Genomic DNA, 44104 nt, shown 5'->3' with positions numbered 1-44104 from the left:
CCACGGCCTTCCGCCGGGCGGTGGCCGGCCGGGTCTCGGTCGCGGCGGCGGGGGTCGCGGTGGGGGCCGACGCGGACGGCGCCGGTGCGGCGGCCTTCGTGTCCGCGGCCGGCGCCTTCGGGGACCCGGCCTTGTGGGCCGGCGGATCCGTCCATGTCGTGGCGACGGATTCGGCGGAGGCGCCGCCGATCCCGAGGACCAGCATGAGGGCGGCGAGGCTCGTTCGCGCACCGTGCGGCATGGCGCCCTCCTGTCATCGCGGGGTTTCGGACAGATCCGCGGAGCAGCGCGACAATAGATCGAACCGCTGCGCAGGGGAATCGCGTCGCTGCATTTCCACCGGGATCGCCGAAACACGTTTAATACGGATGACGCTCGGCGCCGGACGCGGCCGAGCCGTCCGACGACCGGTCGCGGGGGACGGCGCGCGCCGTGCCCCGCGCCGTCCCCCGCGACGTGCCCCGCGACGAGAGCCCGCGGAACCCGCGGCGCCGCGCGCGGTTGCCCCGCCATGTCCGCCCCTGCCGATGCGTCCTCCGGCCCCCCGCCCGGCCTGCGGGTGAGCGTCGATCTCAACCTGTGCCAGGCCTATGCCCAGTGCTGCTACGCGGCGCCGCGGCACTTCCGCATCGAGGGGCACGAGGCCCTGTTCTACGATCCCGCCCCCGCCGCGCGGGACCGGGACGACATCGAGCGGGCACGCGTCGCCTGCCCGGTCCAGGCGATCCGGGTCGAGGATCCGGAGCGGGGCGCCTGATGGCGCGCGATTCCGAGCGCGTCCTGATCGTCGGCGCCGGCCTCGCGGCCCTGCGCGGGGCCGAGGCCCTGCGCGAAGCGGGTTTCTCCGGCCCGCTGACGATCGTCGGCGACGAGCCGCACCGGCCCTACGACCGGCCGCCGCTTTCGAAGCACGTCCTCACCGGCGCGATCCCCGCGGAGGCCACGACCCTGCCGGGGGTCGGCGCCCTCGCGGCGGAGTGGCAGCTCGGCAGCGCGGCGCGGCGCCTCGACCGGCAGGCGCGCACGGTCGGCCTCGCGGACGGGCGGATCCTCCCCTACGACCGCCTGCTCATCGCCACCGGCACCCGCGCCCGGCCCTGGGCGAACCCGCACGAGGGCCGCCTCGCCGGCGTCTTCACCCTGCGCGGGCGGGAGGACGCCGCCGCCCTGCGGCGGGCGCTGGCCGCCGGCCCCAACCACGTGCTGGTGATCGGCGCCGGCTTCATCGGCTGCGAGGTCGCGAGCCTGTGCCGGCAGCTCGACCTGCCGGTCACCCTGGTCGAGCCCGGCCCGACGCCGCTGGCCCGCATCCTCGGCAGCACCGTCGGGGCGTTCATCGGCGCGATCCACGAGGGCCACGGGGTCGCGCTGCGCTGCGGCCGCGAGGTCGAGTGGCTGGAGGGTCGGGACGGCCGGCTGGTGCGCGCCCACTTGGTCGACGGCAGCAGCCTCGCGGCCGACGTCGCCGTCATCGCCCTGGGGGCCGTGCGCAACACCGAGTGGCTCGACGGGTCCGGCCTGTCGGCGGATCCGGGCGGGGTCGATTGCGACGCGCGCGGCCACGTCCTCGATACCGAGGGCCGACCCGACCCGCGCATCGCCGCCGCCGGCGACGTGGCCCGCTTTCCCCACCCCCTCTACGACGGCCGGCGCGTCGCCCTGGAGCACTGGAGCCACGCGGCGGCGCAGGGCGTCCATGCCGGCCGGCTCCTCGCCGGCGCGGAGCCTGAAGTCCCTTACGGCGCCCTGCCGACCTTCTGGTCGACGCAGGGCGACCTCGTGGTGAAATCCGTCGGCCTGACCGAGGGCGCCGACGCGGTGGCGATCACGCAGGGCGATCCGGCGGCCGGCCGCTTCGTCGCCACCTACGGCCGCGATGGGCGCTGCATCGCGGCGGTCGCGGTGGATTCCGCCCGCTGGCTGCCGGCCCATGCCGAGCTCGTGGAGGCTCGCGCGCCGTTCCCGCCCGAGGACGCCGCGACCGACCGGCCGAAGCGCGTCACGGTCCACGAGCCGGGCTTTCCGTAACGCGTCGGGAAACGGAACCGGCCCATCGGGCGAAGCCTTTGTCGTTGCAGCATCTTTCCCGAGGGCCGGTGGCCGCCATCCGGGTCGATGCGTGAAGGAGACCGCATGCCCGACGCCACCCTCCTCGACCAGGTCAAGGACTTCGCCAACCGGCCGAACCCCTACCCGGTCTACGCGAAGCTGCGGGAGAATCCCGTCTCGCGCCAGGACGACGGCACCGAGGCGGGCACCTGGGTGGCGGCGACCCACGGCACCATCGCGCGCCTGCTGCAGGACCCGCGGGTCAGCTCCGAGACCCTGCCCCCGGCCGACCGGCCGCGCACCGGCAACCTCCTCACCGACCTGATCGTCAAGCCGCTCAAGGACTGGATGATGGACCGGCACCGGGTCTTCATCTTCCGCGATCCGCCGGACCACGACGCCCTGCGCTCGGCGGTGATGCACCAGTTCTCCCGCGAGCGCGTCCAGGCGATGCGCGCCCGCTCCGAGCGGCTGGTGGCCGACCTGCTCAACGAGAAGTGCGGAGCCCGGGAGATCGACGCGGTCGACGACCTCGCCTACCCGCTGCCCGTGACGGTGATCTGCGAGCTGTTCGGCGTGCCCCGGGAGGACGAGCCGAAATTCCACGGCTGGGCGACGCAGCTCGCCACCGCGCTGGAGCCCGACAGCCTGTCCGACCCCGAGATCCGCGCCGCGAACAGCCGGACCTTCGACGCGATCGGCGGCTACATGGGCGACCTGATCAGGGAGAAGCGCAGGCACCCGCAGGACGACATGCTGTCGGGCCTCGCCAACCACGCCACCCAGGCCGGCGTGAAGATGGGCGACTACGACCTGATCGCCACCTCGATCCTGATGCTGGTCGCCGGGCACGAGACCACCGTGAACCTGATCACCAACGGCCTGCTGACCCTGCTGCGGCATCCGGACGAGCTGGAGCGCCTGCGTCAGGACCCGCTCCGGGCCCCGCGGCTGATCGAGGAACTGCTCCGCTACGAGCCGCCGGTGCAGTTCCGGACGCGACGGACGCTGTCGCCCATCGACATCGCCGGGGTCACGATCCCCGAGGGGGCCGATCTCGTGCTGCTGCTGGCTTCCGGCAACCGCGACGCGGCCGTCTTCCCCGACCCCGACCGGTTCGACCCGGACCGCACCGGGATCCGCCATCTCGGCTTCGGCGGCGGCCTGCACTACTGCGTGGGCGCGCCGCTGGCCCGGTTCGAGGCCGAGGCGGCGCTCACCGCCCTCGCCCGCCGGCTGAAGGCGCCGCGCCTGGTCGAGGACCCGCCACCCTACCGGCCGGGCGCCGCCCTGCGCGGCCCGGAGCACCTGCGGGTGGCGATCGACGGGATCGCCTGAGCCGCGGGCGGACCGGACGGCCAACCCGAGCATCGATGCGACCGCCGACGCGACGAAGACGAAAGTCCGTCGCCGTAAAGTTGTTTGCCTCGCTAAAGTCGCGATCGTCCGGCCTGGTTACGCTGGAGACGGAACCGGCGGGTTGAGACGATGGCTCAGGGGTTTGCGCGCGCTGCATCGCTGGCGCGCACGGTGGGGACCACGGTGCGCAACCTCGCCCTCGGGCGCGACGACGTCCCGCCCCTCGCGCCCCACCTGCCGCCCGCGCCGTCCCACACGGTCGACGCCGACATCCCGGTCGATATCGGCTGCATCAAGGTCTTCCGGGCCGAGAGCTTCCCGGAATCCGGGCCGAGCCCCTGGCTCGACCAGCCCGACGCCCTCGACATCGTCGCGCGCCGCGTCGCGCGCCGGGAGATCACGCCCCGGCAGGCCGAGATCTGCCGGTCCTGGGTGGAGCACGGCTACTACGTCCTGCGCGGCGCGATCGATCCCGACACGATCGACGAGGTCTGGGCCGCCTACGAGGCCGCGATCGCCGGCGGCGACCTGACCCTCGCCCCCGAGAAGGCGGCGCCGGACGATCCCCATCCGGGCCGCTACCTCAACCCGCACCTGAAGGTCGAGGCGATCGACCGGCTGCTGAAGCACCCCGTGCTGATGAACTTCAGCAGCATGGTGCTGGGCCGCCCCGCGATCCCGTTCCAGACCATCGCGTCCCACAAGGGCAGCCAGCAATCCGAGCACTCGGACTCGATCCACATGACGACCTACCCGCTCGGCTACCTGGCCGCCTGCTGGGTCGCCATGGAGGACATCCACGCGGATGCGGGGCCTCTGGTCTACTATCCCGGCACCCACCGCCTGCCGTACCTGTTCAGCCACGACGTCGGCATCACCACGGACGAGTTCCGCGAGCGCGGCTACGGTGCCTATTCCGAGCGCTACGAACCGGCGATCAAGCAGGAGATCCGGGAGCACGGGGCGACGCCGGCCTACTTCACGGCGCGCAAGGGCGACGTGCTGTTCTGGCACGCGAACCTGCTGCACGGCGGTTCCGCGCGGGCCGACATGCAGCGCTCCCGCAAGGCCCTGGTGCACCACTACTTCGCGGAAGGCTGCATCTGCTACCACGACCTCTCGGCGACGACGTCGGCGGTGCACGGCCCCGTCGAGAGCCTGCCGACCTGCGGCGCGTCGAGCCCCGACATCGCGATGCGCGAGCGGATCAGCCTGTAAGGGTGCGGGGTCGCCGGGCGGTCCGGCGACCCCGCCCTCAGGCGGCCTTCACGGCGGCCAGGAAGGTCGTGACCTCCTGGCCGAGGCTCGTCGAGTAGCGGGCCAGCTCCTGCGCGGCGCTGAGCACTTGGTCGGAGGCCGCGCCGGTCTCGCGGGCCGCCTGCCGGACGTCGGCGATGTCGGTGCTCACCGCCTGGGTGCCCTGCGCCGCCTGGGTGACGTTGCGGACGATCTCGCTCGTCGCCGCGCCCTGCTCCTCCATGGCGGCGGCCACGCTGAGCGCCACCGTGCGCATCTCGTCGATCGTGCCGCCGATCGTCCGCATCGACTCGACCGCCTGGCGGGTCTCGTTCTGGATGGCGGCGATCTGCGTCGCGATGGTCTCGGTCGCCCGGGCCGTCTGCGAGGCCAGCGCCTTCACCTCGCCCGCCACCACGGCGAAGCCCTTGCCGGCCTCGCCGGCGCGCGCGGCCTCGATGGTGGCGTTGAGGGCCAGCAGGTTGGTCTGCCCGGCGATCCCGGCGATCAGGCCCATCACCTCGCTGATCTGGTCCGTGCCGCGGGCGAGCACCTGCATCAGGGCGTTGGTCTGGGCCACGTCCGTGCCGGCCCGGTCGGCCATCGCGGAGGACTGGGCGACGCGGGACGCGATCTCGTTGATCGAGGCCGCCATCTCCTCGCTCGCCGCCGCCACGGTCTGCACGTTGCTGGAGGTCTGCTCGGAGGTCGCGGCGACGCGCACCGACTGGTCGGTGGTCCGCGCGGCGGTGCGTGTCATCTCCCGGGCCGTGGCCTCCATCTCGACCGCGGCCGCCGACAGGCCCTGCGTCAGCGCGCTGACCTGCGCGTCGAACCGGGCGGTGACCGTGTCGAGCATCTGGGCGCGGCGCATCTTCGCGTCGCTCTCCGCCACGGCGGCCGCGTCGGCGTCGCGCTTGGCGATCAGGGCGTCCTTGAACACCTGGACGGCGCGCGCCATGGCGCCGACCTCGTCGCCGCGGCGCTGGTCGGCGACCGTCACCGCGAGGTCGCCGTCCGCGAGGCCGCGCATCGCCGCGGTCAGCCGGGTGATCGGGCGGGACAGGCTGTTGCCCACGAGCAGGAGCAGCGCCAGGATCGGCAGGGCGAGGCCGGCGGACCAGAGGCCGATGGTGACGGCGCGGTCGCGCACGGCCGCGTGGACGTCGTCCCGGTACAGGCCGGTGGCGACGATCCAGCCCCACGGCTTGAACATCTGCACGCTCGCGACCTTCTCCACCGGCACGGCCCCGCCGGGGCGCGGCTTCATGTAGTCGACGAAGCCGGAGCCGTCGCGCTTGGCGGTCTCGACCATCTCGGCGAAGTAGCGCTTGCCACCGGGGACGTCGGTCTGGTCCACCACCTGCTTGCCGACGTTCTTGGCGTTGAAGGCGTTGGCGATCAGGTAGCCCCGGTCGTCGAGGACGAAGAAGTAGTCCTCGCTGCCGAAGCGCAGGGCGGTGATCGCCGCGAGCGCGGCCTTCTGCGCGTCGGCGACGGGCATCTGGCCTGTCCGGGCCTGCGCCTCGTAGTGGACGAGCAGGCTCTGCGCGACCTCGGTCAGGCGCTTGGTCATCAGCGCGCGGTCCTCGAGCGCCGAGCCGCGCATGTCGAGGAAGCTCAGGGCGCTGAGGGCGCCGATGGCCAGGAGCACCAGGGCCATCACGGCCGCGAGCTTGTGGCGAAGCCGGAGATCGGCGAGGCGCTGCCACGGCGCGGCACGGTCGGCGGGCGGGCGGCTGGTCTGCGTGGGGGTCATCCGAGCACCGGAAGAGGGGCCTGCGGCCGGCGGGGACTCGCCGTGGGCGCCGTACGGGCTCAACCTCGTGCATTCGGGTTAGTAAATCGCAAAGACCTGCGGCCGTTCGCCGGCAGTCAGTGGGCGAATATCGATGTCAAGTCATCGAATGCGGTACAGTCTACAGCTTTACATGGATCAATATCCGGATCGGGCCGGGGCCTTTGAGGGCCCGCAGCTAGGCGCTCACGCTGTAGTGGATCGGCTTGAAGCTGCCGTTGTTCGACTGCAGGGCCGAGCAGGCGGTGAGCCCGATGATCAGGTCGGTCTCGGCCACGAACACGATCCGGTCCCCCGCCCGGCTGAGGGGCGGCGCCACGGTGAGCGCCCCGGTCGCGCCGTCGACCGGCACGTTCATGAAGCAGTTGAACGCCACCGGGATCGCGTCCGGCGCGATGCCGTAGGGTGCGAGCGCCGCCGCGAGGTTGCCGAAGCAGCCGCGATGCGGGTTCGCGTCGCCGTAGATGATGCGGAACGTGTCGGCCGAGCACGGCGTCAGCAGAAAATCGTGCCGGCCGACCGTATCCTCGAGGATCCGCAGCAGGATCTTCGAGCGGTTCGAGTAGAGCGGGTCGCCGGTGGTGAGGTAGATCCGGCTGGCGTAGTCGAGGGTCCGGCCCGACGAGATCACCTCTCCCGTATCGTGGCGGTTGAAGGCGAGGAGGTCGGCCACCTGCTCCCCGCACGGGTCGATCACCGTGAGGCGCTGGCCCCGGTCGAGGGTGAAGGCGACGCCGGAGCGCGGCGCGATCGTCTGCACGTCGGCCTGGCACAGGGTGGGTTGGCACATGGGGGTGGCTCGCTCCGTACTGGGGACCGGATCCGACCGGCTCAGGCGCCGCTGCCCGGCAGCCCGCAATCGAAGGGCAGGGCCGGCGGGCTCCAGTCCCGGGCCTCCGGGACCGGTGCCGGCCGGCCCTTCATCGGGCAGCGCCAGTCCGCGTCGACCGCGCGGCCGCTGTACTGGCGCGCCTCCGAGGCCTCGCCGTGGCGCGCCAGCATCGGGTTCACGCTGCCGGCGAGGGCCTCGTCGCGCTCCAGGATCGCGGCGCGCAGCTTCTCGTAGCGTCCCTCCGCCCGCAACCGCTCGAACTGCGCGTGCAGGTTGAAGACCAGGACCGGCGACGAGAAGCGCCGCGCCGGCCGGCTCGCCTGCGGGTGCAGCCCGACGACGAAGAACGCCTCGCCGCCGAAGCTCAGGGAGAAGTGGGGGTTGTCGGGATCCTCGGCCACGCGGGCATCGTGGGGCTGGCCGAGCCAGGCGTCCTTGTCGGTCAGGGATTGCGCGCGCGCCCAGAGGTTGTGCTCGAATGCCTCCTCCGAGAGGTCGCCCGGCCCCTCGAACACGACCGCGAAGCTCTGGAACAGGTCGGGCTGCGCCCGGTACTGCGCCACGAAGGCGAGCAGCGCCGGGTAGATCCGCATGTCGTCCCAGCCCGAGGTGATGTCCCGGGCCACCACGATCCGCATCCGCCCGCGGGACAGGGCCGACTTGGCGCCCACGCAGGGGAAGGGCGGGTTCCGGATGAAGTCGCGGAAGGCCTCGGCACGGGGGTGCTCTCGGTCGTCGCGGGGGAGATGCATGCAGGGCCTGCCCGGTCTCTGCGCGGCCGGCCTCCACGCGAGGCGGCCGCTGTTCGGGACTCCGGGAACACCACCGGGAGGCCACTGTTCCGTCCTGCGACAGGTCGTCCGGGGGATAAGGTGAATCCGGTCGCGTGTGACCAAGATCTGTGCGGGTGGACGGCCAATATTCCGTGGATCAGCGCCAGCGAATAAACATAGGTTAAGGCCGGAAAGACTCCCTGTGCCGGCGGTGTGCCGGCGCTGTGCTGCCGCGCGCGGCCTCTGCACTGGGCCGTCCCAGCGCGCGAGCGGCTCATCCCCGGCCGGCCCGCCGCGCCCGGTGCCGCGCCGCCGCGGCGGCCCCGAAGGCCTCGAACAGGGTGCGGTTGATCGGGTTGGTCGCCGGATCGTGCTCGGCGTGCCACTGGACGCCCAGCGCGAAGCCCGTCGCGTCGCGGACGCGGATCGCCTCGACCGTGTCATCCTCGGCGAGGCCCTCGATCACGATCCGGCCGCCCGGCTCCAGGATGCCCTGGCCGTGCAGGGAGTTCACCCGGATCGTCTCGCGCTCCAGGAGGCGGGCGAAGGCGCCCCCGGGCGTCAGCCGGACCTCGTGACGGTCGGCGAAGATCAATTCCAGGTCCGGGTGGATCTCGCCGTTCGCGAGGCGCGGCATGCGGTGGTTGAGCCGGCCCGGCAGATTGCGGATCTCCGGGTGCAGGCTGCCCCCGAAGGCGACGTTCATCTCCTGGAAGCCGCGGCAGATGCCGAACAGCGGCACGCCCCCCGCCACGCAGGCCTCGATCAGGGGCAGCGCCACGGCGTCGCGATCCTCGTCGTAGGGCTCGTGCGCCGCGCAGGGCTCGGTGTTGAAGCGCGCCGGATGGACGTTGGCGCGGCCTCCCGTGAGCAGGACGCCGTCCACGGTGTCGAGGAGGTCCCCGAGGTCGGTGATCGTCGGGACGGCGGCGAACATCAGCGGCAGGGCGCCGGCCACCGCGGCGACCGCCCGCATGTTGTTCTCGCCGACGATCTGCGCCGGGAAGCGGCTGTCGATCAGGCGCGCGTTGCCGATGACGCCGATCACGGGTCTCGCCATCGTTCCGGCCGCTCCTCGATCCTGCCCTGCCCGCCGCGGCAGGCTCTACGACCCACGCAAGGCCGGCGCCAGTCCCGTCCGGCTCACGGCGGCGACAGAACGCCCGCGTCCGAAGCCTCGGCGCGGAGCACCTCGGCCACGCGCTCCGGCGCCTCCTCGTGGGCGAGGTGGCCCAGCCCCCGGATCAGGCGAACGCGGGCGTCGGGCATGCGGTCGCGCAGGGCGAAGGCGGTGTCCGGCAGGATGGCCTTGTCGTCGCCGCCGACGATCAGCAGGGTCCGGGTGGCGAGGCCGGGCAGCGCCCGGTGCAGCCCGGCGAGATCCCAGTTCGCCATCATGCCCAGCGCCCCGCGGACATGGCCGGCCCGGGCGAAGAGCCGCCGGTAGAGGTCGACCCCCTCCGGGTCGAGGCGCGAGCCGGTCCCCTCGATCAGGCGCTTGGCCGCGGACCGGTCCGCCGTCCAGGCGAAGATCCGGGGAGTGAAGGGGTTGAGGAACAGGAGGCGCGCCATGCTGGGGAACAGCAGGTTCGCCGCCCCCGGCAGCGGCGCGAGAGCGCCGTTGAAGGCCGCCAGCAGCCGGGGCGCGATGGCGCCGTCGAGGCACATCCGCGCGAGGACGGCGGCGCCGGCCGAGTGGCCCGCCGCCAGGACCGGCGGCCGGCCGAGCGCCGCAACGAGGCCCGCCACGGCCCGGGCCATGCCGGGCAGCGACAGGTCGGCGTCGGGCAGCGGGTCCGTGAAGCCGTGGCCCGGCAGGTCCGGGGCGATCACGGAGAAGTCGCGCGCGAGGAGCGGCGCCAGCCCGCGCCACGAATGCGTGGCCGCCCCGGTCCCGTGCAGGAGCAGCAGCGTCGGGGCGTCCGGAGACCCGTATTCCTGGACGTGCCAGCGGAGGCCGGCCGCCTCCACGAAGCGGCTGGCCTCCCGATGGGGCCAGTCCCGGCCCTCCACGGCCCAGTCGGGCCGGTCCGCGTCGAAGCCGCTCAGCATGCGCGCGTATCCTGCACTGCGGCATAGCCGGACGATCCGGGGGCGACGGCGGCGCTATCGTTCATGGCCGGAAGTATTTCGTAACACTGAACAATCCTATGCGGGGGCCGCATGCCACCGGTGAGCGGAGACCGATTGCTGCGCTGCAATAGCAACGGCATATCTCGGGCGAGCAAGAACAAGACGCGTCCACCAACTCCGGAGAAGGTCATGATCCTCTTCACCTCCTCGACCCAGAACATCGCCGCTCCGGTCTCCGGCGGCTGGAGCCTCAAGGCCATCGTCCGCGAGATGCTGAGCTCCTGGCTCGCCCACCACCAGCGCCTCGCCGACAGCGGCATCGGCGGCGACCTCTGACACCCTGTCGCGGGGGGACGGGCGCGGCGCTCAGAGCGCCGCCCGCACCGCCGCGCTGAGCTGACCGGCCTCGGCCCGGGGCAGCTTCAGGTAGCGGGCGCCCATCGCGTCCGCCACCGAACGGGCCTCGTCGCCCCGTGTGCCGGTATCGACCACGAGGGCCGGCAGCCCGGCCGCACGCAGGGCTCGGGCCGCCTGCAGGGCCTCCGCGCCCGCCCGGGCCCGTCCCCCCTCCCCCGACCGCGCGACGTTGGCGCGCCCGTCGGTCAGCAGCACGATCGCCGGCCGGCTGCCGCCGCGGCGCACGCCCAGAGCCACCGCGACCGCGGCGTCGATCCCCGCCGCGAGCGGCGTCCCGCCCCCGCCCGGCAGTCCCGAGAGCCCGCGCTTGGCGCGGGTGAGCGAACGGGTCGGCGGCAGAACGAGATCCGCGCCGGCGCCGCGGAACGCCACCAGCGCCACCCGGTCCCGCCGGACATAGGCCTCCGCCAGCAGCAGCTCGACCGCGCCCTTGGCCTCCGCCAGCCGCTCCAGGGCGGCCGAGCCCGAGGCGTCCACGCAGAACACCGTGGTGGTCTCGGTCCGCTGCTTGAGGATCTGGATCCGCAGATCGTCCCGCCGCACCACGATGCGGCGCGTCTCCCCCTCTACTCTGCGGACGGCCTGCCAGGGCGCCGCCGCCCGCAGGGTGGCGAGCAGGTCGAGCCGTCCCCGCCGCGGGTCGCCCCGCCGGCTGCCCACGGGGCGGCCGGTGCGGGCCGAGGCCGCCTGCCCGACCCGGCCGGCCTTCGCGGCCGGGAGACGCTGCGCGCCCGCCAGAAGCTGGTCGAGGAGGTTCGGCGGGATCGCGGCGCGCACCGCCTCCAGCACGACGTCGTCGGGCGCCTCTGCGGCCGGACCCGACGCCTCCTCCGCGTCGTTCGGCTCGGGCGGCTCCGCCGGCGCCTCCGCGGTCTCGGGGGCGGGCTGCTCCGGTGCGGGCAGGCGCGTCGCCCGCGGCGCCAGGACGAGGCGCCCGGCCGCCACGATCGCCTCCTGGCCGATCGGCCCGTCTCCCGCGAGGGCGCGCGCCACGCGCGCCGCCAGGATCGGGCCGCGCAGCGACGCGATCCCGAAGGCCTCGGCCAGGGCGCAGAGGCGCCCGACCGGGTCGGGCTCCGGCGCGCCCGGGGCGGGTTCCGGCTCGGCCGCCGCGGCGTCCGCGAGGCCGAGCCCGCTCAGGTCCAGCCGGAAGGCGAGGCGATCGGCCAGCGCCTCGGCGACCGTCTCGTCCGCCACGCCCTCGTCGAGGAGGATCAGGCCGAACCGGGCGCCGCGGTCCGAGACCGTGCCGGTGTCGAGGGCGGCGGCGAGCCGCGACGCGGTGCCCGGCGGCAGACGCTCGGCCATGGGGACGACGACGATCCCGCCATCGGCCTCCGCCAGCAGGCCGGCCCGCGCGACGGGGCGGCCCGCCGCCAGGGTCGCGGCGAGATCCAGGCCGCCGAGCAGGCCGTCGTCGCCGATGCCGGGCGGCAGGCGCCGCCAGGGCGTTCCCGGGGGCAGCGCCGCCCGCACGCTGTCGAGCCAGCGCTCGCGCACGGGCCCGGCGGGGGCCCGCAGCACCGCGCCGCCGAGCCCGTGCGGGTCCGCGGCGAGAAGCCGGGCGGCCAGGCGGGCATCGGCCCAGGCGCAGGCCGGTGTCCCGCCCTGCTCTGCGGGACGGCGATGTTCAGGCATCGGCTCGAGCGGGGCGCGACAGGGCCCCGCTCCCGAGCGGGTGCCGAGGGTCAGACACGTCCATCGGACCGCGACGCGGGCGACGGAGCGCGACCGGCCCCCTCTCCCGGGCGGGAGAGGGTCGGGGTGCGGGATGCGGAGGTCCAGTCCAGAGCGCGCCCGCGCGACGCGTTCGGGCCGCGCCTCGTCCGGCCGGTCCCCGTCCCCCACCCTGTCCCGCGCCCGCACGGGAGAGGAGCCCCGCGCTCCGCTCCGCGCCGATTCGGCCGGAGCCGCGCGATGAACGCCCTCGCGGTCGGGGCGCGCGCAGCGGCGCCGTCACGCGAAGACCTCCGCCAGCGCCCGCTCCACCCGGGCGGTGGATCCGGATTCGTCGAGCGGGTTGCGCCGCAGCCGGTGGCGCAGGGCGGCCGGGGCGATGCGCCGGAGGTGATCGTCGGTGACCATCGCGGCGCCGTCGAGCGCCGCGAGCGCCCGGGCCGTGCGCATCAGGGTCAGTTCCCCGCGCAAGCCATCCGTCCCGAGGGCGAGGCAGAGCCGCGCCGCGCGCTCCAGGGCGGCATCCGGCACGGTGACCGATGGCAGGCGCTCCCGTGCCAGCAGGATTCTTTTTTGAATCTTTCGCTCTTCGCCTTCACGGGCAGCACAGAACCCCTCCGGGTCGCGCTCGTAGGCGTCGCGGGCGCGCACCACCGCGATGCGGGTGGGGATGTCCCTCGGCGTCGCGACCTCGCAGGCCAGCCCGAACCGGTCGAGGAGCTGCGGCCGCAGCTCCCCCTCCTCCGGGTTGCCGGAGCCGACGAGGACGAACCGCGCCGGGTGGCGGAGCGACAGGCCCTCGCGCTCGACCGTGTTGACGCCGGAGGCCGCCACGTCGAGCAGGAGGTCCACGAGGTGGTCCTCGAGGAGGTTGACCTCGTCGATGTAGAGGAAGCCGCGGTTGGCCCGGGCCAGCAGCCCCGGCTCGAAGGCCTTCACGCCGGCGCCGAGCGCTTGCTCCAGGTCGAGGGTGCCGACCACCCGGTCCTCGGTGGCGCCCAGCGGCAGGTCCACCACCGGCACCGGCTTTTTCTCGGACTTTCTCCGCGCGCCCGGCAGGCTCGCGCAGTGCGGACAGGATTCTGCGGGACTTTCGGGATCGCAATTGTACGGGCAGCCGACCACCGCCCGCATCGGCGGCAGCAGGGCGGCCAGCGCCCGGATCGCCGTGGACTTGCCTGTGCCGCGGTCGCCGAAGACCAGCACGCCGCCGACCGCCGGGTCCACCGCCGCGGTCAGCAGCGCCTGGCGCATCTCGTCCTGGCCGACGATGGCCGAGAAGGGGAAGGTGGGCACGCGATGACTCGATGCTGCGGGGGCATCCAACCCAACCCCCTCATCCTGAGGTGCCGCAGCGCAGCGGAGGCCTCGAAGGAGGTCTCCAGAAGACGTGCGATGGCTGGAGGCCTCCTTCGAGGCCCGCTGACGCGGGCACCTCAGGATGAGGGCGAAGGTGGGAGAAGGGAACCCCCGCCCGCGCTTACTCCGCCGCCTTCTGCCGGAGCCCGATCCGGCCCCAGATCGTGGTGAGCGCCTCGACCAGATGGGCGATGTCGGCGTCGGTGTGCAGCGGCGACGGGGTGATCCGCAGGCGCTCGGTGCCGCGGGCGACCGTCGGGTAGTTGATCGGCTGCACGTAGATGCCGAACTCGTCGAGCAGGGTGTCGGAGATCCCCTTGCAGAGCACCGGATCGCAGACCATCACCGGCACGATGTGGCTGTCGTTCGGCATTGTGGGGATGTCGGCGGCCTCCAGCGCCTGCCGGACCTTCGCCACCCGCTCCTGATGCCGGGCCCGCTCGACGCCGCTCGCCTTCAGGTGGCGGATCGACGCCGCCGCGCCCGCCGCGACGGCCGGTGGCAGCGAGGTCGTGAAGATGAAGCCCGACGCGAAGCTGCGCACGAAGTCGCAGAGTTTCTCCGACGCCGTGATGTAGCCGCCGTGCACCGCGAAGGCCTTGCCGAGCGTGCCCTCGATCACGTCCAGCCGGTGGGCGACGCCGTCCCGCTCCGAGATGCCGCCGCCGCGGGCGCCGTAGAGGCCGACCGCGTGGACCTCGTCCAGGTAGGTCAGCGCCCCGTGGGCCTCGGCCACGTCGCAGATCTCGGCGATCGGCGCGATGTCGCCGTCCATCGAGTAGACCGACTCGAAGGCCACCAGCTTCGGCCGGGCGGGATCGACCAGCGCGAGCTTGCGGTTCAGGTCCTCCGGGTCGTTGTGGCGGAAGATGTGGCGCTCGGCCCGCGAGAACCGGATCCCCTCGATCATCGAGGCGTGGTTCTCGGAATCGGAGAAGACCGCGCAGTTCGGCAGGCGCGACGCGAGGGTCCCCAGCGCCGCCCAGTTCGACACGTAGCCGGAGGTGAACAGCAGGGCCGCCTCCTTGCCGTGGAGGTCGGCGAGCTCGCGCTCCAGCAGCACGTGGTAGTGGTTGGTGCCCGAGATGTTGCGGGTGCCGCCGGCGCCCGCGCCGCAGCGGTCGATCGCCTCGTGCATCGCCCCGGTGACGGTCGGGTGCTGGCCCATGCCGAGATAGTCGTTGGAGCACCAGACCGTCACGGGCCGGGTGCCGGCCGCGTGGTGGTGGGTGGCGTGCGGGAAGTTGCCCGCGTGGCGCTCGAGGTCGGTGAAGACCCGGTAGCGGCCCTCGCGGTGGAGCCCGGCGATCTCAGCCCCGAAGAAGGTCTCGTAATCCATGTCGCCTCTCCCCGAACAAATCCTGCGGGTTGATCCCGCCTGTGACACCGGACTTCGCACAAGACCAGTTCCAGATTGGTGGACGTGCGTCGCCCGCTCGTGATCCCTCGGCCTACACGTGGTCCGGCGGCCCGGCCGCTTCCCCGGGCGCCCGGGCCGGCAGGCTCCAGCGCCACAGCTCCGCCGAGGGCAGCGGCAGCATCAGGAACCAGTGCTCCAGGGTGGCGAGCGCGGTCAGCGTCGCCAGGACCGTGAAGCCGATCAGCTCGTGCTCCAGCAGGTCGGCGCCGAGCGCCGCCCGCCCGAGCAGGGCCGCCGCGATGGTCCCGAGGCTCACCGAGACCGGGAACAGCAGGTTCATCGGCTTCCGGGACAGGTAGCAGGCGAGGTAGCCGAGATGGTCCGGCAGGAACTCGGCGTGGAGGTTGCGCACCCCCAGGAACAGGTTGAGCCGCGCCGACAGGTTCATCACCACCAGCGTGCCGTAGGTCCACAGGGCGAAGCGGTTGGGGCTGCCCCAGACCAGCGCCAGGATCGCGAGGCCGCCGACCACGATGGCGAATTCGTGCCACAGGCTGGTGGCGAGCGCGGCGAAGAACCGGTCGAGCCCGCGCACGCTCGGCGCGCAGGCGACGGGCCGCGGGCCCGACAGGAAGCCCATGTAGTAGCTCATCTCCTGCCATCCCCAGACGACGAGCGCCGCCGTGAAGGCCGTGTAGGCCCCCGTGGCGCTCGTGTCGGCGGCGCTGGACCGGATCGCCACCAGGGCGCCGGCGAGCAGGAGGGTCGCCCCGGCCATGCTCCACGGATGCGTCCGCCGCGGGGCGTGATCGAGCAGCAGGATCAGCCCGGTGGAGAACCACCAGAGCAGGACCGCGTACAGGACCGGGGCGGCGTAGGTCCCCATGCTACCAGACCGGCTGGAGGCGGATGTCGGCCGGCAGGGCGTTGGCCTTGACGGGCAGGAGATAGAGTCGCGCGAAGGTCACGGCCGCGCGCGCGGCGTGGAGGCCCTGCAGGGCCTTGCCGACGAGGCCGCCCCGCGCCTTGGCGTCGGCGATCGCCCGGGAACAGGCGAGCAGCCGGTCGAGGCCCGCCTTGAACTTCGGGTTGTCGATATCGAGTTCCAGCGGGAAGGTCTGGCGGGAGATCTCCGAGGTGATCCGGAAGACCTTGAAGTCGTAGTCGCTGGGATCGACGCCGAGCGCCGCGTGGAAGGCCGGTCGGTGATGGTCGCGCACGTACATCGTGGCGAAGACGGCGAGCAGGAAGAACCGGATCCAGTAGCGGTTCACGCCGCTCGTCAGCTTCGGGTTGGCGCGCATCAGCAGCGCGAAGGCCTCGCCGTGGCGGAACTCGTCGTTGCACCACAGCTCGAACCACTTGAAGATCGGGTGGATGCGCCGCTCCGGGTGCCGCTCCAGCTCGCGGAAGATCGTGATGTAGCGGGCGTAGCCGATCTTCTCGGACAGGTAGGTGGCGTAGAAGATGAACTTCGGCCGGAAGAACGTGTACTTCTTGGACTTGGTGAGGAAGCCCAGGTCCACGCCGATGCCGAAATCCTTGAGCGTGTCGTTGATGAAGCCGGCGTGGCGGGCTTCATCCCGGCTCATGAAGCCGAACAGCTCCTTGATGTCCTTGTTCTTCGCGCGCTTGCGCATCTCGGCATAGAGGACGCAGCCGGAGAACTCCGCCGTGATGGACGACACGAGGAAGTCCAGGAACTCCTTCCGAAGCTCCGGCTCCATCTTCGACAGGTCGCAGTCGAACTCCTCGTTGCGGGTGAAGTGGCGCTTGTTCGGGTCCGAGCGCAGCTCGGCGATCAGGATGTCCCAGTCGCGCCGCACCGGCTCGACGTTCGTGCGGTCGAGCTCGTCGAAATCGGTCGTGTAGAAGCGCGGGCTTAGGAAGGTCGTCTCCTGCGCCGAGCGGGTCGATTCATTGATCGGCGTCTTCGGGACGGGCTGGCCGGAGGGCGGCGGGACGGGTGCGTTCACAGCTTCCTCCTCTCGGAAAAGCTGACCTCGTAGAGTTCGGTCAGCTCGAGATGCGCGATGAGCTTGGTCCAGGCCCGCTCCAGCGCGCCGGCCCGCGTCACGGTGGCGGTGCGCCGCACGGTGAGGCGCTCGCCGTAGGGCACCGAGGTCGGCGCGTCGTGGACCTGGACCTCGTCGCCGGGCTCGATCTCGAAGCCGGCATCGAGGGTCACGTGCGCGTGCAGGCTCTCGGGCGTCTGCTCGATCTCCACCGTGCAGGGCACGGTGACGGTGCGGCTGCCGAACAGGCCCATCACCGCGTCTCCGCGGCGGGGGCGCCCGGCGCGGGCATCAGCCGCGCGAAGGCCCCGGCATTGGTCGGCCCGAAGGCCTCCAGGGGCACCCGGCGGCCGGTGGCCTCGTCGGCCAGCGCGAGGCGGCCGTCGTCGTAGCGGGTCAGGCTGAAGGGCTTCTCGGGGCCGAGGCCCTCCCGCTGGCGGGCCTGGGCGAGGCCCCGCAGGGTCCCGCGCAGGAACCCGTCCTCGCCGGGACGGATCCAGGCGACGATGTGCCGGTCGGCGACGTCCCGCAGGGCGATCGAGCCGTCGACCTGATCCTCGGCGCGGAACTCGAGGCGCTCCACCACCTTGGCGGGCGGCAGGGCGACGAGGCCGACCTTCTCGCTCCGGCCGATCAGGACCGCCAGCATGGTGAAGCCCATCAGCGCGCCGGCGCCGATCATCAGCAGCGCCGGTGCCGGTCCCGCGACCGCCATGGCCCGGCCGGCGCCCTCCGCCCGCTCGCCCATCGTGCCTCTCCCTATTCGGCCGCGACGAGGCGGCCGGGATTCTCGTCCGCTCGGCCGAGACGCGCCACCCGAACCGGCGGCGCGGTGCCGTCGGCATGGGCCTCGAGGGCGCGTGCCAGCAGCGCCGCCGCGGCGTCCGCGTCCGGCACCGAGCGCAGCATGGGCTCGGTCCGGGCGAGATGCCAGGGCCGGACATGCGGCCAGATGTGAAGGTAGGCGATCCGGAGGCCCGGCCGCAACCGTAGCGGCAGGTCGCCGCTGCCATCCGTGAAGGCCCGCAGGGCCGCCGTCTCGATCTGCGCGAAGGGCAGGTTGTGGGTCACCGGCAGGGCGATGCCGGCCTGCAGCACGACGCGGCGGTTGGTCACCGTGTAGAGCGTCGTCCGGTGGGTGAGCCAGGCGAGCAGCCAGAGCAGCGCGACGGCGCCGGCGCCGATCACCAGGGTCGGCGCCACCACCTTGATCGCCGCCGCGGGCGAGCCCGCCGCGAGGCCGAAGGCCACGGCGCAGACCGAGAACCACGCGATCACCAAGCGGGCGTGGAACACCCGGACCAGCAGGCCCGCGGTCGTCGGCGCACCCTGCCAGAGGATGCGCTCGCCCGCCGGGAGTGGGCCGGGCAGACCCCGCAGGGTGCCCTCGGGGAGGAAGTCGCCGCTCATATCAGGGGCTCCGCCCGGGCCGGCGTCGCGTAGAGCGTGCCGGCGCCGAAATACGAGATGATCCGCTCCTCCTCCAGGAAGGTCACGCTGTCGGGGTCGCGGGTGCTGGGGATGTCGGCGAACTGGCTCGCGAGCAGAGCCTCGGTCGTCACCGTCTTGGTGAAGCCGCCGGCCCGGCAGAACGTGGTCGGCATCAGCCGGCGCCCGCCCGTCGGGAGCTCGACCTCGTAGTAGCGGATCAGCGACTCGCCGCGGTCGACCCAGACGTCGCTGATCACGCCCGCGACCGCGTTGTCGGTGCCGAACACCGTCATGCCGATCGGGTTCGGGCCGTCCTCGTGGATGACGAAGTTCTTCGCCACCCGCAGGGGCACGATGCGGATCTCGTCGTCCCAGGTCCGGTCGTGCACGTCGTGCCGCAGCACCCAGGAGCCCGGGCCGACGCCGGCCTGGAGCGACGTCTCCGTGCGCTCGTAGGGGGCGCCCGGCCAGGGTTCGACCTTGCGGGCCGGGATCCCGGTCTCGATGTCGTCCCGGCCATGAACCGCCTGCGGCGCGTAGGTCGTCTCGCCGCCCGGCAGATGGAACGCCTTGGACCGGGGGATCAGGATCGGGTCGTCCGCCTTGCGGCGGCCGACCGTCTCGTTCTCCAGCGGGTAGCCCTCGCGCCGGTCCTCCCGGCGCAGCCAGAAGACCAGCCCCGCGAAGAAGAGGAAGAACGCGTAGAGTACAACCTGGGCGACGTCGACGTAACCCGTAAGTGCGCCGGTTGGCATGGCTGTCCTCCCCAAGTCTCAGGCTGTGCGGCCGGCGAGGCCGTCGGTGATGCTGTCTCGAACTCGTATCCGGGCGTCCTCACGCACCAGCGGTCCGAGCGCGAGCAGCGCGGCGAACAGCAGGGCGATCTCGATGTGGTAGACGATGAGGTAGCCGATGGCGGGCTCGTTCATGCCCTCGCCGAGCACCCCCGACTGGGCGATGGCGCCGCCGACGTCGCGCACGAGGCCGCTCGCCGCGATCGAGAGGCCGGCCGCGGTCGCCTGCACGGCGCCCCAGGCACCGAGGGCGAGCCCGGTATCCTCGGGGCCGGCGCGGTTCATCGAGGCCGTGAGCGTGCCGTGGGCGAACAGGCCGCCGCCGAGGCCGATCAGGCTCACGCCCGCGGCGAACAGGTCGGCCGAGGCGAGCGGGGCGGCGAAGACCACCGCCGAGAAGGCCAGGATCCCGATCCCGACGCCCACCGCGGAGACACGGAACGGGTCGCCCCCGCGCCCGAGCCAGCGCGCCGCGACCAGCAGGCCGAGCCCGCCTCCGGCGGCCAGCAGCGCGGTCAGCGCCGTGGTGGCCGCCACCGAGAGGTGCAGGATCTGACCGCCGTAGGGTTCGAGCAGGATGTCCTGCATGGAGAAGCCCGCCGTGCCGAGGCCGATCGCCACGAGGCGTCGCCGGGCGGTGCCCTGCCCCGCATAGGCCTGCCAGGAGGACCGGAAGTCGCGCTGCGGTGCCGTCCGCGTCCGGTTCGGATCGCGGGGCTCCTGCTTCCAGAGGGCGAACCCGTTGAGGATGATCGTGACCAGCGCCGCGCCCTGGATCACCTGGATCAGCCGGACGGGTGAGAAATGGGCGAGGAACAGGCCGAACAGCACCGCGCTCGCCATCATGCCGAACAGGAGCGCCGCGCAGAGCAGCGCCACCACCTTCGGGCGCGCGTGCGCCGGGGCGAGGTCGGTGGCGAGCGCCAGCCCGACGGTCTGGGTCGTGTGCAGGCCGGCGCCGACCAGCAGGAAGGCGAGCGCCGCCGCGAGGTTGCCGACCCAGAGCGGCCCGGTCGTGTCGCCCGACAGGATCAGCAGGGCGAACGGCATGATCGCGAGGCCGCCGAACTGGAGCAGCGTGCCGAACCAGATGTAGGGGACGCGCCGCCAGCCCAGCACCGAGCGGTGGGTGTCCGAGCGGAAGCCGACCAGCGCCCGCAGGGGCGCGAAGACCAGCGGCAGCGCCAGCATCATCGCGACGATCCAGGCCGGAACGCCGAGCTCGACGATCATCACCCGGTTGAGGGTGCCGATCAGCAGCACCGCGGCCATGCCGACGGTGACTTGGAACAGGGCGAGGCGGAGCAGCCGCCCCAGCGGCAGCTCGGCGGTGGCGGCGTCCGCGAAGGGAAGCAGCGCCGGGCCGAGGCGCATCAGGGCCTCGGTGAGCTTGCGGGCGGGGGTCATGGTCGCGCCCCGGGTGTCATTGGCCGACCATCCGCGCGGTGAGGCAGGGTGCGCGTCAGCGCCACCGCGTTCGACAGGTAGAATCCGCTGTTGATCCGGTGCGACCGCGCCCAGGCGAAGCCGTCGAGGGCCCTCTCCGAGGCGATCCGCCGCCGCAGCCCGCCCTCGGTCACCGGCACGATGGCGGGCGAGCGATCGCCGCGCGGGAAGAACTTCCCGGCCGCGTGCATCACCGTCAGGAGCGCCGTGCGCGGCGCTACGGTGAACAGCACCGAGCCGTCCGTGCGCGCGCCCAGCACCGCCAGCGCCCGGGCGATGTCGGCGGCGCGGTAGTGGATCAGCGAATCCATCGCCACGACGTGGTCGAACCGGCCGAGGGCCGGATCGAGCATGTCGCCCACCCGGAAATCGATGCGCCCCGCGCCCGCGATCGCCGGCAGCCGCTCCTGGGCGAGCCCGATCAGCGTCGGCGAGACGTCGATCGCCACCACCTCGGCGCCCCGCCGCGCCGCCTCGACGCTGAGCGCCCCGGTGCCGCAGCCGGCATCGAGCAGGCGTGAGCCCGTCATGTCGGCCGGGAGCCAGGACAGCAGCGTCGCCCGCATGGCGTCGCGCCCGGCCCGCACGGTGCCGCGGATCCGGCTCACCGGGGCGTCCGAGGTCAGGCGCGACCACGCCTCGACCGCGGTGCGGTCGAAGTAGGTGGTCAGCTCGCCCCGGCGGGCGTCGTAGCTGGCGCTGGCCATCGGTCGAACTCCAGACTCAATCGAAACCGAGGAACTCGAACAGGTCGCGGTCCTTCATGGGGATCGCCTCGCAGGGCTCGCCCCCGGCCCAGAGCGTCTCGGCGAGCCGCATGTACTCGGCGGTCACGGCGTCGAGCTCGGGCGACGAATCCATCTCGAACAGGGTCGACTTCTTGAGCCGCGAGCGGCGGACCACGTCGAGGTCGGGGAAGTGGGCGAGGCGCTTCAGGCCGACCGCGTCGTTGAACCGGTCGATCTCGTCGGTCTTGGCCGAGCGGTTGGCGATGACGCCGCCGAGCCGCACGCCGTAGTTCTTCGACTTGGCGTGGATCGCCGCGACGATCCGGTTCATCGCGAAGATCGAGTCGAAGTCGTTGGCGGTGACGATCAGTGCCCGGTCGGCGTGCTGGAGCGGCGAGGCGAAGCCGCCGCAGACCACGTCGCCCAGCACGTCGAAGACGACGACGTCGGTGTCCTCCAGGAGGTGGTGCTCCTTGAGGAGCTTCACGGTCTGGCCGACCACGTAGCCGCCGCAGCCGGTGCCGGCGGGCGGGCCGCCGGCCTCGACGCACATCACGCCGTTGTAGCCCTCGACCACGAAATCCTCGACGCGCAGCTCCTCCGAGTGGAAGTTCACCGCCTCCAGAGCGTCGATCACCGTGGGAGCGAGGCGCTTGGTCAGCGTGAAGGTCGAGTCGTGCTTCGGGTCGCAGCCGATCTGCAGCACCCGCTTGCCGAGCTTCGAGAAGGCCACCGACAGGTTCGACGAGGTGGTCGACTTGCCGATCCCGCCCTTGCCGTAGACCGCGAAGACCTTGGCGGTCTCGATCTTCAGGTCGGGGTCGAGGGCGACCTGAAGGCTCCCCTCCTCCTTCCGGGCGACGACGGGATTGCGGATCGCGATGTTCATGCGGCCACTCCTGCGGTGACGCCTTCCAGGCGGTCCTCCAGCTCCTCCTCGGCCCGGTCGAGGGCGTCGCGCATCTCTGCGTCGGGGGTCCAGAAGCCGCGGCGGTGCGCCTCGATCAGCCTCTGGGCGACCTTGGCGGAGGCGGTGGGGTTCAAGGCGGCCATGCGCTCGCGCATGGCGGGGTCGAGGACGTAGGTCTCGGTGATCCGCTCGTAGATCCAGGGCTGGACCGCGTTGGCGGTGGCCGACCAGCCGACCGTGTTGGTGAGATGCGTCTCGATCTGGCGGACGCCCTCGTAGCCGTGGCCGAGCAGGCCCTCGTACCATTTCGGGTTGAGCATCCGGGTGCGCGTCTCCAGCGCCACCTGCTCCTCCAGGGAGCGGACGCGCCCCTCCCCGCGGGTCTGGTCGCTGATATAGATCGGCACCGACTCGCCCTTGGCACGGGCGACCGCCCGGCCCATGCCGCCGAGCCCGTCGAAGTAGTGGTCGACGGAGGTGACGCCGACCTCGACCGAGTCGAGGTTCTGGTAGGCCATGTCGACGGAGGCCAGCACCGCCTGCATCAGGGCGCGCTGCGGCGCCGGGCGGCCGGTGCGGCCGTACGCGAAGCTCTTGCGGCGCGAGAAGGTCTCGCAGAGTTCCGCATCGTCGTCCCAGTTCCCTGAATCGACGAGGTGGTTGACGTTGGCCCCGTAGGCGCCCTCGGCGTTGGAGAAGACCCGGAGCGCCGCCGTCTCCAGGTCGCAGCCCTGCTCGGCCTGGATGGCGAGGGCGTGCTTGCGGACGTAGTTCTGCTCCAGGGGCTCGTCGGCGGTGGCGGCGAGGTACGAGGCTTCTGCCAGGAGCTTCGTCTGCAGGGGCAGGAGATCGCGGAAGATGCCGGACAGGGTGACCACCGCGTCGATCCGCGGGCGGCCGAGGGTCTCCAGCGGGATCAGCTCGGCGCCGCTCAGGCGGCCGTAGCCGTCGAAGCGGGGCGCGGCGCCGATCAGCGCGAGCGCCTGGGCGATCGGGCCGCCCTCGCTCTTGAGGTTGTCGGTGCCCCACAGGACCAGCGCGACGCTCTCCGGGCAGGGCTTTCCGTCGGCGGCGAAGCGCTCGAGGATCCGGGCGACCTGCCGGGCGCCGTCCGCCACCGCGAAGGCCGAGGGCAGGCGGTAGGGGTCGAAGCCGTGGAGGTTGCGGCCGGTCGGCAGCACGGCCGGGTTGCGCAGGATGTCGCCGCCCGCCACCGGCGGCACGAAGCGGCCGTCGAGCGCCCGCAGCAGCGCCGGCACTTCATGGTCGCGGGACAGCAGCCGGTCGGTCTCGGCGAGGTTCTTGAGTATCTCGCGGTTGGTCTCGTCGGCGGAGAAGCCGGAGGCCTTCAGCACCGCCTCGATGCCCCGGCCGGCGACGAGCGCTTCGATGCCAGCCCGCTCCGGCTTCACGCCATGCGCCGACTCGGCGAGCGCCAGGAGCAGATCGACCCGCTCCTCTTCCGGCGTCCCCTGCCCGACCACGTGCAGCCCGTGCGGGATCAGGGTCTGCTCCAGCTCCTGCAGCGCGGTCCAGAGGCCGGAGACCCGCGCCTCCAGATCGCCGCTCCAGGCCGGATCGGCCGCCACGAGGTCGACCGCCGCGCCCTGATCCTGGATCAGGCGGGCCAGGGTCTCGCGCTCGCCCGCCGCCTCGGGGCCGAGGCCGCGCCAGCGCTCGATCGAGCTCTTCAGGTCGATCAGCCCACGGTAGAGCCCGGCAGCCGCGAGGCTCGGGGTGAGGTAGCTCACCAGCGTCGCGGCCGACCGGCGCTTGGCGAGCGTCCCTTCCGAGGGGTTGTTGGCCGCGTAGAGGTAGACGTTGGGCAGCGCCCCGATCAGCCGCTCCGGCCAGCAGGATTCGGACAGGCCGGTCTGCTTGCCGGGCATGAATTCGAGGGCGCCGTGGGTGCCGAAATGCAGCACGGCGTCGGCAGAAAAATCCTCGCGCAGGTAGCGGTAGAAGGCCGAGAACGCGTGGGTCGGCGCGAAGCCGCGCTCGAACAGCAGCCGCATCGGATCGCCCTCGTAGCCGAAGGCCGGCTGGACCCCGACGAAGACGTTGCCGAACTGCGCGCCGAGGACAAAGATCTCGGCGCCGTTGGTCTGGTGGCGGCCCGGCGCCGGGCCCCACTGGGCCTCGATCTCGGCGAGGTAGGGCTCGCGCCGCAGATGGTCCTCGGCCGGAATGCGGGCGTGGACGTTGGCCTGGGTGCCGTAGCGCTTGGCATTGCCGTCGAGGATTTTTTCGCGCAGGGCGTCGACGCTCTCCGGCACCTCCACCGTGTAGCCGTCCGCCGCCAAACCCTTCAGGGTGTTGAGCAGCGAGGCGTAGACCGAGAGGAACGCCGCCGTGCCGGTGGCGCCGGCATTGGGCGGGAAGTTGAACAGCACCACGGCGACCTTCCGCTCGGGCCTAGCGGCCCGGCGGAGCGACACCAGCCGCGCGACCCGCTCGGCCAGCCGGGCGGCGCGCTCGGGGTGAACCCGCATGTCCCGGGCGTTGTCGGCGCCGGAATTCGCGGAGCGGCCGCCGAACACCATCGGCGCCGTGGCGCCGTCGAGTTCGGGGATCGCGACCATCATGGTCGCCTCGACCGGCGACAGGCCGCGGTCGCCCGCCTCCCACTGCTCCAGGGTCTGGAATTCCAGCGCCTGGGCGGCGAGGTAGGGCACGTCGAGGCGGGCCAGCATCGACTCGGCGGCGGCGGCGTCGTTGTAGGCGGGGCCGCCGACCAGCGAGAAGCCGGTGAGCGAGACCAGCGCATCGATGCAGGTGCGACCGTCCTTCATGAAGAAGGAATCCACTGCTGGGCGGTTGTCGAGGCCGCTGGCGAAGGCCGGCACGACGTCGAGGCCCTGCGCCTCAAGGGCGGCGATCACCCCGTCGTAATGGGCGGTGTTGCCGGCGAGCACGTAGCTGCGCATCACCAAGAGGCCGACGCGGCCCTTCGCGCCCGCGAGGCGGGGCAGCCGCGACGGGTCGGCGCCGATCCGGCCGGGCAGGCGCGAGTGGTAGAGGCCGGTCTCGGGGTAGTCGAGGGGTGCGGGCGCCGCCGGGCCGTCACGCCAGGTGGCCCGCTCGCCGGCCGCGTAGCGGTGCACGAGGAAGCGCACCAGCGCGGCGACGTTCTCGTCCGAGCCCGCAAGCCAGTATTGCAGGGTCAGGAAATAGGCGCGCACGTCCTGGGCCGAGCCCGGGATGAAGCGCAGGATCTTCGGCAGCTTGCGCACCAGGGCCATCTGCCGTCCGGCATTGCCCTGCTGGCCCGGCTTGCCGCGCAGCTTCTTGAGGAAGTCGAGGGCGCTGCGCTTGGTGCCGCTCATGTCGAAGCGGCCGAGCTTCGTCGTCTTCACCACCTCGCCGGCCGAGAGGCAGCCGACCATCGCGTCGCAGGCGTCGCGCCGCGCCGCCAGCGCCGGCAGGATCGCCCGCACGTGCTCGTCCATGAACAGCATGGCCGAGAGCACGATGTCGGCCTGCGCGATGTCGGCCCGGCAGGCCTCCAGGGTCACGGGGTCGTTGTCCCATTCGGCCGCCGCGTGGAAGCCCAGAACCAGCCCGGGCATCTCGGTCCGGAGGCGCAGGCGCGCCCGTTCCACCGCGCTCGCCAAGTGATTGTCGAGCGTGACGATGACGACGCGGATCGGCGGCCTATCGGCCGAAATGCGCTTTGGCATCGTAGAGGGTCTCGACGGTGATGAGCGGCAGATGCCGCTCCCGGGCGAAGGTCTCGGTGTTGGTGCGCGCCTTGCCCCGCACGAAGAACGGGATCTTCTTGAGTTCCTTCTCGGCCTCGGGCGACCACGCTGCGGCCCGGTCCAGAAGAATCGGAACGGGCGCCGGCGTCGGAGGGGTGTCGGCCGGCGCCCGTTCCGCGGCCTCGAACGCCCCGTCCGCCGGAGTCCCGTAGGACTTGCCGCCGAGATGCGAGGGGCCGACGCCGTCGTGAAATTCGGGATCCTCCCGGAACATGCCGAGGAGGTGCTCTTCGAGGCCCATCATCAGCGGATGGACCAGGGTGTCGAACAGGACGTTGGCGCCCTCGAACCCCATCTGCGGGGCGTAGCGGGCCGGGAAGTCCTGGACGTGCACCGGCGCGGAGATCACCGCGCAGGGGATGCCGAGCCGCTTCGCGACGTGGCGCTCCATCTGGGTGCCGAGCACCAGTTCCGGCGCGGCCGCGCGGATCGCCGCCTCGACGTCGAGGTAATCGTCGGTGATCAGCGCCTCGATGCCGTGCTCGGCCGCCTCGGCGCGAACCTCGCGCGCGAATTCGCGGCCGTAGGTGCCCAGTCCCACGACGGTGAAGCCGAGTTCCTTGGCGGCGACCCGGGCGATACCGATGGCGTGGGTCGCGTCGCCGAACACGAAGACGCGCTTGGCCGTGAGATACGTCGAATCGACCGAGCGGGAGTACCAGGGCAGCCGCGAGCCGGGGCCGTCGAGCACGGGCGCCGGGTCGATCCCGGCGAGGGCTGCCATCTCCTCGATGAACCTTCGGGTGCCGCCGACGCCGATCGGGACAGTCTGCGTGAACGGCTGCCCGAAGCTCTTCTTCAGGTAGTCCGCGGCCGACCGGGCGGTCTCGGGATAGAGCACGACGTTGAAATCGGCCTCGCGCAGCCGGCCCAGATCGGCGGGCGAGGCGCCCAGCGGTGCCACGACGTTGACCGCGATGCCGAGGGTGTCGAGCAGCCGGCGGATCTCGATCAGGTCGTCCCGGTGGCGGAAGCCCAGCGCCGTCGGTCCCAGGATGTTGCAGAGCGGACGCTGCCCGGGCTCCCGCGCCGGATGCGGGGCGGGCGGACCGGCGAGCGCCCGGACAAGGCGGTAGAAGGTCTCCGACGCGCCCCAGTTCTCCTTCTTCTGGTAGGCGGGCAATTCCAGCGGGATCACCGGGATCGGCAGGTCGAGCGCCTTGGCGAGGCCGCCCGGATCGTCCTGAATCAGCTCGGCGGTGCAGGAGGCGCCGACGATCATCGCCTGGGGCTGAAACCGCGCGTGGGCGGCCGAGACCGCCTGCTTGAACAGCTCGGCGGTGTCGCGGCCGAGATCCTGGGCGCGGAAGGTCGTGTAGGTGACGGGCGGGCGGGCGTCCCGCCGCTCGATCATCGTGAACAGCAGGTCGGCGTAAGTGTCGCCCTGCGGCGCGTGCAGCACGTAGTGCAGCCCGGACATCGCCGTGGCGACGCGCATCGCGCCGATGTGAGGAGGTCCCTCGTAGGTCCAGAGCGTGAGCTGCATGGCTCTACACCTCCAGCAGGGCGCGGCGGCGGAGCGGGCGCACGAACAGCTCGGCGAGGTCGCCGGCCTGCTCGTAGCCCTGCACGGGCGTGAACAGCAGCTCGATCGACCACTTGGTCGACAGCCCCTCCGCCTCCAGCGGATTGGCGAGGCCGAGGCCGCAGACCGTGAGATCCGGCCGTTCCGCCCGGCAGCGGTCCATCTGGTCGTCGAGGCTCTGGCCCTCCGTCACCCGCGTGCCCGCGGGCAGCAGCTCGATCTCGGCGGCGAGATGCCCCCGGTGCAGGTACGGCGTCCCGACCTCCACGAGGTCCGCGCCGAGCTCCCGGGCGAGGAAGCGGGCGAGCGGAACCTCCAGCTGCGAATCGGGGAAGAAGAACACGCGCTTGCCGCCGAGCCTCTCGCGGTGGGGGGCGAGCGCGGTCTCGGCGCGGGCGCGGCCCGCTTCCGTGGCCTGTTCGAAGGCGGCCGCGGAGACGCCGAACGCCTCGGCGGCTGCCCGAAGCCAGCCGGTGGTGCCTTCGGCGCCCAGTGGGAACGGCGCGGGCAGCCGGCGGCCGCCGCGCTCGTCGAGGGCCCGGGCCGTGTCGGTCAGGAAGGGCTGGGCCAGCAGATAGCGGGTGTTGTGCCCAACAGCCGGCATCGCGTTCGCCCGGCGGGCGGGCAGGAACCGGACATCCGCGATCCCCATCGCGGCGAAGAGCCGGAGAAACTGATCCTCCACCACGTCGGCCAGCGCCCCGACCACGAGGAGCGAAGGGACCGCCGTCTCGGCCTCGCGGGGCAGGTCGGGCACGAGGGCGGCGAGGCAGGCATCCTCCCCTTGCGTGAAGGTCGTCTCGATGCCGGAACCCGAGTAGTTCAGCACCCGTACGGGGGCGAGCCGTCCCGACAGGCGCTGGGCCGCCCGGGACAGGTCGAGCTTGATCACTTCCGACGGGCATGAGCCCACGAGGAACAGGAGCTTGATGTCGGGCCGGCGCTCGATCAGCCGGGTCACCACCCGGTCGAGCTCCTCGTTGGCGTCGGCGAGGCCGGCGAGGTCGCGTTCGTCGATGATCGCCGTGGCGAAGCGCGGCTCGGCGAAGATCATCACGCCGGCGGCGGACTGGATCAGGTGCGCGCAGGTGCGCGAGCCGACCACGAGGAAGAACGCGTCCTGGATCTTCCGGTGCAGCCAGACGATGCCGGTGAGCCCGCAGAACACGGCCCGCTGGCCCTGCTCCTGGCGGAGCTCGATGCCGCCGCAGGGTGGCTGATGGACCAGGGGAGCGTTCACGGCAGCGCCTCCGCGAGACGCGGCGCACGACTTCCGGCACTCTCCATGCGCGCGGCCCGGAGCTTCAGGAGGAACTGGGCCGCGTTGATCACGTAGGTCGCGTAGGCCGCCAGCGCGAGGAGCAGCAGCGCCTGACCCCTGAGCGCGCCCGTGGCGAGGGCCGCGAGGTAGGCGGTGTGGAGAGCCAGCACCAGCATGCTGACCACGTCCTCCCAGAAGAAGGCAGGCGCGAAGAGCCACCGCCCGAACACGACCTTCTCCCAGATCGAGCCGGTGACCATGATCGCGTAGAGGGCCAGGGTTTTCACGACGACCGAGATCTCGGCCGCGCGCAGGCCGTCGTCGGTGGCCAGGGCGCGCAGCACCAGGACGAGGCTGACCAGGAAGATCGCGAACTGGAGGGGCGCCAGCACTCCCTGGACCACGGTCCAGAGCGACGAATCGCGCCGGCGCCGTTCGGCGGGCGTGTAGAGCGGTCGTGCCGGCCGGTCCTCGGGACCCATGCATCCGCTCCCTGGTCGTCGGCGGCGCCTCAGGCTCCGTCGTTGACAGAGGCTAGGGCGGGGGTCCGGGAAGTGTCAAGTGCGCTTGACGCTTTCACGACATGACAGTGGCAGGGATATTTTTTCTTCGAATAAGATCATTGCCAAGATCGTCAGGAAGCGTATCGTCGGCCGTGGCGGCAGAGATTGCTGCCGTTCGGCTTGTCAGACTCAGGAACTGACGGACACGAAGAATAGACGGGCGAGCAACGCCACACCGAGCGCGCGAGCGGATCCGCCGGCCCTTCCGGGACGGGGCCGTCTCAGGGAGGATGCCGATGGGAAACTGGAGGCATTTCGGTGGCCGTCTGGATCACGGTCCGTCCGCGGCCGGCTGCAGCCCCGTGAGCGACGGGCTCCCCGTGTTCCGCGAGGCGGCCCTCGGCTGGCCCGACCTGCACCGGCCCGTGCCCGACGCGCTCGCCAAGGTCGTCGAGGCGGAGATCCTGCCCCGCCTGATGCTCGCCCACCGGCCCGCCGGCCGCGCCGTCCCGGCGGACCGGGCGCCGAGCGCGCGGGAGATCGCCGACTTCAGCGCCCTGCTCCTGGCCTCCGGCCCGGTCGACCTCGACGCCCGCGTGGACGCCCTGCGCGACGGCGGCCTGCCGCTCCCGCGCCTGCTCCTCGACCTGCTCGCCCCGGCCGCCCGGCACCTCGGCGCCCTCTGGGAGGAGGATGCCTGCGACTTCCTGGCGGTGACCGAGGCCCTCGGGCGGCTCCACACCGTGAGCCGCCGCCTCTGCGCCGAGCTGGAGAGCGAATCGGTCCCGGCCAACGGGCGCAGCGTCCTGCTGCTGCCCTGCCCGGGCGAGACCCACGTCTTCGGCCTGTCGCTGGTCGCGAGCTTCTTCCGGGAGGCCGGCTGGGACGTGACCACCGCGGTGCCCGGGCCGGGGGTCGACCCCCTGGACCTGCTCCGCTCCGACTGGTTCGACGTGGTCGGCCTGTCGCTCTCCTGCGACGTGCTGCTGCCGGTCCTGGCGGCGACGGTGGCGGAGGTGCGCCGCGATTCGCGCAACCGGGACGTCCGGGTGCTGGTCGGCGGCCCCTTCTTCGCGCGCCACGGCGGCGAGGCGGGGATCGTCGGGGCGGATGCCTGCGCGTCGGACGCGTGCCTCGCGCCCGCCGCGGCGGAAGCTTTGCTGGACAGACAGGCCTTGGCCTGCTGAAAGGGCCTCCAACCGACTATCACATTGCGGTGACCGTGACCCCTCAGCCCCGCCCCTCCCCGCAGTCGCCGCCCGCGGCCCTGCAGCAGGTGGCCGGCCTCCTCCAGGGCGAGGCGGTCGGGCGCATCGTCGCGGCGTCCGCGGACCTCTCCCTGGTGATCGACGCGGACGGGGTGATTCGGGACGCCACGGTCGGCGCCGACCTCGCGGCCGAGACCGTGGCGGGCTGGCTGGGCCGGCGCTGGATCGACACCGTCACGGTGGAGAGCCGCCCGAAGGTCGACGCCCTGCTGCGGGACGCCGGGGCCGACGGCATCACCCGCTGGCGCCAGGTGAACCACCCCTCGCCCGACGGCGCCGACCTGCCGATCCGCTACGCGTCGATCCGGCCCTCGGAGGGCGGCCCGATCCTCGTGCTCGGGCGCGACATGCGGGCGGTGGCCGCCCTGCAGCGCCGGCTGGTGGAGACCCAGCAGGCCCTGGAGCGGGACTACGACCGGCTCCGCGCCGCCGAGACCCGCTACCGGCTCCTGTTCCAGATCTCCGGCGAGCCGGTGCTGGTGGTCGATGCCGGCACGCGCCGGGTGGCCGAGGCCAACCCGGCCGCGGCGCGCCTCCTCGGGCGCCCGGCCAAGCGCATCGCCGGGCAGGACGCCGTCGAGCTGTTCGACCCCGCCAGCACCCGGGCCCTGGAGGCGCAGTTCGCCGCCCTGCGGGCGACCGGGCAGGCGGGCGAGATCCGGGCGGCGCTGCAGCACGGGCGCGGGGAGGTCACGGTCTCGGCCTCGCTGTTCCGGGGCGAGGGCGGCGCGAGCGCGCTGCTGCAGCTGGTCGCCGACCCGGCGACGGCGGCGCCCGGGCCCGACCAGGAGGCGCCCACCGCCGCGGTGATCGAGGCGATGCCGGAGGGCTTCGTGGTCACCGATTCGGCGCGGCGGATCCTCATGGCCAACGCCGCCTTCCTGGAACTGGCGCAGCTCGCCACGGTGGGCCAGGCCCGCGGGCGCACCCTCGACCACTGGCTCGGCCGCGACGAGACCGAGGCGCAGGCGCTGTTCGCGACCCTCGTCGACCACGGCGCCGTGCGCCGCTTCGCCACCGTCGTCCGCGGCGCCTACGGCGGCATGGAGGACGTGGAGGTCGCCGCCGTGTCGGTGGCCGGCACCCGCCCCTGCCTGGGCTTCGCCATCCGGTCGGGCCCGCGGCGGATCGCCGAAGGGCGCCCCGGGGTCGGGCGGGAGGTGCCCCGCTCGGTGGAGCAGATGACCGAGCTGGTCGGCCGGGTCTCGATGAAGACCCTGGTGCGCGAGACGACCGACCTGATCGAGAAGCTCTGCATCGAGGCGGCGCTGCGGATCACCCGGGACAACCGGGCCTCGGCGGCCGAGATGCTCGGCCTGAGCCGGCAGGGCCTCTACGCCAAGATGCGGCGCTACGGCGTCGGCGACCTGGACGGCCCGGTCGAGGACATCTGAGGATCCGGGCGCGGCCTCCGGGCGCGGCGGGACCAATCCAATCCCATCCCATCCTTATCCCATCCCCCGAAGGTGCGCGCGGCGGGGCCCGCCGGACCCCCTCGGATCCCGGCACCGAAGGCCTCGAAGATCCCGGAATCGTCCTCGCGGACGGGGGTCGCCGGGAGCGCCCGAGGCGCCGCCGGAGCGCCGGAAAGCGCCCGCTCGGCCGGTCCCGCCGGCACGGTTTTTCGGTGTTTCGGATAATGTATTTCTGGTCCGCCGCTGTATTTATTCGACAAACGTCGCGCACATGCTGGCGTGCGGTGTAAATCTGGCTTGACACCCCGCCGGGCGCCGGTAGCCTCCCGTCATGACCGCTACGCCCGCCCCGAGCGCAGTCATCGAGCTGCTGAAGCCGCTCACGTGGTTCGCGCCGATGTGGGCCTTCGCCTGCGGGGTGATCTCCTCGGGCCAGCCGGCCAGCGGCCAGTGGCCGGTGATCGCCGCCGGCATCCTGCTGGCCGGCCCGCTGGTCTGCGCCACCAGCCAGGCCGCCAACGACTGGTTCGACCGCCACGTCGACGCGATCAACGAGCCGAACCGGCCGATCCCCTCCGGGCGGATCCCGGGCCGCTGGGGGCTCTACCTCGCGCTTGCCTGGACGGCGCTGTCGCTGGCGGTGGCCGCCGCGCTCGGGCCCTGGATCCTCGGGGCCGCGCTGTTCGGGCTGGTCCTGGCCTGGATCTACTCGGCGCCGCCGGTGCGGCTGAAGCGGAACGGCTGGTGGGGCAACGCCGCGGTGGCGCTCTGCTACGAGGGGCTGCCCTGGTTCACCGGCGCCGCCGTCATGGCCGCCGCCCTGCCCGACCGGCGGGTGCTCCTGGTGGCGCTGCTCTACGCGGCCGGGGCCCACGGCATCATGACCCTCAACGACTTCAAGTCCGTGGAGGGCGACCGCCGGATGGGGCTGCTGTCGCTGCCGGTGCAGATGGGCTCCGAGCGCGCCGCGCGCTTCGCCTGCCTGGTCATGGCCCTGCCGCAGGTGGCGGTGATCGCGCTCCTCGTCGACTGGGAGCGCTACTGGCACGCCGGCCTCGTCGCCGCGCTGCTCGCCGGGCAGTTCGCCCTGATGGCCCGGTTCCTCGAGAATCCCCGGGAGCGGGCGATCTGGTACAACGGCACCGGCACCACCCTCTACGTCCTCGGCATGCTGGTCTCGGCCTTCGCGCTGCGCCCGCTGGTGGGAGGGGCGTGATGGCACCGGACCCCGGCACGGGCCTCGGCTGGCCCCAGATCGTCCGCCTCGGCCTCGTCCAGACCGCGCTGGGCAGCGTCGTCGTGCTGATGACCGCCACCCTCAACCGGGTCATGGTGGTGGAATTGGCGCTGCCCGCCCTCGTGCCGGGCCTGCTGGTCGCCCTGCACTACGCCGTGCAGGTCCTGCGCCCGCGCTGGGGCTACGGCTCCGACCGCAGCGGCCGGCGCACCCCCTGGATCGTCGGCGGCATGGCGGCCCTCTGCCTCGGCGGGTTCGGCGCCGCCTGCGGCACCGCGCTGGCGGCCGAGAGCCTCGCCCTGGGGCTGGCGCTCGCCGCCCTCTCGTTCCTGTGCGTCGGCATGGGCGTCGGCGCGGCCGGGACCTCGCTCCTCGTCCTGCTCTCGGGCGGCGTAGCGCCGGCCCGGCGGGGCGCGGCCGCCACCGTCGTCTGGGTGATGATGATCGTCGGCTTCGCCGTCACGGCGCCGCTCGCCGGGCACTTCCTCGACCCGTTCTCCGGCCCGCGCCTCGTGGCGGTGTCGGGCACGGTCTCGCTCGTCGCCTTCTGCGTGGCGGCGCTCGCGGTCGCCGGCGTCGAGCGCCGCCTGCCGGTCCGGGCGCCCGAGCCCGCGGAGGCGCGCCGCCCGTTCTTCACCGTGCTGGCCCACGTGCTGGCCGACCCCGTGAGCCGGACCTTCACGATCTTCGTCTTCGTGTCGATGCTGGCCTACAGCGCCCAGGAGCTGATCCTGGAGCCCTATGCCGGCCTCGTCTTCGCGATGAGCCCCGGCGCCACCACCAAGCTCGCCGGCCTCCAGCACGGCGGCGTGCTCGCCGGCATGCTGCTGGTGGCGGCGGTGACGCTCCTCGCCCGCGGCACCGTCCTCGCCTCCCTGCGGCTCTGGATCGGGATCGGCTGCGCCGGCTCGGCCGCCGCCCTCTTCGCCCTGGCGAGCGGCGCGGCGGCGGGATCGGACTTCCCCCTGCGCGCGACGGTCTTCGCCCTCGGGGTGGCCAACGGCGCCTACGCGGTCGCCGCGATCGGCTCGATGATGGCGCTCGCCGGCCGCGGCGACGCGCGGGAGCGCGGCACCCGCATGGGCGTCTGGGGCGCCGCGCAGGGCGTCGCCTTCGGGGCCGGCGGCTTCCTCGGGGCCGTGGCGGTCGACGCCGTCCGGCTGGTCACCGCCGAACCCGTCCAGGCCTACGCGGCGGTCTTCGCCGCGGAAGGGCTGCTGTTCCTCGTCGCGGTCGTCCTGGCGGCGCGGCTCGAACCCGCTCCGGCACCCGACACGGTGCCGCTCGATCCTGCCTTCAGCGCGAGGTGAGGCCATGGCTCGGTTGGACGATGGCGGCCCCGGCCGCGACAGCTACGACGTCGTCGTGGTCGGCGGCGGGCCGGCCGGCGCCACGGCGGCGACCGACCTCGCCCGGGCCGGCCACGCGGTGCTGCTCCTCGACAAGCCCGGCCGGATCAAGCCCTGCGGCGGCGCGATCCCGCCCCGGCTGATCCGGGACTTCGCGATCCCGGACGCGCTCCTGGTGGCGAAGATCCGGTCCGCCCGGATGGTGGCGCCGAGCGGCAAGGCCGTCGACATGCCGGTGGGCGAGGGCTTCGTCGGCATGGTCGACCGCGAGCACTTCGACCCGTGGCTGCGCGAGCGGGCCGCGGCGGCCGGCGCCGACCTGCGCGCGGCGGCCTACGACCGGATCACCCGGCCCGACGACGGGCCGCCGCTGGTCCACTTCACCACCGGCGCGGGGGCCGGCCTCGCCCGCCACGCCGTCCGGGCCCGCCTCGTCCTCGGCGCCGACGGCGCCTGCTCGCCGGTCGGCCGCGCGGAGGTGCCGGGCCACGCCAGGATGCGGCAGGTCTTCGCCTATCACGAGATCCTGCGGGTCCCGGAGGCCGGCGCCCCCGGGGCCGGGTCGGTCGACGCCACCCGCTGCGACGTCTACTACCACGGCCGCCACTCGCCGGACTTCTACAGCTGGATCTTCCCCCACGGGGACACGCTGAGCATCGGCACCGGCAGCGCGCGGAAGGGGTTCTCGCTGCGCTCCTCGATCCGGGCCCTGCGCGCCGCCACCGGCCTCGACCACGCCGAGACCGTCCGCCGCGAGGGGGCGCCGCTGCCGCTGAAGCCCCTGAAGCGCTGGGACAACGGCCGGGACGTGCTGCTCGCGGGCGACGCCGCGGGCGTCGTCGCGCCGGCCTCCGGCGAGGGGATCTACTACGCGATGCTCGGCGGCCGGCTGTCGGCCGAGGCCGCCACAGCTTTCCTGCGGACCGGGGACGCGCGCGCCCTCGCGGGCGCGCGGAAGCAGTTCATGAAGCTGCACGGGCGCGTGTTCTGGATCCTCGGGATGATGCAGTGGGTCTGGTACCGCAGCGACGGCCTGCGCGAGCGCTTCGTCTCGATCTGCCGGGACAAGGACGTCCAGCAGCTCACCTGGGACAGCTACATGAACAAGGAGCTGGTCCGCGCGAAGCCGGCCGCCCACGCGCGGATCTTCTTCAAGGACCTCGCGCACCTGTTCCGCTGGGTCTCGCCGTGAGCCTCGCCGCCGCCGATCTGGGACCGCCCGTGGTGGCGGCGGTCGCCGCCGTGCTGGTGGCCGTGGCCGGCGGCCTCGCGACCACGACGGACACGTGGTACCGGCGCCTGCGGGTCCCGGCCTGGAAGCCGCCGGACTGGGCCTTCGGGCCGGTCTGGGCGGTGATCTTCGCGCTCACCACCACGGCCGGCGTGCTGGCCTGGAACGGCGACGCCGACCCCGTCGCCCGGGGCGTCCTGCTGGCCGCCTACGCGGTGAACGGGGTGCTCAACATCGCCTGGAGCGTGCTGTTCTTCCGGTTCCGCCGGCCCGACTGGGCGCTGGCCGAGGTCGCGGTCCTGTGGCTGTCCATCGCCGTGCTGGTGCTGCTGACTGGCCGGGTCTCGGGCGCGGCGGGGCTCATGAACCTGCCCTACCTCGCCTGGGTCAGCGTCGCCGCCTGCCTGAACCTGCGGATCGTCCGCCTCAACGGGCCGTTCGCGGAGCCCGCCTGATGGGGGCGCTCCTCGACCCGGTCCTCGGCCCCGCCTTCGCGTCGGGCCGGATCGTCGACGGGATCCTGCTGCTCGTCGCCCTGGAGGCGCTCGCCCTCGCGTGGCTCGCCCGCCGGGGCGGCCCGCCGCTGCCGTCCCTGCTGGCCAACCTCGCCTCCGGCGCCGCGCTGATGCTGGCCCTGCGGGCGGCGCTCGTGGGGGCCGGCTGGGTCGCGGTCGCCGGGTGGATGCTCGCCGGGCTCGTCGCCCATCTCGCCGACCTCGGCCTGCGGGTCCGGGCGGCCACGGCACAACGCCGCAGCGCGGCGCCGGCCGGAACAACGCCCGCGACGGCCGCGTTCACGCGCGTCACAAGTTTCAAACAGCTCTAAAATCGGGATGGGAGACGCGGCATGCAGCGCACGAGAGCCCTCTCCTCCGGCCGCGCGGCCCCGACGCGGCTGGCCCCGATGCGGGCCGCCCCCTTCCTCGCCGGCCTGCTCCTGGCCGCGCCGGCGCTGGCGCAGGACGGGTCGGCCGACCAGATCGAGCGCGGCAAGTACCTCGTGACGATGGGCGACTGCGCGGCCTGCCACACGGCGCCGGGCGGCAAGTACCTCGCCGGCAACTACGCGCTGAACATGCCCTTCGGCGTGATCATGACCCCCAACCTCACCCCCGACAAGGAGACGGGCCTCGGCAACTGGAGCTACGCCGACTTCGATCAGGCGTTCCGGCACGGCTACAGCAAGAACGTCGGCTACCTGTACCCGGCCTTCCCGTTCGCGTGGTTCACCAAGGTCACCGACGAGGACACCAAGGCGATCTGGGCCTACCTCCAGTCGGTCCCGGCCGTGAACGAGAAGCGGAAGGAGAGCCAGATCCCGTTCCCGTTCAGCGTCCGCACGGCGCTGGTGACGTGGCGGACGGCCTTCTTCACCGAGGAGCGCTTCAAGCCCGACCCGAAGGCCAGCGCCGAGGTGAACCGCGGCGGCTACCTCGTGGAGGGGCTCGGCCACTGCGCCATGTGCCACAACGAGAACAAGCTCGTCGGCAACTCGAGCTTCGCGGGCCGGTTCGGCGGCGGCGTGATCGACGGCTGGTACGCCCCCAACATCACCCCGGACGGCCACCAGGGCATCGGCGCCTGGACCGACGAGCAGGTGGTGACCTACCTCAAGACCGGCACCGCCCCGGGCGACCGGCCGGGCGTCGCCGCCGGGCCGATGCGCCAGACCATCATGGAATCCCTCTCCAAGGTGAAGGAGGAGGACCTGAAGGCCATGGTGGCGTACCTGCGCACCGTGCCGGCCAAGCAGACCTACAAGCCGAAGGACCTCACGGCCTTCGACACGCCCGACGCGCCCGGCGCCTCCACCTACCTGACCTACTGCTCCTCCTGCCACCAGCCCGACGGCAAGGGCATCGAGGGCGCGGTCCCGGCGCTCGCCGGCAACACCTCGGTCCAGTCCGAGGGCCCCGAGACGGTGCTGCGGGTGATCTACGGCGGGCTCGGCGCCCAGAGCGGGCTCGCCCCGATGGTGGCGATCGGCCAGCAGATGACCGACGTCGAGGTGAAGAACGTCACCGACTACATCCGCAATTCCTGGGGCAACAAGGCGCCGGTCGTGACCGGCGAGAAGGCCTCGGAGGCGCGCGCCGCCACCAAGACCATGCTGGCCGGCACGGCGCCCTGCGCGGAGATCGAGCAGGACAAGCTCAAGGCCGCCTTCGACAAGATCGGGCTGCAGGCGAGCCTGAAGGGCCTGAAGCAGCAGGACTTCGTCCCGACCCTCGCCCGGCTGGTGCAGCAGGTGAAGGCGGAGCCGACCGGGGTCACCGACGACGACATCGTCAACGGCCTGACCACGGCCTTCTGCAAGGTCGGCCGCGACGACCCGCAATACGGCAACCCGAGCTGGCCCGCGGTGATCGGCACCTTCGCGAACGTCGCCTACAGCCAGGTGAAGCACCCGGAGAAGCAGGCCGCCAACGTCCCCTCCGCCACCACGCCGCCGGCGAAGAACTGAGGCGCCGCCCCCGCGGCCCCGGCCTGCCGGGGTCTTCGGGGCCGGTTCGGGGTCAGATCGGGCGGAACGGATAAAACCGTGTTTCGTTGGAGCCGGGACGTGCCGACCTCACGCCCGGAGTCCCCGTGTCCAGCCTCGTCCGAATCCTGCTCGCGATCTTCTTCCCGCCGATCGCCGTGCTCGTCACCACGGGCTTCGGCCTTCAGTTCCTGCTGAACATCCTGCTGTGGATCCTGGGCTGGCTGCCCGGCACGGTCCACGCCCTGTGGCTGATGAACCGCGACCGGCCGCTGGTCTGAGCCGTCAGGGCTTCCGGCCCTCGGGCTCGCCCTTCCGGAGGGCGGGCTTCTCCGCCTTCGCGTCGGCCTTCGACTCACCCTTGCCCTCGACCTTCGCGGTCTTCACCGCGTGGGCCCTGGCGGCCTTCGGCGCGACCGTCTCGGCGGCGTGGGCGACCTTCGCCGGCTCCGGCGCCGCTGCGGGCACGACCGCGGCGGCGACCGCCGGGGCCGCGGGCGCCGCCGGGGCCGGCTTGTCCTTGGCGAAGAGCTGGCCGAACAGCTTCTGGTAGCTGCTCGCATCGCCGTCCGCGTCCGCCACCGCGATGCGGGCGGGCTTGTCGGGCAGGGCCGCCGTGGCCTCGACCTGCGCGCCGGGATCGGCGCGGTTCGCCATGAGCGTCGTGGGCGTGGCGGGCGCCGCCGGCTCCCGCCCGTGCCCCTTGCCGCCGGCCTTCGCGGCGCGGGTCGCGGCCGCCGGCTCGGCGCCGGCCAGCATCGTGGGCTGGCCCTTCGGCGCGAGCTCGATCTCCTGCGGGCCGGCCGCCAGGGTCTCGGGCCGGCTCACGTCGCCGAGATTGTGCCGGCCGTACTCCTTGGCGTCGTAGGGCAGGACCGTCTCGGTGCCGCCGAGGCTCGCGAAGGCGCTGGCGTTCTGCGGGCGGAAGACCGGGTTCTGGCCGCCGTCCTGGTACACGACCCGCACCGCCGGCGTGCCCTTGGCGACGAGGTCGGCGACCGCGTGCGTGTCGCGCGCGCTCTTCTCCGCGACCAGCGGGTCGACCCGCGGCTTGCACGAGCCGGCGGCCGCGTCGGCCCCGCCGAACACGTACTTGGTCCCGCACTGGCCGAACTTCGGCTCCTCGTGCAGGGCCTCGAAATAGTCGAACCCCTCCTTGAGGTTCTGCCAGAAGGCGATGTTCGGGTCGTTGCGGAACTTGGCCATGTTCTCGGCCGTCATCCGGAACGGGTAGGACTGGAACTGGAAGCTGCGCTGGCCGCCGATGAACGCGTCGCGGGCGACGGCGTAGATCTCCGCGATGGTGGCGTCGGTCATGGCGAAGCAGCCCGCCGACGAGCAGGTGCCGTGCACCATCAGGTACTTGCCGGTGCGCCCGTTGGCCCGGTCGACGGCGTTCGGGAAGCCCGTGTCGAACGAGAGATAGTACGACGAGTTCGGGTTCATCAGGCCCGGGGTGATCGTGTAGAAGCCCTCGGGCGCCTGCCGGTCCCCTTCCCGGGTCTTCGGCCCGAGCTGGCCGGACCAGCGGCAGATCGGGTAGGTCTTCATGAGGGCGTAGCGGCCGTCGCTCCCCCGCTTCCAGATCTCCATCTCCGCCTCCTTCTTGAAGGTGCGGATCAGGATCGGGTCGGAGGGCTGCATCCCCTTGGACTGCATCAACGCGACGGTCTGGGGGGCGATCGGCGCGAGGCTGCGCGCGCTCGGGCCGTTGATCCCGGAACCGTCCTGGCAGGCGGCGAGCGACAGGGCCAGCAGGGACGCCGCCGCCAGCAGTCGCGCGGTCGCGAGACGCGCCGTCATGGGGAACCTCGATCGTCTTACGCGCGCCCGCGGGCCTTGCTGGCCGCGTCGGGTGCCACTCCCCAACCCAATAGGCTCGTTAAGCTTGCGCCTTCCTTACCGCAAGGACCCGGCTGCAACACTGGATTGTTCTCGGGTGTGGAGAGCCCGCGCATGCGCGCTATCCACAGCGCGCCGCGGCGGGGTCGCGGGACGGCGCCGTTCGAGCCGCAGGGCCGCGCGGCGATCCATGCTGTGCTCGTGCGCGGTCCCGCCCGCGGTCCGGCCTGCCGGCCCGGTGCGCGGACCGGTGGACTCCCTGGCGGAGCGGACGCGTGCGACCGCGCCGGGCGTCCAACTTTGAGCTGCTTGCCTCGGCGGGATGAAGGCGCCACGTTCGCGGAGGCTGCCATCCGGATTCGGCCGATCGACCCAGACGGCTCGAACACGCGAACGTCGCCCATGAGGGCCCTCTCGCTCGACACGCACGCCCTCGTCCGTCGCCTGCGGGCGACCGGCCTGTCCGAGGATCAGGCCGAGGCGATCACCGCGGCGATCCGCGAGAGTCGGGATTCCGATCTGACGAACCTCGTCACCAAGACCGATCTGGCCGAAGCGAAGTTCGACATCATGAAATGGGTGATCGGCTCGATCGGCTTCCAGACGATCGTCATCGTCGGCGCGATCGTTGCCCTGTCGCGCGCCGCGCATTGACGGCCGCCCCGGGAGCCGACCGGCCGCCGCCCCGCAACGTCGCCCCCGGGCGCCCGCTCAGGCGAACAGCGCCGGCCGCCGCGCCGCCTCGGCGCGGATGATCGCCACCAGCGCCGCGTCGTCGGCCGGGTCGGCGAGCCGCAGGCCGACCGGCTCCGAGGGCGTCTGCACGGTGAGCCAGCGCAGGGTGGGCCGGAGTTCGAGCGCCTCGACCACCGCCATGCGCGGGTGCCCGGTCTCGAGCTGCACGAAGGTCAGGTGGTTGCGGCTGGCGCGCTGCCCGAGCAGGTCGTCGATCGCCTCGACCACGTCGCGGGGCGTGTGCAGATGGGTCATCATCCAGAGGCGGTTGTCGGTGCCCGGCGTGTCGAGGGCCCGGCGCAGCCGGCGCACGCCCTCGGTGAGGAAGGCGTAGTCCGCCTCGCTCGTCGCCGGGTCGTGGTGGTTGAACACGCACTCGAGGCCGTGCCGCTCCCGGTAGAGGCGGTGGCGCCCCCGCCAGATGCCGGGGCCGCGCCGCTCGGCCTCCGGGATGCTCTCCAGCTGGCCCCGGTCGACGAGCGCCGCGAAGTCGTCGGCGAGGCAGTCCCGGGCCATGCCGGGCATGGAGAAGATCCAGTCGAGGGGCCCCGACCACTGGCGCAGGTCGAGCGTCTTGAGGACGTGCGCCATCTGGCAATTGCAGCCCAGGGAGACGTGGTTGTGCCGGCCCGGCTCCCGCGCGTCGCGCCGGCCGAGCAGCCGGCCGAGCGCGCCGAACAGCCCCCCCGTCGCCCCGGGCTCGCTCACAGGGTCCGGCCGATCGCCAGGAACTTCTCGGCGCGCCGGTCGCGGACCTCGACGGGCGAGAGGCCGTCGAATTGCGCCAGGGCGTCGGCGATGGCGTCGCCCGCGGCCCGGATCGCCGCCTCGCGGTCGCGGTGCGCCCCGCCGGTGGCCTCCGGGATGATCGCGTCGATGACGCCGAGCCGCAGCAGGTCCTGGGCGGTGATCTTCATGGCGGTCGCGGCGTCCGACGCGCGGCCCTGGTCGCGCCACAGGATCGAGGCGGCGCCCTCCGGCGAGATCACCCCGTAGATCGCGTGCTCCAGCATCAGCACCCGGTTGGCGGTGGCGAGCGCGATCGCGCCGCCCGAGCCGCCCTCCCCGATCACCACGGCGACGTTGGGCACGCCGAGCGCGAGGCAGGCCTCGGTCGAGCGGGCGATGGCCTCGGCCTGGCCGCGCTCCTCCGCCTCGATGCCCGGATAGGCGCCGGCGGTGTCCACGAAGGCGAGGACCGGCAGACCGAACCGGTCGGCGGTCTCCATGAGCCGGACCGCCTTGCGGTAGCCCTCGGGCCGGGCCATCCCGAAATTATGGCGCAGCCGCGCCTCGGTCGTGGCGCCCTTCTCCTGGCCGAGCACCAGGACCGGCCGGCCGCGGAACCGGCCGAACCCGCCCAGGATCGCCTCGTCCTCGCCGAAGCTGCGGTCGCCGGCCAGCGGGGTGAACTCGGTGATCAGCCCGTCGCGATAGTCCACGAAGTGCGGCCGCTGCGGGTGGCGGGCCACCTGGGTCTTCTGCCAGGGGGTCAGATTCGCGTAGATCTCGGCGAGCGCCTGGCCGGCCTTGGCCTCGAGCCGGCCGACCTCCTCGGCGATGGAGACCGCGCCGTCGCGCGCGCTCACGGCGCGCAGCTCCTCGAGCTTGGCCTCCAGCTCGGCCACCGGCTTCTCGAAGTCGAGGTAGGTGCGCGTCACCGCCATCGTATCACAGGTCTTCCCGGGGTCCGCCGCGCGAGAGGCGGCGGGCGCGAGGTGTTGGCGATGGCGGGGATGGTGTCAACCGGCGGCGTGGCGGAAGCGCCCCGGGTCCGGACCGGTCCGGGCCGCGTCAGGCCGCGTCAGGCCGCGTCCAGCGCCTCCCGGGCGATCCGGCGGCAATGCTCCAGGTAGCCGCGCTGGTGCGCGCCCATCAGGTCGGTGACCACCGACCAGAGCCAGCCGGGGGCGTCGGGGCCCGGGCCCGGCGCCCGCACGGCGTCGATCCAGGCCCGGCGGTCGGCCGCGCCCATCTGGCGGCCGTGGGCCCGGCCCAGGATGGCGGCGAGGTGCCGGGAGACGCGGACCGCCTCGCCGCGGGAGAACTGCTCGGCGTCGATCTTGAGATCCTGCGGCAGCAGCTCGCGGACCGTGACGGGCGTGCCGCCGATGTGGCCGGCGACCATCCGGTCGCCGAGGTTGGGCGACAGCGCCCGCGCCCCCGCGACGACCCGCGCGGCGTGGTCGGGCGGCACCGCGATCCCGGCGGCGGCCGGCGCCAGGTGCGGCACCGCCTCCTTGACGTCGAGGAGGGCGAGCTGCGGGCGGTCGCCGCCCAGCACCTCCACCAGGGCGGCGTAGCGCAGGCGCCCGAGGGAGCTGCAGCCCTTGATCCAGTAGGCGGCGTCGAGCAGCCGGATCTCGGCGTCGTCGGCCGCGCTGCCGAGCGCCAGGACGAGGCGGCGGATCTCCGGATCGCGGATCAGCGCCGTCAGCGCGTCCTGCTCGTCGGCGTCGAGGTCGAAGAACCGGCTGCCCCGCGGGAGCCGGGCGGCCTTGCCCTTCAGGCGCTCGCGCGAGAGGTGGCGCCAGCGCCGGCCGAGCGCCCGCCGCTTCGTCGTGACGACGATCTCGGACGGGTCGACGCCCCGCTCGGCCCCCTCGGGATCGGCGATCCCGTCGGCGTAGCCGTCCGCCATGGCGTCCATCATCCGGGCGGTGACGATGCCCGGCAGGGTCGCGTTGAGCGCCGCGGTGACCAGGGAGAGCGCGAGCCGGACGAGGTCGAAGGCCGGGTTCGCCACCACGGTCTGGTCGAGGTCGCGGATCTGGATGTCGATCCCGCCGTCCGGGCCGGCGAGCGCGCCGAGATTGCCGAGATGCGCGTCGCCGCAGATCCAGACGGGCGGCCCCTCGGGCAGGGTGCCGGCCGGCATCCCGGCGAGCAGCTCGTAGAACCGCGCCGTGCTGCCGCGGACGTAGGCGTGCGGCGAGGACGCGATCTTGCACAGGCGGCGGTGGTTCAGCACGCTCGCGTCGCGGCCGGTTCGTGCCGGTACCTGCATGTCCATGGGTTCGGTCCCGCGCGCCGCTCCGCCGGCCTCGACGGGCCGGCCGAATCCGATAACACGGCGAGGCCGGCCTTTTCATCCGCGCGCGCGGGCGCGCGTATTGACGCGGGGACGCCTGTCAGGCCGCCGGTCAGGCCGCCTGCGACTCGACCCGGTTCCGGCCCGCCGCCTTGGCCCGGTAGAGGGCGAGGTCGGCCCGGCGGAGCATGTCGGCGGGGCCGAGAT

41 protein-coding genes and 1 pseudogene (1 of these 42 only partly in view) are annotated in these 44104 nt (G+C 73.0%); 15 read left to right on the top strand and 27 right to left on the bottom strand.

The features are described from left to right. Positions 1 to 241, bottom strand: a pseudogene (locus tag ACLBYG_RS24715) (hypothetical protein); the annotation flags it as partial. A gap of 270 nt (positions 242 to 511) precedes the next feature. On the opposite strand from ACLBYG_RS24715, the gene ACLBYG_RS24710 reads away from it, so the two are divergent. The 4 genes from ACLBYG_RS24710 to ACLBYG_RS24695 all read left to right on the top strand — a co-directional run bounded on the left by ACLBYG_RS24710 (position 512) and on the right by ACLBYG_RS24695 (position 4626). Beyond that, a complete protein-coding gene (locus ACLBYG_RS24710; RefSeq protein WP_020095273.1) occupies positions 512 to 757 on the top strand; it encodes a ferredoxin in 246 nt (81 codons plus the stop codon). Next, entirely contained in the window at positions 757 to 2028 is a 1272-nt protein-coding gene (locus tag ACLBYG_RS24705; RefSeq protein ID WP_447683215.1) for an NAD(P)/FAD-dependent oxidoreductase, read from the top strand. The genes ACLBYG_RS24710 and ACLBYG_RS24705 overlap by 1 nt, the downstream gene beginning before the upstream one ends. A gap of 105 nt (positions 2029 to 2133) precedes the next feature. Next, on the top strand, positions 2134 to 3387 hold the full coding sequence (locus ACLBYG_RS24700; RefSeq protein WP_447683214.1) for a cytochrome P450: 1254 nt from the start codon (positions 2134 to 2136) through the stop codon (positions 3385 to 3387). Positions 3388 to 3537: 150 nt separating this feature from the next. Beyond that, positions 3538 to 4626, top strand: a complete 1089-nt coding sequence (locus ACLBYG_RS24695; RefSeq protein ID WP_447683213.1) for a phytanoyl-CoA dioxygenase family protein — start codon at positions 3538 to 3540, stop codon at positions 4624 to 4626. 37 nt (positions 4627 to 4663) lie between these two features. Here the strand turns inward: ACLBYG_RS24695 and ACLBYG_RS24690 are convergent, their stop codons facing one another. The 5 genes from ACLBYG_RS24690 to bchO all read right to left on the bottom strand — a co-directional run bounded on the left by ACLBYG_RS24690 (position 4664) and on the right by bchO (position 10099). Then, positions 4664 to 6403 carry a methyl-accepting chemotaxis protein gene (locus ACLBYG_RS24690; protein WP_447683212.1) on the bottom strand — a complete coding sequence of 580 codons (1740 nt, stop codon included), beginning with the start codon at positions 6401 to 6403 and terminating at the stop codon, positions 4664 to 4666. A gap of 217 nt (positions 6404 to 6620) precedes the next feature. Beyond that, a complete protein-coding gene (locus ACLBYG_RS24685) occupies positions 6621 to 7232 on the bottom strand; it encodes a DUF1989 domain-containing protein (protein ID WP_447683211.1) in 612 nt (203 codons plus the stop codon). Positions 7233 to 7273: 41 nt separating this feature from the next. Further along, positions 7274 to 8026 (bottom strand): guanitoxin biosynthesis heme-dependent pre-guanitoxin N-hydroxylase GntA, encoded by a 753-nt coding sequence (gene gntA / locus ACLBYG_RS24680; protein WP_447683210.1) that lies wholly within the window; start codon positions 8024 to 8026, stop codon positions 7274 to 7276. A 295-nt stretch (positions 8027 to 8321) separates the two neighbouring features. Beyond that, the gene (locus ACLBYG_RS24675; protein ID WP_447683209.1) at positions 8322 to 9107 is read right to left on the bottom strand and encodes a gamma-glutamyl-gamma-aminobutyrate hydrolase family protein; all 786 of its coding nucleotides are present in this window, start codon (positions 9105 to 9107) and stop codon (positions 8322 to 8324) included. A gap of 83 nt (positions 9108 to 9190) precedes the next feature. After that, positions 9191 to 10099: an alpha/beta fold hydrolase BchO gene (bchO, locus tag ACLBYG_RS24670; protein WP_447683208.1), complete on the bottom strand. Its 909-nt coding sequence runs from the start codon at positions 10097 to 10099 to the stop codon at positions 9191 to 9193. Positions 10100 to 10309: 210 nt separating this feature from the next. Here bchO and ACLBYG_RS24665 point away from each other — a divergent pair, with 210 nt between their 5' ends. Then, entirely contained in the window at positions 10310 to 10456 is a 147-nt protein-coding gene (locus ACLBYG_RS24665) for a hypothetical protein (protein ID WP_020095264.1), read from the top strand. A 30-nt stretch (positions 10457 to 10486) separates the two neighbouring features. Here ACLBYG_RS24665 and ACLBYG_RS24660 read toward each other — a convergent pair whose 3' ends face one another. The 16 genes from ACLBYG_RS24660 to bchF form a co-directional block, all read right to left on the bottom strand. After that, on the bottom strand, positions 10487 to 12175 hold the full coding sequence (locus tag ACLBYG_RS24660) for a magnesium chelatase subunit D (protein WP_447683207.1): 1689 nt from the start codon (positions 12173 to 12175) through the stop codon (positions 10487 to 10489). Between the two features lie 318 nt (positions 12176 to 12493). Further along, positions 12494 to 13510 (bottom strand): magnesium chelatase ATPase subunit I, encoded by a 1017-nt coding sequence (gene bchI / locus ACLBYG_RS24655; RefSeq protein ID WP_447683206.1) that lies wholly within the window; start codon positions 13508 to 13510, stop codon positions 12494 to 12496. A 184-nt stretch (positions 13511 to 13694) separates the two neighbouring features. After that, the gene (gene hemA, locus ACLBYG_RS24650; RefSeq protein ID WP_447683205.1) at positions 13695 to 14912 is read right to left on the bottom strand and encodes a 5-aminolevulinate synthase; all 1218 of its coding nucleotides are present in this window, start codon (positions 14910 to 14912) and stop codon (positions 13695 to 13697) included. A gap of 112 nt (positions 14913 to 15024) precedes the next feature. Next, the gene (gene puhE / locus ACLBYG_RS24645; protein WP_056524002.1) at positions 15025 to 15819 is read right to left on the bottom strand and encodes a putative photosynthetic complex assembly protein PuhE; all 795 of its coding nucleotides are present in this window, start codon (positions 15817 to 15819) and stop codon (positions 15025 to 15027) included. 1 nt (position 15820) lies between these two features. Next, complete coding sequence (gene acsF / locus ACLBYG_RS24640; protein ID WP_020095259.1) at positions 15821 to 16909, bottom strand: magnesium-protoporphyrin IX monomethyl ester (oxidative) cyclase; 1089 nt, start codon at positions 16907 to 16909, stop codon at positions 15821 to 15823. Further along, positions 16906 to 17202 (bottom strand): hypothetical protein, encoded by a 297-nt coding sequence (locus ACLBYG_RS24635; protein ID WP_020095258.1) that lies wholly within the window; start codon positions 17200 to 17202, stop codon positions 16906 to 16908. Before ACLBYG_RS24635 ends, acsF begins: the two co-directional genes overlap by 4 nt. Next, positions 17202 to 17696 carry a photosynthetic complex assembly protein PuhC gene (gene puhC, locus ACLBYG_RS24630; protein ID WP_091682490.1) on the bottom strand — a complete coding sequence of 165 codons (495 nt, stop codon included), beginning with the start codon at positions 17694 to 17696 and terminating at the stop codon, positions 17202 to 17204. Before puhC ends, ACLBYG_RS24635 begins: the two co-directional genes overlap by 1 nt. Before the next feature lie 11 nt (positions 17697 to 17707). Then, positions 17708 to 18358 carry a photosynthetic complex putative assembly protein PuhB gene (gene puhB, locus ACLBYG_RS24625; protein ID WP_020095256.1) on the bottom strand — a complete coding sequence of 217 codons (651 nt, stop codon included), beginning with the start codon at positions 18356 to 18358 and terminating at the stop codon, positions 17708 to 17710. Beyond that, complete coding sequence (gene puhA, locus ACLBYG_RS24620) at positions 18355 to 19134, bottom strand: photosynthetic reaction center subunit H (RefSeq protein ID WP_020095255.1); 780 nt, start codon at positions 19132 to 19134, stop codon at positions 18355 to 18357. The genes puhB and puhA overlap by 4 nt, the downstream gene beginning before the upstream one ends. An 18-nt stretch (positions 19135 to 19152) precedes the next feature. Beyond that, positions 19153 to 20580, bottom strand: coding sequence for a BCD family MFS transporter (locus ACLBYG_RS24615; protein WP_020095254.1), 1428 nt, complete (start codon positions 20578 to 20580; stop codon positions 19153 to 19155). After that, positions 20577 to 21326 carry a magnesium protoporphyrin IX methyltransferase gene (gene bchM, locus ACLBYG_RS24610; protein WP_447683204.1) on the bottom strand — a complete coding sequence of 250 codons (750 nt, stop codon included), beginning with the start codon at positions 21324 to 21326 and terminating at the stop codon, positions 20577 to 20579. The genes ACLBYG_RS24615 and bchM overlap by 4 nt, the downstream gene beginning before the upstream one ends. Positions 21327 to 21342: 16 nt before the next feature. After that, positions 21343 to 22236: a ferredoxin:protochlorophyllide reductase (ATP-dependent) iron-sulfur ATP-binding protein gene (bchL, locus tag ACLBYG_RS24605; protein WP_020095252.1), complete on the bottom strand. Its 894-nt coding sequence runs from the start codon at positions 22234 to 22236 to the stop codon at positions 21343 to 21345. Continuing rightward, positions 22233 to 25937, bottom strand: coding sequence for a magnesium chelatase subunit H (locus ACLBYG_RS24600; protein ID WP_447683203.1), 3705 nt, complete (start codon positions 25935 to 25937; stop codon positions 22233 to 22235). The genes bchL and ACLBYG_RS24600 overlap by 4 nt, the downstream gene beginning before the upstream one ends. Continuing rightward, a complete protein-coding gene (gene bchB / locus ACLBYG_RS24595; RefSeq protein WP_447683202.1) occupies positions 25912 to 27504 on the bottom strand; it encodes a ferredoxin:protochlorophyllide reductase (ATP-dependent) subunit B in 1593 nt (530 codons plus the stop codon). The genes ACLBYG_RS24600 and bchB overlap by 26 nt, the downstream gene beginning before the upstream one ends. A 4-nt stretch (positions 27505 to 27508) precedes the next feature. Then, a complete protein-coding gene (locus tag ACLBYG_RS24590; RefSeq protein WP_447683201.1) occupies positions 27509 to 28783 on the bottom strand; it encodes a ferredoxin:protochlorophyllide reductase (ATP-dependent) subunit N in 1275 nt (424 codons plus the stop codon). Continuing rightward, positions 28780 to 29286 carry a 2-vinyl bacteriochlorophyllide hydratase gene (gene bchF / locus ACLBYG_RS24585; RefSeq protein WP_020095248.1) on the bottom strand — a complete coding sequence of 169 codons (507 nt, stop codon included), beginning with the start codon at positions 29284 to 29286 and terminating at the stop codon, positions 28780 to 28782. Before bchF ends, ACLBYG_RS24590 begins: the two co-directional genes overlap by 4 nt. A gap of 317 nt (positions 29287 to 29603) precedes the next feature. On the opposite strand from bchF, the gene ACLBYG_RS24580 reads away from it, so the two are divergent. The 9 genes from ACLBYG_RS24580 to ACLBYG_RS24540 all read left to right on the top strand — a co-directional run bounded on the left by ACLBYG_RS24580 (position 29604) and on the right by ACLBYG_RS24540 (position 38570). Then, positions 29604 to 30494 (top strand): cobalamin B12-binding domain-containing protein, encoded by an 891-nt coding sequence (locus ACLBYG_RS24580; RefSeq protein ID WP_447683200.1) that lies wholly within the window; start codon positions 29604 to 29606, stop codon positions 30492 to 30494. A gap of 29 nt (positions 30495 to 30523) precedes the next feature. Continuing rightward, positions 30524 to 31969: a transcriptional regulator PpsR gene (gene ppsR / locus ACLBYG_RS24575; protein ID WP_447683199.1), complete on the top strand. Its 1446-nt coding sequence runs from the start codon at positions 30524 to 30526 to the stop codon at positions 31967 to 31969. A gap of 352 nt (positions 31970 to 32321) precedes the next feature. Further along, the gene (gene chlG / locus ACLBYG_RS24570; RefSeq protein ID WP_447683198.1) at positions 32322 to 33206 is read left to right on the top strand and encodes a chlorophyll synthase ChlG; all 885 of its coding nucleotides are present in this window, start codon (positions 32322 to 32324) and stop codon (positions 33204 to 33206) included. After that, positions 33206 to 34537, top strand: coding sequence for a BCD family MFS transporter (locus ACLBYG_RS24565; RefSeq protein WP_091682497.1), 1332 nt, complete (start codon positions 33206 to 33208; stop codon positions 34535 to 34537). Before chlG ends, ACLBYG_RS24565 begins: the two co-directional genes overlap by 1 nt. Before the next feature lie 4 nt (positions 34538 to 34541). After that, on the top strand, positions 34542 to 35768 hold the full coding sequence (locus ACLBYG_RS24560; protein WP_447683197.1) for a geranylgeranyl diphosphate reductase: 1227 nt from the start codon (positions 34542 to 34544) through the stop codon (positions 35766 to 35768). Next, the gene (locus tag ACLBYG_RS24555) at positions 35765 to 36262 is read left to right on the top strand and encodes a TspO/MBR family protein (RefSeq protein ID WP_447683196.1); all 498 of its coding nucleotides are present in this window, start codon (positions 35765 to 35767) and stop codon (positions 36260 to 36262) included. Before ACLBYG_RS24560 ends, ACLBYG_RS24555 begins: the two co-directional genes overlap by 4 nt. Beyond that, on the top strand, positions 36262 to 36633 hold the full coding sequence (locus ACLBYG_RS24550) for a hypothetical protein (RefSeq protein WP_020095241.1): 372 nt from the start codon (positions 36262 to 36264) through the stop codon (positions 36631 to 36633). Before ACLBYG_RS24555 ends, ACLBYG_RS24550 begins: the two co-directional genes overlap by 1 nt. A 21-nt stretch (positions 36634 to 36654) precedes the next feature. Then, positions 36655 to 38271: a cytochrome c gene (locus tag ACLBYG_RS24545; protein ID WP_091682500.1), complete on the top strand. Its 1617-nt coding sequence runs from the start codon at positions 36655 to 36657 to the stop codon at positions 38269 to 38271. A 125-nt stretch (positions 38272 to 38396) separates the two neighbouring features. Next, positions 38397 to 38570, top strand: a complete 174-nt coding sequence (locus tag ACLBYG_RS24540; protein WP_012318839.1) for a YqaE/Pmp3 family membrane protein — start codon at positions 38397 to 38399, stop codon at positions 38568 to 38570. A gap of 4 nt (positions 38571 to 38574) precedes the next feature. Here ACLBYG_RS24540 and ACLBYG_RS24535 read toward each other — a convergent pair whose 3' ends face one another. Beyond that, complete coding sequence (locus tag ACLBYG_RS24535; protein WP_447683195.1) at positions 38575 to 40092, bottom strand: L,D-transpeptidase family protein; 1518 nt, start codon at positions 40090 to 40092, stop codon at positions 38575 to 38577. A gap of 441 nt (positions 40093 to 40533) precedes the next feature. Here ACLBYG_RS24535 and ACLBYG_RS24530 point away from each other — a divergent pair, with 441 nt between their 5' ends. Next, the gene (locus ACLBYG_RS24530; RefSeq protein ID WP_447683194.1) at positions 40534 to 40785 is read left to right on the top strand and encodes a DUF1640 domain-containing protein; all 252 of its coding nucleotides are present in this window, start codon (positions 40534 to 40536) and stop codon (positions 40783 to 40785) included. A 57-nt stretch (positions 40786 to 40842) separates the two neighbouring features. On the opposite strand, the gene ACLBYG_RS24525 is transcribed toward ACLBYG_RS24530, so the two are convergent. The 4 genes from ACLBYG_RS24525 to ACLBYG_RS24510 all read right to left on the bottom strand — a co-directional run. Further along, a complete protein-coding gene (locus ACLBYG_RS24525; RefSeq protein ID WP_447683193.1) occupies positions 40843 to 41574 on the bottom strand; it encodes a papain-like cysteine peptidase in 732 nt (243 codons plus the stop codon). Further along, positions 41571 to 42533, bottom strand: a complete 963-nt coding sequence (locus tag ACLBYG_RS24520; protein WP_020095236.1) for an acetyl-CoA carboxylase carboxyltransferase subunit alpha — start codon at positions 42531 to 42533, stop codon at positions 41571 to 41573. Before ACLBYG_RS24520 ends, ACLBYG_RS24525 begins: the two co-directional genes overlap by 4 nt. Positions 42534 to 42670: 137 nt before the next feature. Then, positions 42671 to 43879 (bottom strand): DUF2252 family protein, encoded by a 1209-nt coding sequence (locus ACLBYG_RS24515; protein WP_447683192.1) that lies wholly within the window; start codon positions 43877 to 43879, stop codon positions 42671 to 42673. 130 nt (positions 43880 to 44009) lie between these two features. Beyond that, positions 44010 to 44104, bottom strand: partial view of a PleD family two-component system response regulator gene (locus ACLBYG_RS24510; RefSeq protein ID WP_091682506.1) — the final stretch only. The gene runs 1279 nt beyond the window's last position; the window shows 95 of its 1374 coding nt (coding positions 1280–1374); its start codon lies beyond the right edge, outside the window; it ends in the stop codon at positions 44010 to 44012.

The organism is Methylobacterium sp. D53M, assembly GCF_053345625.1.
This window is presented reverse-complemented; position numbering and strand designations above follow the sequence as displayed.

What these genes read in the sequence shown, in the direction of transcription:
- puhB (WP_020095256.1), bottom strand. Translation starts at nt 18,358, where the DNA reads ATGAGCGGCGACTTCCTCCCCGAGGGCACCCTGCGGGGTCTGCCCGGC.
- ACLBYG_RS24545 (WP_091682500.1), top strand. Translation starts at nt 36,655, where the DNA reads ATGCAGCGCACGAGAGCCCTCTCCTCCGGCCGCGCGGCCCCGACGCGG.
- ACLBYG_RS24580 (WP_447683200.1), top strand. Translation starts at nt 29,604, where the DNA reads ATGGGAAACTGGAGGCATTTCGGTGGCCGTCTGGATCACGGTCCGTCC.
- ACLBYG_RS24710 (WP_020095273.1), top strand. Translation starts at nt 512, where the DNA reads ATGTCCGCCCCTGCCGATGCGTCCTCCGGCCCCCCGCCCGGCCTGCGG.
- bchM (WP_447683204.1), bottom strand. Translation starts at nt 21,326, where the DNA reads ATGGCCAGCGCCAGCTACGACGCCCGCCGGGGCGAGCTGACCACCTAC.
- puhA (WP_020095255.1), bottom strand. Translation starts at nt 19,134, where the DNA reads ATGCCAACCGGCGCACTTACGGGTTACGTCGACGTCGCCCAGGTTGTA.
- ACLBYG_RS24695 (WP_447683213.1), top strand. Translation starts at nt 3,538, where the DNA reads ATGGCTCAGGGGTTTGCGCGCGCTGCATCGCTGGCGCGCACGGTGGGG.
- ACLBYG_RS24565 (WP_091682497.1), top strand. Translation starts at nt 33,206, where the DNA reads ATGGCACCGGACCCCGGCACGGGCCTCGGCTGGCCCCAGATCGTCCGC.
- ACLBYG_RS24685 (WP_447683211.1), bottom strand. Translation starts at nt 7,232, where the DNA reads ATGTGCCAACCCACCCTGTGCCAGGCCGACGTGCAGACGATCGCGCCG.
- bchF (WP_020095248.1), bottom strand. Translation starts at nt 29,286, where the DNA reads ATGGGTCCCGAGGACCGGCCGGCACGACCGCTCTACACGCCCGCCGAA.
- ACLBYG_RS24535 (WP_447683195.1), bottom strand. Translation starts at nt 40,092, where the DNA reads ATGACGGCGCGTCTCGCGACCGCGCGACTGCTGGCGGCGGCGTCCCTG.
- ACLBYG_RS24665 (WP_020095264.1), top strand. Translation starts at nt 10,310, where the DNA reads ATGATCCTCTTCACCTCCTCGACCCAGAACATCGCCGCTCCGGTCTCC.
- ACLBYG_RS24690 (WP_447683212.1), bottom strand. Translation starts at nt 6,403, where the DNA reads ATGACCCCCACGCAGACCAGCCGCCCGCCCGCCGACCGTGCCGCGCCG.
- ACLBYG_RS24520 (WP_020095236.1), bottom strand. Translation starts at nt 42,533, where the DNA reads ATGGCGGTGACGCGCACCTACCTCGACTTCGAGAAGCCGGTGGCCGAG.
- ACLBYG_RS24615 (WP_020095254.1), bottom strand. Translation starts at nt 20,580, where the DNA reads ATGACCCCCGCCCGCAAGCTCACCGAGGCCCTGATGCGCCTCGGCCCG.
- bchL (WP_020095252.1), bottom strand. Translation starts at nt 22,236, where the DNA reads ATGAACATCGCGATCCGCAATCCCGTCGTCGCCCGGAAGGAGGAGGGG.
- ACLBYG_RS24515 (WP_447683192.1), bottom strand. Translation starts at nt 43,879, where the DNA reads ATGGACATGCAGGTACCGGCACGAACCGGCCGCGACGCGAGCGTGCTG.
- ACLBYG_RS24600 (WP_447683203.1), bottom strand. Translation starts at nt 25,937, where the DNA reads ATGCCAAAGCGCATTTCGGCCGATAGGCCGCCGATCCGCGTCGTCATC.
- chlG (WP_447683198.1), top strand. Translation starts at nt 32,322, where the DNA reads ATGACCGCTACGCCCGCCCCGAGCGCAGTCATCGAGCTGCTGAAGCCG.
- ACLBYG_RS24560 (WP_447683197.1), top strand. Translation starts at nt 34,542, where the DNA reads ATGGCTCGGTTGGACGATGGCGGCCCCGGCCGCGACAGCTACGACGTC.
- bchB (WP_447683202.1), bottom strand. Translation starts at nt 27,504, where the DNA reads ATGCAGCTCACGCTCTGGACCTACGAGGGACCTCCTCACATCGGCGCG.
- ACLBYG_RS24705 (WP_447683215.1), top strand. Translation starts at nt 757, where the DNA reads ATGGCGCGCGATTCCGAGCGCGTCCTGATCGTCGGCGCCGGCCTCGCG.
- puhC (WP_091682490.1), bottom strand. Translation starts at nt 17,696, where the DNA reads ATGGGCGAGCGGGCGGAGGGCGCCGGCCGGGCCATGGCGGTCGCGGGA.
- ACLBYG_RS24675 (WP_447683209.1), bottom strand. Translation starts at nt 9,107, where the DNA reads ATGGCGAGACCCGTGATCGGCGTCATCGGCAACGCGCGCCTGATCGAC.
- ACLBYG_RS24635 (WP_020095258.1), bottom strand. Translation starts at nt 17,202, where the DNA reads ATGGGCCTGTTCGGCAGCCGCACCGTCACCGTGCCCTGCACGGTGGAG.
- hemA (WP_447683205.1), bottom strand. Translation starts at nt 14,912, where the DNA reads ATGGATTACGAGACCTTCTTCGGGGCTGAGATCGCCGGGCTCCACCGC.
- ACLBYG_RS24660 (WP_447683207.1), bottom strand. Translation starts at nt 12,175, where the DNA reads ATGCCTGAACATCGCCGTCCCGCAGAGCAGGGCGGGACACCGGCCTGC.
- gntA (WP_447683210.1), bottom strand. Translation starts at nt 8,026, where the DNA reads ATGCATCTCCCCCGCGACGACCGAGAGCACCCCCGTGCCGAGGCCTTC.
- ACLBYG_RS24550 (WP_020095241.1), top strand. Translation starts at nt 36,262, where the DNA reads ATGGGGGCGCTCCTCGACCCGGTCCTCGGCCCCGCCTTCGCGTCGGGC.
- ACLBYG_RS24530 (WP_447683194.1), top strand. Translation starts at nt 40,534, where the DNA reads ATGAGGGCCCTCTCGCTCGACACGCACGCCCTCGTCCGTCGCCTGCGG.
- ACLBYG_RS24700 (WP_447683214.1), top strand. Translation starts at nt 2,134, where the DNA reads ATGCCCGACGCCACCCTCCTCGACCAGGTCAAGGACTTCGCCAACCGG.
- puhE (WP_056524002.1), bottom strand. Translation starts at nt 15,819, where the DNA reads ATGGGGACCTACGCCGCCCCGGTCCTGTACGCGGTCCTGCTCTGGTGG.
- bchO (WP_447683208.1), bottom strand. Translation starts at nt 10,099, where the DNA reads ATGCTGAGCGGCTTCGACGCGGACCGGCCCGACTGGGCCGTGGAGGGC.